The 50,617-nt window shown below is 60.4% G+C and carries 46 protein-coding genes, 2 pseudogenes and 1 riboswitch; of the genes and pseudogenes, 25 read left to right on the top strand and 23 right to left on the bottom strand.

Going from position 1 to position 50,617, the window contains the following annotated elements:
• A pseudogene (locus tag BMON_RS10440) lies at positions 1-180 on the bottom strand (hypothetical protein); the annotation flags it as partial.
• A 358-nt stretch (positions 181-538) separates the two neighbouring features.
• Here BMON_RS10440 and BMON_RS06880 point away from each other — a divergent pair.
• From BMON_RS06880 to BMON_RS06835, 10 genes are all read left to right on the top strand, one after another.
• On the top strand, positions 539-979 hold the full coding sequence (locus BMON_RS06880) for a hypothetical protein (RefSeq protein ID WP_033513398.1): 441 nt from the start codon (positions 539-541) through the stop codon (positions 977-979).
• 22 nt (positions 980-1,001) lie between these two features.
• Complete coding sequence (locus BMON_RS06875; protein WP_152595805.1) at positions 1,002-2,360, top strand: hypothetical protein; 1,359 nt, start codon at positions 1,002-1,004, stop codon at positions 2,358-2,360.
• A 166-nt stretch (positions 2,361-2,526) separates the two neighbouring features.
• Positions 2,527-4,146 carry a S10 family peptidase gene (locus BMON_RS06870; RefSeq protein ID WP_081882973.1) on the top strand — a complete coding sequence of 540 codons (1,620 nt, stop codon included), beginning with the start codon at positions 2,527-2,529 and terminating at the stop codon, positions 4,144-4,146.
• A 280-nt stretch (positions 4,147-4,426) separates the two neighbouring features.
• A complete protein-coding gene (locus BMON_RS06865; protein ID WP_033513394.1) occupies positions 4,427-7,672 on the top strand; it encodes a type I restriction endonuclease subunit R in 3,246 nt (1,081 codons plus the stop codon).
• Between the two features lie 39 nt (positions 7,673-7,711).
• Positions 7,712-8,989, top strand: coding sequence for a restriction endonuclease subunit S domain-containing protein (locus tag BMON_RS10205; protein ID WP_033513392.1), 1,278 nt, complete (start codon positions 7,712-7,714; stop codon positions 8,987-8,989).
• Between the two features lie 17 nt (positions 8,990-9,006).
• Positions 9,007-10,626: a type I restriction-modification system subunit M gene (locus BMON_RS06855; protein WP_033513390.1), complete on the top strand. Its 1,620-nt coding sequence runs from the start codon at positions 9,007-9,009 to the stop codon at positions 10,624-10,626.
• 98 nt (positions 10,627-10,724) lie between these two features.
• Complete coding sequence (locus BMON_RS06850) at positions 10,725-11,441, top strand: helix-turn-helix domain-containing protein (protein ID WP_033513388.1); 717 nt, start codon at positions 10,725-10,727, stop codon at positions 11,439-11,441.
• Between the two features lie 31 nt (positions 11,442-11,472).
• A complete protein-coding gene (locus BMON_RS10435) occupies positions 11,473-12,201 on the top strand; it encodes a hypothetical protein (protein WP_237745367.1) in 729 nt (242 codons plus the stop codon).
• 50 nt (positions 12,202-12,251) lie between these two features.
• Entirely contained in the window at positions 12,252-13,427 is a 1,176-nt protein-coding gene (locus tag BMON_RS06840) for a restriction endonuclease subunit S (protein WP_051917984.1), read from the top strand.
• Positions 13,428-13,438: 11 nt separating this feature from the next.
• A complete protein-coding gene (locus BMON_RS06835) occupies positions 13,439-14,365 on the top strand; it encodes a site-specific integrase (protein WP_033513386.1) in 927 nt (308 codons plus the stop codon).
• A gap of 103 nt (positions 14,366-14,468) precedes the next feature.
• Here the strand turns inward: BMON_RS06835 and BMON_RS06830 are convergent, their stop codons facing one another.
• From BMON_RS06830 to BMON_RS06800, 7 genes are all read right to left on the bottom strand, one after another.
• Positions 14,469-15,296 carry an alpha/beta fold hydrolase gene (locus BMON_RS06830; protein WP_272944909.1) on the bottom strand — a complete coding sequence of 276 codons (828 nt, stop codon included), beginning with the start codon at positions 15,294-15,296 and terminating at the stop codon, positions 14,469-14,471.
• A 111-nt stretch (positions 15,297-15,407) separates the two neighbouring features.
• Positions 15,408-15,749: an SdpI family protein gene (locus BMON_RS06825; RefSeq protein WP_033513384.1), complete on the bottom strand. Its 342-nt coding sequence runs from the start codon at positions 15,747-15,749 to the stop codon at positions 15,408-15,410.
• 148 nt (positions 15,750-15,897) lie between these two features.
• On the bottom strand, positions 15,898-16,734 hold the full coding sequence (locus tag BMON_RS06820; RefSeq protein ID WP_152595803.1) for a transporter substrate-binding domain-containing protein: 837 nt from the start codon (positions 16,732-16,734) through the stop codon (positions 15,898-15,900).
• Between the two features lie 145 nt (positions 16,735-16,879).
• Positions 16,880-17,689 (bottom strand): amino acid ABC transporter ATP-binding protein, encoded by an 810-nt coding sequence (locus BMON_RS06815; RefSeq protein WP_081882970.1) that lies wholly within the window; start codon positions 17,687-17,689, stop codon positions 16,880-16,882.
• The gene (locus BMON_RS06810; RefSeq protein WP_237745366.1) at positions 17,682-18,413 is read right to left on the bottom strand and encodes an amino acid ABC transporter permease; all 732 of its coding nucleotides are present in this window, start codon (positions 18,411-18,413) and stop codon (positions 17,682-17,684) included. The genes BMON_RS06815 and BMON_RS06810 overlap by 8 nt, the downstream gene beginning before the upstream one ends.
• Entirely contained in the window at positions 18,391-19,053 is a 663-nt protein-coding gene (locus BMON_RS06805) for an amino acid ABC transporter permease (protein ID WP_033513381.1), read from the bottom strand. The genes BMON_RS06810 and BMON_RS06805 overlap by 23 nt, the downstream gene beginning before the upstream one ends.
• 171 nt (positions 19,054-19,224) lie before the next feature.
• Complete coding sequence (locus tag BMON_RS06800; protein WP_051917982.1) at positions 19,225-19,905, bottom strand: DUF4232 domain-containing protein; 681 nt, start codon at positions 19,903-19,905, stop codon at positions 19,225-19,227.
• Positions 19,906-20,032: 127 nt separating this feature from the next.
• Here BMON_RS06800 and BMON_RS06795 point away from each other — a divergent pair, with 127 nt between their 5' ends.
• The 3 genes from BMON_RS06795 (at position 20,033) to BMON_RS06785 (ending at position 23,181) form a co-directional block, all read left to right on the top strand.
• On the top strand, positions 20,033-20,260 hold the full coding sequence (locus tag BMON_RS06795; RefSeq protein WP_033513380.1) for a hypothetical protein: 228 nt from the start codon (positions 20,033-20,035) through the stop codon (positions 20,258-20,260).
• Positions 20,261-20,328: 68 nt separating this feature from the next.
• Positions 20,329-22,248: an elongation factor G gene (locus tag BMON_RS06790; protein WP_033513423.1), complete on the top strand. Its 1,920-nt coding sequence runs from the start codon at positions 20,329-20,331 to the stop codon at positions 22,246-22,248.
• Positions 22,249-22,311: 63 nt separating this feature from the next.
• A complete protein-coding gene (locus tag BMON_RS06785) occupies positions 22,312-23,181 on the top strand; it encodes a YihY/virulence factor BrkB family protein (protein ID WP_081882969.1) in 870 nt (289 codons plus the stop codon).
• Between the two features lie 2 nt (positions 23,182-23,183).
• On the opposite strand, the gene BMON_RS06780 is transcribed toward BMON_RS06785, so the two are convergent.
• Positions 23,184-24,197, bottom strand: coding sequence for an aldo/keto reductase (locus BMON_RS06780; protein ID WP_033513378.1), 1,014 nt, complete (start codon positions 24,195-24,197; stop codon positions 23,184-23,186).
• Between the two features lie 221 nt (positions 24,198-24,418).
• Here BMON_RS06780 and BMON_RS06775 point away from each other — a divergent pair, with 221 nt between their 5' ends.
• The 5 genes from BMON_RS06775 (at position 24,419) to BMON_RS06755 (ending at position 30,219) form a co-directional block, all read left to right on the top strand.
• The gene (locus BMON_RS06775) at positions 24,419-27,313 is read left to right on the top strand and encodes an ABC transporter ATP-binding protein/permease (protein WP_033513419.1); all 2,895 of its coding nucleotides are present in this window, start codon (positions 24,419-24,421) and stop codon (positions 27,311-27,313) included.
• Between the two features lie 141 nt (positions 27,314-27,454).
• Positions 27,455-27,526, top strand: a riboswitch (Fluoride riboswitch).
• A 53-nt stretch (positions 27,527-27,579) separates the two neighbouring features.
• The gene (locus BMON_RS09305) at positions 27,580-28,362 is read left to right on the top strand and encodes a universal stress protein (RefSeq protein ID WP_081882968.1); all 783 of its coding nucleotides are present in this window, start codon (positions 27,580-27,582) and stop codon (positions 28,360-28,362) included.
• Complete coding sequence (locus BMON_RS06765) at positions 28,359-28,850, top strand: fluoride efflux transporter FluC (protein ID WP_051917980.1); 492 nt, start codon at positions 28,359-28,361, stop codon at positions 28,848-28,850. The genes BMON_RS09305 and BMON_RS06765 overlap by 4 nt, the downstream gene beginning before the upstream one ends.
• Entirely contained in the window at positions 28,847-29,206 is a 360-nt protein-coding gene (gene crcB, locus BMON_RS06760) for a fluoride efflux transporter CrcB (protein WP_033513414.1), read from the top strand. The genes BMON_RS06765 and crcB overlap by 4 nt, the downstream gene beginning before the upstream one ends.
• Before the next feature lie 107 nt (positions 29,207-29,313).
• Positions 29,314-30,219, top strand: coding sequence for an SPFH domain-containing protein (locus BMON_RS06755; protein WP_420307779.1), 906 nt, complete (start codon positions 29,314-29,316; stop codon positions 30,217-30,219).
• An 83-nt stretch (positions 30,220-30,302) separates the two neighbouring features.
• Here the strand turns inward: BMON_RS06755 and BMON_RS06750 are convergent, their stop codons facing one another.
• Positions 30,303-31,145, bottom strand: a complete 843-nt coding sequence (locus BMON_RS06750) for a patatin-like phospholipase family protein (protein ID WP_033513376.1) — start codon at positions 31,143-31,145, stop codon at positions 30,303-30,305.
• Positions 31,146-31,222: 77 nt separating this feature from the next.
• A complete protein-coding gene (gene murI / locus BMON_RS06745; RefSeq protein WP_033513375.1) occupies positions 31,223-31,999 on the bottom strand; it encodes a glutamate racemase in 777 nt (258 codons plus the stop codon).
• A 229-nt stretch (positions 32,000-32,228) separates the two neighbouring features.
• Between murI and dapF the strand changes: the two genes are divergently transcribed.
• Entirely contained in the window at positions 32,229-33,209 is a 981-nt protein-coding gene (dapF, locus tag BMON_RS06740; protein WP_033513373.1) for a diaminopimelate epimerase, read from the top strand.
• Here dapF and BMON_RS06735 read toward each other — a convergent pair.
• A complete protein-coding gene (locus tag BMON_RS06735) occupies positions 33,206-33,934 on the bottom strand; it encodes a vitamin K epoxide reductase family protein (RefSeq protein WP_081882967.1) in 729 nt (242 codons plus the stop codon). The two genes, dapF and BMON_RS06735, sit on opposite strands and share 4 nt — an antisense overlap.
• A 79-nt stretch (positions 33,935-34,013) precedes the next feature.
• Between BMON_RS06735 and BMON_RS06730 the strand changes: the two genes are divergently transcribed.
• Positions 34,014-34,916, top strand: a complete 903-nt coding sequence (locus tag BMON_RS06730) for a PHP domain-containing protein (RefSeq protein ID WP_033513371.1) — start codon at positions 34,014-34,016, stop codon at positions 34,914-34,916.
• A gap of 177 nt (positions 34,917-35,093) precedes the next feature.
• On the opposite strand, the gene BMON_RS06725 is transcribed toward BMON_RS06730, so the two are convergent.
• Together BMON_RS06725 and BMON_RS06720 are read right to left on the bottom strand one after the other, a co-directional pair.
• A complete protein-coding gene (locus BMON_RS06725; RefSeq protein ID WP_033513370.1) occupies positions 35,094-35,318 on the bottom strand; it encodes a DUF3107 domain-containing protein in 225 nt (74 codons plus the stop codon).
• Positions 35,319-35,406: 88 nt separating this feature from the next.
• Entirely contained in the window at positions 35,407-36,996 is a 1,590-nt protein-coding gene (locus tag BMON_RS06720; protein ID WP_081882966.1) for a phosphotransferase, read from the bottom strand.
• Between the two features lie 189 nt (positions 36,997-37,185).
• Here BMON_RS06720 and BMON_RS06715 point away from each other — a divergent pair, with 189 nt between their 5' ends.
• A complete protein-coding gene (locus BMON_RS06715; RefSeq protein WP_033513368.1) occupies positions 37,186-38,718 on the top strand; it encodes an ATP-dependent helicase in 1,533 nt (510 codons plus the stop codon).
• Between the two features lie 117 nt (positions 38,719-38,835).
• Here the strand turns inward: BMON_RS06715 and BMON_RS06710 are convergent.
• A pseudogene (locus BMON_RS06710) lies at positions 38,836-40,538 on the bottom strand (zinc-dependent metalloprotease).
• A gap of 278 nt (positions 40,539-40,816) precedes the next feature.
• Here BMON_RS06710 and BMON_RS06705 point away from each other — a divergent pair.
• Together BMON_RS06705 and BMON_RS06700 are read left to right on the top strand one after the other, a co-directional pair.
• Positions 40,817-41,662, top strand: a complete 846-nt coding sequence (locus tag BMON_RS06705) for a S16 family serine protease (protein ID WP_051917987.1) — start codon at positions 40,817-40,819, stop codon at positions 41,660-41,662.
• A gap of 44 nt (positions 41,663-41,706) precedes the next feature.
• Entirely contained in the window at positions 41,707-42,123 is a 417-nt protein-coding gene (locus BMON_RS06700; RefSeq protein ID WP_033513404.1) for a DUF3052 domain-containing protein, read from the top strand.
• Positions 42,124-42,365: 242 nt separating this feature from the next.
• Here the strand turns inward: BMON_RS06700 and glyA are convergent, their stop codons facing one another.
• From glyA to BMON_RS06670, 7 genes are all read right to left on the bottom strand, one after another.
• Positions 42,366-43,697 (bottom strand): serine hydroxymethyltransferase, encoded by a 1,332-nt coding sequence (gene glyA / locus BMON_RS06695; protein WP_033513366.1) that lies wholly within the window; start codon positions 43,695-43,697, stop codon positions 42,366-42,368.
• Positions 43,698-44,411: 714 nt separating this feature from the next.
• Entirely contained in the window at positions 44,412-45,218 is an 807-nt protein-coding gene (locus tag BMON_RS06690; protein ID WP_033513364.1) for an ABC transporter permease, read from the bottom strand.
• On the bottom strand, positions 45,215-45,919 hold the full coding sequence (locus tag BMON_RS06685; protein ID WP_033513363.1) for an ABC transporter ATP-binding protein: 705 nt from the start codon (positions 45,917-45,919) through the stop codon (positions 45,215-45,217). Before BMON_RS06685 ends, BMON_RS06690 begins: the two co-directional genes overlap by 4 nt.
• Positions 45,916-46,950, bottom strand: coding sequence for a sensor histidine kinase (locus BMON_RS06680; protein ID WP_033513362.1), 1,035 nt, complete (start codon positions 46,948-46,950; stop codon positions 45,916-45,918). The genes BMON_RS06685 and BMON_RS06680 overlap by 4 nt, the downstream gene beginning before the upstream one ends.
• On the bottom strand, positions 46,947-47,228 hold the full coding sequence (locus BMON_RS10135; protein ID WP_272944908.1) for a winged helix-turn-helix domain-containing protein: 282 nt from the start codon (positions 47,226-47,228) through the stop codon (positions 46,947-46,949). Before BMON_RS10135 ends, BMON_RS06680 begins: the two co-directional genes overlap by 4 nt.
• On the bottom strand, positions 47,180-47,677 hold the full coding sequence (locus tag BMON_RS06675) for a response regulator transcription factor (RefSeq protein WP_051917979.1): 498 nt from the start codon (positions 47,675-47,677) through the stop codon (positions 47,180-47,182). Before BMON_RS06675 ends, BMON_RS10135 begins: the two co-directional genes overlap by 49 nt.
• A 26-nt stretch (positions 47,678-47,703) precedes the next feature.
• Entirely contained in the window at positions 47,704-48,354 is a 651-nt protein-coding gene (locus BMON_RS06670) for a DedA family protein (RefSeq protein ID WP_051917978.1), read from the bottom strand.
• 80 nt (positions 48,355-48,434) lie between these two features.
• On the opposite strand from BMON_RS06670, the gene BMON_RS06665 reads away from it, so the two are divergent.
• Positions 48,435-49,196: a phosphatase PAP2 family protein gene (locus tag BMON_RS06665; RefSeq protein WP_033513360.1), complete on the top strand. Its 762-nt coding sequence runs from the start codon at positions 48,435-48,437 to the stop codon at positions 49,194-49,196.
• Between the two features lie 256 nt (positions 49,197-49,452).
• Here the strand turns inward: BMON_RS06665 and BMON_RS06660 are convergent, their stop codons facing one another.
• Positions 49,453-50,286 (bottom strand): VIT1/CCC1 transporter family protein, encoded by an 834-nt coding sequence (locus tag BMON_RS06660; RefSeq protein WP_202805462.1) that lies wholly within the window; start codon positions 50,284-50,286, stop codon positions 49,453-49,455.
• Positions 50,287-50,484: 198 nt separating this feature from the next.
• Here BMON_RS06660 and BMON_RS10705 point away from each other — a divergent pair.
• Positions 50,485-50,617 (top strand): helix-turn-helix domain-containing protein (locus BMON_RS10705; protein WP_034885375.1); only part of this gene is annotated, 133 nt, incomplete at its 3' end.

Genomic DNA, 50,617 nt, shown 5'->3' with positions numbered 1-50,617 from the left:
GCATCGGGCACGCCTCCCGCCCGCACTGCGCATGCGGCAAGAAAAACGCGAGCCGGGCTCGAATCCGATCGTGATGTGCAATTCGCGTCCGCCGCCCTCCCCCGTCACGCAACTCCACACCCGAAACCCTCCAGGATCAGGCAACTGCAAGGCGGCGGTGAACAACAACGTGGTATCCATACCCCCAAACTACCCGCCAGCCACCTCCACCCGACCAGCCACCCACACCAAACAGCGAAAAGCCAAAAAATATTTTGATCAGCGGTAAACAATAGCAGATACGACTACAGGCATCAACGGGTCTTGTGATGTAGAGAACAGAAATTTGCAGCAGATGGGGAGCCACACGAGATAGGCATGTGATTCGTATCGTCCGCACACCGTCTCGGCCATGACGCGAGGGCCGTCAGACACATGAGCACAAGTGAAACAGGCAGGATAATACAAGTACATTACGCGCGGCTCGCTAGTATCGTGTCGCGTATCCGCGTCCTTTACAATGGTTGAGAACCGAACGCACTAATCCAAGGGGGATCATATGCCGAATAAGGCGACGATGGGTAAGTCGGGCAGTAAGGTGAAGACTGGTGGCAAAGCCGCGGCGGCCATTGGCATTGTTACCATGCTGGCATCGTACATTACTCCGGAGATGATTGAGAAAACGGTAAGCTGGTTGAAAGACCAGCGTTTTTCAGACAAATTCGTTGAATTGTTCAAGATGATTTCTCAGTCCAAGGACAACAATCCGCTGAAGAAAATAGGATACCAATGTGATGCTGTTGAGGAAGCAATTGAAACGAAATCAGCCGAATTCCCGGATGACGCTCCGGTTGCTCAATGGCATCAAGAGTTGGCAAAAATACGAAGGGGCGTCGCTCTTATTTCCAAGGAAACGCAGCCGGATCGTAGAAAGACCAGGTTGCTGCAGCAGCGTTCCAAGAAACTGTTCAACAGCGTATTCGCTGCCGCAATCAACTGATACCAATCTGGAGGGGGTTTGCATGGATGTGCAGAGCATGGTTCCCGCTGATGGCGGAACTGGCGACATACGGGTGTTCACAGATGACCAGGGCATGCTGGTCCTCGGGGATGGTGCTTCCATCGACGCATGGTTGTCCGCTGCGGGACTGCGTGCGCAGGCGCGTGATGTCAAGAAGCAGGCGTTGCTGGCCGGAAGTAAGGGATTCCAAGTACTGGGAAATTCCGCGGCACAGAGCGGCCGCTGGGTGAAACTGACAGAGGAGTCCGCCGCAAAGATGGCGCAATACGGTGGCACCGGCACCGGTGTTCTACGCGGAGGAGGCAAGATTCGTCACATCCTGAAATTCGAGGATCTGTCCAAAGCTTCGTCCTTAGCCAATCCGCAGATGCTGACCGGGGTCGCGAGTGTCATGACGCAGATGGCGCTTGAGCAGGCGATTCAAGAGATCACCGACTACCTTGCCGTGATTGACAGCAAAATCGATGATCTATTACAGGATCAGAAGGATCAGTCAATCGCCAATCTTGTCGGCGTAGCGCATATGATCGACGAAACGATGACGATTCGTGACAACGTGGGCATGGTAACGGAAACCACTTGGTCCAAGGTGGCCGGTTGCGCTCAGGATTTGGTGCGGGCGCAGGGCTATGCACTGCTGAAAATCGAGGGTCTTGCCAAAAAACTCACGGAGACCGGCGACGCCGTTGATGCGGAGCGGTTGAGTGTTCAATTGAGTAACGACCTCGACGAATGGACGTCCATCCTCGGCAATGCCGTGCAACTGCAGGACAAGCTCTATGTACTCGAACTGGATCGCGTAATGGCTGAACGTCCCGAAACCCTCGAGTCTCATCGACGCGGCGTCATTGTGGCGCGACGCATGCGCCTGCACGATATCGAGACCAAATTACTCCAGCTCAACGACAGTGTGCAGCGCTCTGCCCAGACCGTTCGCGGGCAGAAAGTCCTGCATCCTTTCAGTGTGAGCCACACCCTTCAGGTTTTGAACGATGTGAATGAGCGCATGGTCCATTTCGCCATATCGATTGGCATTGAGGCCGAGCACGCTAAAATCGAGATGGCGCCGAAATGGACTGAGGCAGCGGGCAAGCTCATCGTCGATGGTGCGAATCAAGTGGGGCAGGGCGCCAGACAGTTGGGCCACGGCGCTGTACAACTGGGACAGGGCGCGGCCAGATTTGGTGAGAAAACGACCCACGGAATCGTGAATGGGGCCGTGCAGTTCGCTGACGATGCCGCGCGACTGCGGGATACGGGGCAGAGCATCGGCAAAGGAGTCAAGGAACTGGGAGACGACGTGGCGACGGGGATCGCCCAGGTCTCGAAGAATATCTCCGGCTTGCTGGGTAAGCACTAGTAAACAATAACCATGCGAGTGCTACGCCGACCTCAGCGCATACCATTGACCACGATATATAGCATGGTGCAAGCAACGTGTCGTATCGCGGGACGTAGCATATTCGGCCTATCATATTCCATGACACAGCGCCAATGCGGCGATGATGGATCGGAGGGCGGAGAATATGACGGATGCGCAGGCGGCGGGCAGCGACGCTCGTATTGACAACGATCTTAACGGCGCGGTGCCGCATGGTGTGATATCCGGGGCTACGGCCGCCGGGGCGACGGATGGTAGCAGACCTGGCAAGAAAACCCCGGAAACCCCGCTGCAGTCAGAGTCCGAGAGCACCACGCATCATTCGATCGAGCTGGCGTGCAGGCTCTGGCGCTACGACGCTACCGTGGGCACGATCACCATCGACACCGCGAAGGTGAAGCCGGCGGCCAGCATCTTCTACGCCGCGTTCACGGCGGTCGATGCCGAGGGCAAGAGCGACTCCACCCGCCCGGTGACATTCGTCTTCAACGGTGGCCCGGGGTCGTCCAGCACGTTCCTGTTGCTTGGGTCCATCGCGCCCAAGCGCATCGATGTGCCCGACGCGGCACCGGTGCCGGCCGCTCCCTATGGCTTCGTCGACAACGTGCACACGCTGCTGCCCAGCTCCGACCTGGTGTTCATCGACGCAGCCGGTGCAGGCTTCTCCCAGGTGCTCGATAAGGCTAAAGCCGAGTTGTGGTCGGTCGACGGCGACGTGAAGGGCTTCAGTGCGTTCATCCGTGCGTTCCTGAGCAAGTACCACCGCTGGAATTCGCCGAAGTACCTGCTCGGTGAATCCTATGGCACCACCCGTGGCGCGGCGCTCGCGTATCGGCTCCAGCAGGATGGTGCGGCGCTGAACGGCATCGTGCTGATCTCGGACATCCTCGATTACGCGCACACCCTCGACACGTCCGACCAGTTCTACATCGGCTATTTCCCGACCTTCGCCTCCGTGGCGAAATACCATGGCCAGGCCGGTGACGGCGTCGACACCGCCGCCTTCCTCGAGAAAGCCCGAACTTTCGCCAATGAGCAACTGCGTCCGGCGCTCGCACAGGGTGACCGTCTCAGCGACGAGACTAAAGCCCTCGTCGCCAAGCACTACGCGGAGCTCACCGGATTGAGCGAACGCTACGTCGCCGACTCGGATCTGCGCGTGCTCGACATGCGGTTCCGCAAGGAGCTGTTACGCGCCCGCGACCAGATCGTTGGCAGGTACGACGGCAGGGTCGCCGGCTATGACCTGGACCGGATGAGCGACGACGAGACCTTCGTGGTCGACGACTCCTACCTCGACCCGGCATACTCCAGCTTGGTCAACGCGTATCTGCGTGACGAACTCGGATGGCAGGGCAGGCCGGAGCGCAGGGGATTCGCCGACTTCGACTGGGATTCCAGCGAACCGGGCAAGGGCTGGGTATGGAATCACAAGCTGCCGGAGCATGCGAAGACCGCGTGGGGAGCCACCATCCCGTTCCCGAACGTCACTCCGGATCTCGCGGCGGCCATCACGGCACAACCGACACTCAAAGTCCTTATCGGCAACGGCCTCTTCGATCTGTGCACGCCGTTCTTCCAGACCGAATATGACATCGATCACCTCGGTCTGCCCAAGGCGCTGCGCGGCAATATCGCCTTCACGTACTATCCGGCAGGCCATATGCTCTATACCTCCGAGCCCAGTCTGGCCAAGTTTTCGGCCGACCTTGGCCGCTTCTATACAGCCAGCGCGGAGGATCTGCCTTCGATTGACGAGCGGTAGAACCAGAGACTGAGCCGGTGTGGTCATCTCGGGCCAGTGTCGTTCTCCTGCGGGCTGCGCCCGACCGGGAGTCGACATTGGTCCGGCGGCGAGCGGTACATCTCGCGTCCGCGGACATGTCCGAGGCGATGAGAAGAATATTGCACCAGTGATGCCATCGACGGTGACGTTACAGGGAGTTACACGGACAGGTATGCGCCGCCGTTGGGCATGCAGATGAGCATGGGACGGATGCCTTCGCGGTGGATGGTCTCGGTGGGTAGGAAAAGAGGAGCTGGGCATGGAGAGCCATCCGCAGTCGGGCAGCGAGAGCGAATTTGAATCGATGCTGATCGAGCGGCTCTGCAATCGGGGACTGGTACGGGAGCCCGATTCCAAGCGCTCAGAGGATATCGAGCATCGAACACCGCGGTATCTGTCGGCGGAGAAATTCTGGCAGTATGAGCGTGGTATCAGCACAACCAAGCAATTATGGGCCAATTTCAAATCCATCCTTGAACGTCACAATCAGAATGTGCTCGACCACCCGCTGAGCGACGTCGAGTTTGCACAGGTGAAGAACACCATCTCGAATCTGAACACTCCGTATCAGGCCGGCAAGTTCCTCTATGGTCTGAATGGCGTTTCGCAGATTGAAGTCGATTTGGACGATGGCAGGCATGTGTTCCTCACCGTCTTCGACCAGAAGCAGATCGGCGCGGGAGACACGGTCTACCAGGTGGTGAACCAGATTGAGCGCCCCGCCGTCATCGCGGGGAAAGAAAACCGTCGGTTCGACACCACATTGCTCATCAACGGTCTACCTATCATCCAGATCGAAGAAAAGCGCGACACCCACGACGTCAATGAGGCGTTGAACCAGATGCACCAGTACATTGACGAGCTGCAGTATCACGATATCTTCTCGACTCTGCAGATCCTGGTGGCACTTTCACCCAACAACGTGAAATACATGGCCAACACCACGTCGGACCAGTTCAACAAGGACTTCGCGTTCCACTGGCAGCGCAGGGACAACAACGGTATCGTCCGCGATTGGCGTGAGTTCGCCGATTCCATGCTTTCGATCCCCATGGCGCATCAGATGGCGACGAACTTCATGATTCTGGACGGCACACCCAACAAGCGGATGCTCAAGGTCATGCGTCCCTATCAGGTGTATGCCACGCAGGCGGTGCTGAACAAACTCAAATACACCGACTTCGAGATAGCCACCAACAAAATCGGATACATCTGGCACACTACCGGGTCGGGCAAGACCATCACCAGCTTCAAAACGGCCTGGCTGGCAAGCCGTCTGCCGAATGTCGATAAGGTCGTGTTCCTCGTCGACAGGATTGCGTTGACGAAGCAAACGTTGGACAAGTACCAGGCATATGACCCCGATGCGGGAGATGACATGCTCGGTGGCGTGAAGGACACCAACAACACCAACGATCTGCGGCGCAAACTCAAGGCTAAGGATGGTGGCATCATCGTCACCTCCGTGCAGAAACTCGACACTCTCGTCAAGCGGAAGTCCTTCAAGGCTCCGGAGAAGAATATCGTCTTTGTCGTAGACGAAGCGCACCGTTCGACCGGTGGTGATTCATTCCAAACTATTCAGCGGAAGTTTCCCCGTTCGGCTTGGGTCGGGTATACGGGTACGCCGATGTTCGACGACACGACCAAAGGTCTTCGCACGGGTGATATTTTCGGCTCGCTCCTGCATGCCTACACTATTCGCGAAGCCATCGCCGATCACAACGTGTTGGGGTTCAAGGTCGATTTCCGTACGACCATCGATGAAGACAAGATGAAAGAGGAGTATCTGCCGCAGTTCTACCGGAACCGCTATCCGTCGTGGTCCGAGGAGCAGGTTCAGGCGAAGATCGCGAACCTCGATCAAAGAGACATGGATGATGCGATATCGCCCAGCTTCTATGACAACAATGACGAGCATGTTCGTCTTGTGGTCGCGGACGTGTTCGCGAATTGGCGCAATAGGTCGAACGAGTGCAAGTACAACGCCTTGTTCACCACCCACGTCGGTGGGGGAGCGGCGAGTACCCCAATGGCGATGAAGTATTTCGATGAGTTCCAACGGGTCAATGACGAGCATCGACGCAATGGGGGATTGGTGCTCAAGGTCGCCATTACCTTCAGTTACAACACGACGAACAGCGATGACATGCTCAACTCGAACAAGATGCTGTTCCGAGCCATACAGACGTACAACGGAGAATTCGGTACATCGTTCGGCATGGATGACGTCGGTGGTTATACGCAGGACGTCACATCCCGGCTCGACCGAACGGCGAACGACAAACGATATCTTGATCTGGTCATCGTCGTCGATCAGCTCCTCACGGGCTTCGATGCACCCCAGCTCAACACCCTGTACGTCGATCGGACATTGAAGAACGCCGGCTTGATTCAGGCGTATTCGCGTACGAACCGCATCGAGGATATGGACAGCAAGCCGTGGGGCTATATCGTCAATTATCGGTGGCCGGCGAATTCCGAGAAGCTGATGAATGAGGCGCTGGCGATTTACGCCAACAAGAACTCGGCGGAACTGGGGCAGAGGGAGGACCCGGATCTCACGGATTCCGGCGTACTTGCCAAGTCGTTCGAGGAGGTCCTCAAGGCGGTCAGAACGAAGGTCGATAAACTGAGAAGCCTCACGGAGGACTTCCAGCACATTCCTTCATCCGAAAAGCAGCAGGATTTCATGGCGGATGTGATGCGTGAGTACAATGCCGGAGTCTCTCAGCTCAAACAATTCACTCCCGATGAGATCGACGGTGCGAAGACCGGATTCGACTACGATGATCCCGACTCTTTGGTGAAGTCACTGGGTATGAGTGTCGCCGAGGAGAGAACGTTGACGGTGGCGCTCGTTAATGAGCTCAAGAAGGCGATTGCCGGTCGGCATAAGGTTCTGCCGACCCAGATTGATTTGCGGATGACGCATATCAAGGACGTGCAGATCAACTACGACTATCTCACCGAACTCGTGGAGCAGCTCCTGAACGAAGTCCACGAAGGCCGTCATGACGATGCCGCCGATACGCAGGATAAGATTCAAGAATTCGCCAATGGCTTGGAGGATCGCCAGTACGCCACCCGCATCGGCAATGCCGCCGCCGCCATTGCCGGAGGGCACTACCCGCCGGAAGGTTCGGGGTTTGTATATCCGGTAAAGCTTAGGAGCTTGGAGGAAGCGGAGAACGTGATTCGCCGTGCGAATACGGTGACGTTGGATAGGCAACTACAGGATTTCAGAATCAAGTGGGGCATCATCGATGTCATGAGTAGTGAGCAAATGCGTGAACTGTTCGCACGCCACCTTTACGGGTTGCAGGACCTCGATGATATGGGGCAGATCCGACGGTTGGTCGCGCAGGGAAGTAGCGAATATCGCACCCTGGCACATGACGATACGGTTCAACATCTCTCGAAGATTAAGTATCGCAGTGGTCTGCGTGAGGCGATATACGATTTGGCCGATGATTTGACCGTCCATGGGGCGATTTCGGAATGAAGGTACGGCATATGTTGTTTGTGGTGAGAGAAGGACGAGATGACTGACGATACGTCGCGCGTTCCAAAGCTGCGTTTCCCGGGATTCACTGGCGCTTGGGAACAGCGGAAGTTTAATGATCTATTCAATCCAGTACGTAATAACTCTCTTTCTAGAGCGATGTTGAACAATTTTTCAGGTGATGTGAGGAGTATCCATTACGGAGATGTCCTTATTAGATATGGGGCCATAACGGATTGTCGCGATGCTACAATACCGTTCATATCTCGTTCACAATCTTCTGATTTCTCAGAAGAGTTATTGAATGATGGTGACGTGCTTTTTGCTGATGCCGCTGAAGACCAAACGGTCGGGAAAGTAACTGAGGTTGAGGGGATTTCTGGTACTCCTGTGGTGGCGGGTTTACATATTCTCGCTTGTCGGCCAAAAGTGACAATGGGGCTTGGCTATCTTGCATACTATCTCAATTCGCCAGCGTTCCATGGTTCATTACTACCTCTAATGCAGGGTACAAAAGTACTTTCGATTAGCAGGTCTATTCTTGCCGAGACCAGAGTTTATTATCCAGTTCAGTTACGAGAACGACAGCTGCTGGGCACCTTTTTCAAGCAACTTGATGACCTCATCACCCTTCATCAGCGTAAGCTTTCGCATCTCCGGGAGCTCAAGCGCGGGCTGCTTCAGAAAATGTTCCCGAAATCCGGGGAGGACCGTCCGGAGGTCCGTTTTCCCGGTTTTGCTGACGCTTGGGAACAGCGGAAGCTGAGAGACTATTTGGTGCCATCAAAAGATAAAAATAGCGCTCTTTCTTACGGGAAAGATGAGGTTCTCTCTGTCTCAGGAGATGCTGGCGTCGTTAATCAAATTCAATTCCAGGGGCGTTCTTATGCCGGTGCAAGCACAAAGGATTACGGAGTTGTACAAACAGGGGACGTGATCTATACAAAATCTCCATTGAAGAAGAACCCATTTGGGATAATAAAAACCAACAAAGGCAAGGCTGGCATAGTTTCTACGTTATATGCGGTGTACAAACCTAAAGATAATACTTATACACCATTTGTTGAAGTTTACTTCGATGACGACGCAAGGTTAAATAATTACTTGCGGCCACTTGTCAATAAAGGCGCAAAAAATGATATGAAAGTATCAAAATCAGGTGCGTTAACGGGGCTAATTTGTTTTCCCGGCGCTACTGAGCAACGGATGCTTAGTGAGTTCTTCCAACAGCTCGAAGACCTCATCACCCTTCATCAGCGTAAGCTTTCCCACCTTCAGCAGCAGAAAAAAGCCCTGCTTCAGCAGATGTTCGTCTAAGGAGAACAGACATAATCATGAGTACCACTCTGGAAGACATCACGTCCAAGCTTTGGGCTATGGCGAACGAACTTCGGGGCAATATGGATGCCTCAGAGTACAAGAACTATATTCTCGCCTTCATGTTCTACCGCTATCTGTCGGAGCACCAGATGGAATATCTCGAGAAGAACGACGTTCTCGATATTCGTGACGGCCAGACCATTGATGAGGCGTATGCCGAGCAAGCCGTCGGTGAGGATCTGTCCGACTATCTGGAGGACATCTCGGCGTACTTGGGCTATGCGATCGAGCCGCAGGATACTTGGGCATCCTTGATTGGCAAGATTGACGGCAATCGCATCGTACCCAGTGACTATCAGGCGATCTTCGACGATTTCGAGAAGTATGCTTCCCTCAACAAGGAAGCCGCCAGGGATTTTCGAGGCGTCTTCAGCGACGTTAATCTCGGTGATTCCCGACTGGGTGCCAATACCAACGATCGCGCCAAGTCGTTGAACCGTATCGTGAAGCTCATTGATGGGGTCGAGTTCAGGGATGAGCACGGGCGGGATGTGCTGGGTGGCATCTATGAGTATTTGATCGGTATGTTTGCGGCGAACGCGGGCAAGAAGGGTGGCGAATTCTACACACCGCATGAGGTGTCACAGGTCTTGGCGCGACTAGTGACCAATGGGGTCTCGGCGGATGACGGCACGTTCAGCGTGTACGACCCGGCCTGCGGTTCGGGATCTCTGCTGCTGACCGTGCAGGACGAACTCCCCGGTGGTGAACGCCCCGGAATCGTGAAGTTCTTTGGCCAGGAACTCAACACGACCACCTACAATCTTGCGCGAATGAATCTCATGATGCATGGTGTCTCGTTCAATAACATGACGCTGTCGAACGCGAATACTCTGGAAACCGATTGGCCCGATGGTCCGGATAAAGAGGGGATCGACCATCCGCGCACTTTCGATGCCGTCGTCGTCAATCCTCCGTATTCCGCTCATTGGGATAACAACGAGAACAAACTCAAGGATCAACGATTCAACCCGTTCGGTGCGCTCGCTCCCGCATCAAAGGCCGACTACGCCTTCGTGCTGCATAGCTTGTACCATCTCAACGCCAACGGCACCATGGCCATTGTGTTGCCCCATGGCGTGTTGTTCCGTGGTGCCGCCGAAGCCAAGATCCGCAAGGCTCTTATCAAATCGGGTGCCTCGAGTTCCCAAGGCAACTATCTCGACGCGGTCATCGGTCTCCCCGCTAATCTCTTCTATGGCACGAGCATCCCCACATGCATCCTGGTGTTCAAAAAGAATCGCGACACCAAGGACGTGCTGTTCATCGATGCCAGCAAGGAGTTCGTCAAGGACAAGAACCAGAACCGGCTGTCCAAGGAGAATACCGACAGGATCATCGAGACATATCGCAATCGCAAGGATGTCGATAAATACGCTCATGTCGCGCCGCTGCAGGAGATCGTCGATAACGAATTCAATCTGAACATTCCGCGGTATGTTGACACGTTCGAGGAGGAGGCGCCGATCGACCTCGGTGAGGTGAACAGGCAGCTGGCCCAGGATGACGCCGATATCGCCGAGTTGGAGGCCAAAGTCAAGGAGCAGCTGCGCATCCTCGGCGTAGAGATGTGACGAATAAGCCGGTCTGATGCTTGGGGTCGGCGAGAATGGCATACCGATAATATACAGAACCATTCGTTTTAAGGAATGATTCTGTATATACTGGATTCATGGCAATCCACACGAACCGCACGTTGCTTACTCAGCAGGAGGCGGCGAAGGCGCTCGGAGTCAGTGTTCGGCGCATTACCGATCTCCGTCGTGCCGGCGACCTTGATTCGCTTCATAGGGAAGCGGGTCGTTACCTTATTGTCGCCGACTCGGTACGCCGATACGCGTTGGTGGCGGGCAGGGGAGGGCGCCCCTACTCGCCGCAGATGGCTTTCACGGCATTGTATCTGATTTCAGGTGAGCCTGTGCCGTGGCTCGATGCCCAGCGGCGATATCGGCTGAAGAGATATCTGCGCGAAACGGAGGCGGCGGACCTGGTACGGCTGACACGACGGCGCGCGCAAACGCGGGAATACTGGTGCCGAGATTCCTTGATGGACAAAGTGCGCGAAAGCATTCGCATCTCAGGGGCTACCGGGCGGCTCGCCGACCTCTTTCATCTCACTCCCGGAACTATCGTCGAAGGGTATGCCGACGTACCCACGGCCAAACAAATGATTCATGACTGCCGACTACGACTTGGCGGCGAACCCACGGGTGTTCGTCTCCGCACTGCCGTAGCATTGCCCGCACACGATGGCAATGATGGTTCGCCAGCAATGCCGCTAGGTGTTTGCGCGGCTGACCTCGCCGAATCCGACGATCCCCGTGAACGCAGAGCGGGCGTGGAGACGTTGGGGCGCCTACTCGCTGCTTTCAAGGATGAAAGCCGGTGAGTGAGCAGGAGCACTGAAAGCAGGGAACGTGATGACTACTGTCCACATATCCAGTCGTGGTCATCCATGGGACACCGTTTTTGCGGTAGCGGAAGCCGAGGCGACTCAGTCATGGATGCTCACCGGCGGGCTCATGGTTCAGTTACATGCCATGATCGGCGGGCTGGAGGCGAGGCCCACCACCGACGTTGATCTGTTGGTCGATCTCATGTCCGATAGCAGGGGAATCGACAGCGTGCAAAGGGTGCTCTCCGGTCGAGGCTTCGTGGCGCAGGCAGGCACCTTGACCGGATATACCACGCGGATGATCGGGCCGGATGGAGGACAGGTGGATTTGTTGGTGGCCGACCATCTTCCCAGATTGCTGTCCAAGCTAGCCATTCTGGCCGGGAAACCTCTGCTATCCATGCCTGCCGGCGCCCAGGCTCGTGAGCGCAGTATGAACGTGGAGATTGCGGATGGTGAGTTGCACGCAACGATTAGGATTCCTGATCTTCTTGGGGCGTTGATGCTCAAGAGCGCCGCATTCACGGTGGACCATGCCGGGTTCGGTGAGAGGCATTTGTATGATGCGGCCATGCTCGCCTCATTGATGAAGGATCCGGACGCCGAGCGGAGTCGACTTCACAGCAAGACAGATAGAAAACGCTTGAGAACGCTCTCTCGATTACTTCGGGAAGACTCACCCTACTGGGATAGGTTGGACCGGTCGCATAGGCAAAACGGCCTTGACGCGATGCAGGTGCTGGCCAGTTGGTGAGAAAGTTCGTGAATCGCACGTAGGTATAGGGCGCAGTAGGTTGGCGGCACATGATTCTGGGCATTCAGCGGTCTGTTTCAATCGATCAAGCGGGTTTGAGGGACGTTACCGCGCCCTTTTTCTCGCACGCTTGGGAACAGCGGAAGGCTAGAGAAATATTTGAACCTGTGTCGAAAAAGGGGTATCCCAAGTTTCCAGTTCTATCCGCCTCTCAAACTGAGGGAATGGTATTTCGGGATGAAATAGGAATTGATATCAAATATGACCAAGCTAGTTTGAAATCTTATAAGCTGGTTTCTTCTGGACAATTTGTGATTCACCTGAGATCATTCCAAGGTGGATTGGCGTACTCTCGGTTGACGGGCATTACTTCACCGGCATATACCGTAATAAAAATAAAGCATGAGGAGAGTCAAGCAGCTGATTTCTGGGCGGAGATCCTTCGTAGCCCCACATTTATCCAACGCCTGGGAACCGTAACATACGGCATTCGTGATGGACGTAGCATCAGTTACTCCGATTTTTCTACTTTAAAATTCCAATTTCCAGTTAAAGCTGAACAACAGAAAATTGGGGAATTCTTTAAGAGTCTCGAAGACCTCATCACCCTTCATCAGCGTAAGCTTTCGCATCTCCGGGAGCTCAAGCGCGGGCTGCTTCAGAAAATGTTCCCGAAATCCGGGGAGGACCGTCCGGAGGTCCGTTTTCCCGGTTTTGCTGACGCTTGGGAACAGCGGAAGCTGGGTGATTTATTCTCTGAACGTATCGATAGAAGCGGGGATGGAGAACTAATCTCCGTCACAATTAATTCTGGTGTTATTAAGGCGAGTGAATTAGATAGGAAAGACAATTCGAGTAAGGATAAATCCAACTATAAAAAAGTTGAAATCGGAGATATAGCTTACAACTCGATGCGGATGTGGCAAGGTGCTAGTGGACGCTCTCCTTATGCAGGCATTCTTAGCCCAGCCTATACTGTTATCGTACCGAAGGCCGGTGTTGACTCTAGTTTTTTTGCATACGACTTCAAACGGTACAAAATGATTCAGTTATTCCAAAGAAACTCTCAGGGTCTGACTTCTGACACGTGGAATCTAAAATATCCTACTCTTAAAACGATATTGGTTTTTTCCCCATCGTTGGATGAGCAAAAGGCAATATCGAAATATTTCGATGCTCTAGAAAACCTCATCACCCTTCATCAGCGTAAGCAATTGAACATATGAAAGGAGTAATCATGCTTGCTGACGCGACAAAAGAGGAGCTCTTCTGCCTCTATTACAAGCAATGGATATCGGTGTACAAGGAAGGAGCAATTAGGGCCGTTACGATGAGTAAATACCGGTTGACGCAATCGTGGATTGAGCGACTGGCCCCGGATCTGAAAGTCGGCGAGATCAGCCGGGTCATGTACCAGAAACTGCTCAATGATTATGCGGCCCACCACGAACGACAAACAACCATGGATTTTCACCACCAACTCAAGGGAGCGATCCTCGATGCCGTGGATGAGGGTCTTATCGATCGTGATCCGACGCGTAAGGCCATCATCAAGGGCAAGACTCCGCGACGGAAGAAACCCAAGTATCTCAACCAGTTTGAGTTGCATAAGTTGTTGACGTCGCTGCGGTTGGGACCCTTGCTGAGCTGGGATTGGGCCATACTGCTGATTGCCAAGACAGGAATCCGATTTTCCGAGGCCATGGCAGTGACGCCCGATGACTTCGATTTTCCCCGGCAAACGCTATCGATCGACAAGACTTGGAATTATAAGGAACAAGGAGGTTTCACCCCGACCAAGAATCGCTCTTCGGTGCGGAAGATACAGATGGATTGGCAGCTCATCATTCAGTTCTCCGAATTGGTGAAGGACATTCCCCGCAATGAGCCGATATTCGCGACCAAGCGCGTGTTCAACTCAACGGCGAACCATTGCCTCGCACGTCGATGCGCCGAGGCGGGCGTTCCCGTGATTACCATTCACGGTCTTCGGCATACGCATGCATCGTTGCTGCTGTTCGCCGGGGTATCGATCGCGAGTGTCGCGCGCCGTCTTGGTCACGCGAGTATGACCACGACGCAAAAGACATACTTGCACATCATTCAGGAACTGGAGAATCAGGATGTCGATCTGGTCATGAGGTCATTGTCCGGGCTGATGTGACTGAACTGCACGATACGAGATTGTGCTTATGCCGATGAAGGGTGTTGAGACGTTCGCTGCGGGTGGTGTTGGGATTCCGGTATCGCCCGCGGTGAGCACAATATCAGTTGAATCGTGATGGATGTTGGCTGATTAGCGTGGTACACATCTTGACCGCCCACCCGGCGTCCACGCCTACCCGCTCCAACCAGTCACCGACCAGTGCGGTCACCGCTTCTGGCCGTTCGATCTGCGCGTTGTGGCCGGCGGTGTCGAGCACCGCGAACGTGGCGTGGGGATAGTGGTCCAGCAGGGCGAGCTGATCGCGGTAGCCGACGCACATATCCTGGCGTCCGGTGACGATGAGTGTTGGTCCGCCGAATGCGGGGCCTCGACCGCTTTCGGGCGGGTCAGCCAGTGCGTACGCGGCTGTGATTCGTGCTTGTGTTGTACGGTCACCACGCGTCAATCCGGGGGCGATGTCGCTGGCGAATCGCTCATATGTGGGTGCATCCCGCACCACGACGAGTTCGCCGAAGCTTTCCGCGGCCGCCGGATCCGTATCGTGTAACGTATTCCAGAACGTCGGGTCTGTCCGGCGTATCTCGGCCGCAGGCAAATCCCTATCGTCCCGCGCAACCGCCGTACCTATGGGGCAGATGAGCGCGAGCCCGGTGACCTGCTTGGCGCGGCGTCGAGCCAGCGCACGCGCGAGATATCCACCGTACGATTCGCCGATCAGGGCGAACGGCTGGGTGCCAATGGTCTCGTCCACGTAGTGCTCGACGGCATCCAACACGTCCAAGGTCGAGTTGACGCCCTCGCCCGAGCTCAACCCCATGCCGGGCGGATCCGGGTACAGGCGCAGCAGGCCGCCGTGACGGGAGGCCACCGGTTCGAGGAATCCGGACATGATGCGATGGTCGACGGCGAAACCGTGGAGCGCGAGCAGCGGGTGCCCATGTCCACGTCGTTCGTCATGCAGATGGGGCAGATAGGGGGAGTGCGGTCATATCGCATCATGATACACGGCAGGAGCTAGACAGCCGTATGAGGACACCCGCTACTCGCGATCGAATCGATGCAAATGCACTTCTACGGGAATGATGGACAAGACCAGCAGAACCACCTGCACGGCGACTGTCACCAGCGACAGCCGACTGCGTGTATCCGCACTGAGCCACACGGCCGCGACTGACAAGCCTATCGAGATCAACAGTAGTATGACACCGGTGATGAGCAACACTCGTGCGGAGTACTCGTTGCCCTCGCGCCAGTTCTCCGGACTTGATCGCGACAGTGGTGTCCGATAGCCGATGAGACCGTACCGCAACCCGTCGTCCTTGGCGGCCCAGCTGCACAGCGGGGCGCTGGCAATCATCATAACAGGAATGATGAGGGACATCACTACGAACCATATCCAATCCATACCCCGGAATGGTACTCCCTCGTACCAGAAAATAGTGCGCCCCCACCGCGGGCTGGTCGGCTCACGATGGGGGCGTGGTGTCCGCACGCCAAAAGCGGTGCGGGCCAGGCGATGACGTGCCGCGTTACTTGATGATCACGTCGTCGGGCTTGATGTCGCTGGTGAACGACGGTGCGAGTTCGCTCTCATAGGCCTTGACGAAGAAGCCGTCCGCGGTCAGCTTCTTGATCTCGTCGTTCGTCCACTTGAGCAGGTCGGTGTTGCCTTTGCGGATGGCCGGGGCGATGGTCGACTCGTCGCCCAGCTGCTTGATGCCGACGGTGAACGTCGGATTGTCCTTCGCCCACGCGTACAGGTACGTGTTGTCGTCGGCCAGGGCCGCGACGCGTCCGTCCTTGAACGCCTGGAACTGCTGCGTCTTGGAATCGAACTTCTGCAGCTGCACGTCCGGGTACTTCTCGGTGAAGAACGCCTCGGCGGTCGTGCCCTTGTTCACGGCCAGCGACTTGCCGTTGAGCTGCGCCGCGCTCGTGATGGTGGCCTTCTTCGGGGAGACGACGCCGACCGACACCTTCATGTAGGGGCTGGCGAAGTCGATGACCTGCTTGCGTTCGTCGGTCACCGTGAAGTTGGCGAGCACCATGTCGACCTTGTTCGACTTGAGCGAATCCACGCGGCCATCGGCGTTGACCTGCACCCACTGGATCTTGACGCCGAGATCCTTCGCCATCTGCGTGCCCAGCGCGATGTCGTAGCCGGCACGCGTGCCATCGTTCTTCACATAGCCGTACGGGGGCAGATCGCCGAAGGTGGCGATGCGTATCGTGCCGGACTTCTTGATCTGGGCGACGCTGTCACCCTGCTGCCCGCCCTGCGACGAACTCGACGAGCCGCAAGCGGCGATCGATGCGAGTGTGACCACGGCGAGTGCCGCCGCGAATGCTTTCTTGATGGTGAACATGGTGAATCCTCTCTCAATCATTCGATAACAATCATGCTATGAAACGGCGCCGGTGAACAAACGCCAGTGACACCGTTTCGGTGAGTATGTGCGTGTACGCCGTGTGGTCTTGTGGACCAACGGTGGAACGGACGGGTCGGGACCCCTACTCCGCGCTGACCGGTGACATGCTGTCCAGGAATCTCCTGGCGCGGTCGGTCTTTGGATTGGTGAAGAAGTCCTTGGCGGAGCCGCGCTCGAGAATCACGCCGTTCTCGAGGAACAGCACGGTGTCGGCGACGCGCTTGGCGAACTCCAGCTCGTGGGTGACCACGATCATCGTCATGTGTCGCTTGGCGAGCCGCAGCATGAGCTCCAGTACTTCGCGGACCATCTCCGGGTCAAGGGAGGCGGTCACCTCGTCGAACAGCATGAGCTTGGGGTTCATCGCCAGCGCACGCACAATGGCGATGCGCTGCTTCTGACCTCCCGAAAGCTCCCGCGGATACGCGTTCTTGTAATCCGAAAGCTGTACGTCCTTGAGCAGGGTGTCCATCTGTTGCTCGACCTCGTCCTTCGCCCGCTTCTGCACTTTGACCGGGCCGAGACGGATGTTGTCCGCCACCGTCAGATTCGGGAACAGATCGTAGCTCTGGAACACCATGCCGATGGTACTGCGCAGGGACCGCCACTGCTTCTCGCTGGCCTGGCCGATATTCGTGCCGTCGAAGACGATGGAACCGGACTGGATGGTCTCCAGGCCGTTGAGACATCGGATCAGCGTGGACTTGCCCGAGCCGGACGGCCCGAGTAGGACGACGACCTTGCCTTGGGGCACGTCGAAGCTCACGTCGGTGAGCACCTCGTGGTCGCCGTAGGACTTCCTGAGGTGTTGGACCGACAGCAGGGGGGTGTCGGTCGTCCTGTTCCCCGTATTCGGGGTTGTGGTGGCATCAGTTGTGGTGGCGTCAGCCATTGTTCCGCTCCTTCGCACGGTGTTCCAGCATCTGGGCGAGTTTCGACAGGGGCCAACAGACGATGAAATACAACAGGAATATGAAACCGTAGACCCAGAAGGCCGCGTCGGGGTGGGACATGCGGTTGGACTCCATGATCTGCTGGCCGACCGTGACCACGTCGATGACGCTGATGAGCAGGAGCAGCGACGTGGTCTTGATGACGCGGGTGGCGAGGTTGATCGTCGCCGGGATCATGAGGTTGATCGACTGGGGCAGACGGACGTAGCGCAGTAGCTGCAGCCCGCTCATGCCCAGGGCCTTGCCGGCGTCGACCTGATGGTCCGAGACCGAGACCAGAGCGCCGCGGACGATATCGCTGATCTCCGCCGACACCCACAGTCCGAAGGCCACGACCGCCACGGTCGGCCCCGACACCTGCACGTTGAATTCGGCCGGCAGGATGTAGTAGGCGAGGAAGAGGACCACCAGTGTGGGCAGGATCCTGAAGCATTCCAGGTAGATGCGCAGCACGACGCGCAGCACCGGATTGGGCAGGGTGCGCAGGGCGCCGAGAATGACGCCGAGCGGAATGCCGATGATGAGGGCGAGTCCGGCGATGCTGATCGACGTCCACAGGCCCACGAGCAGGCGGGTGAAATTGTCGCCCGTGAAGATGACAGTGAAGCCGGCTTGTGCCGTGCTCGCCAATGACATGGCCTCAGGCAGTACGGAATGAACCACGACGTACCCTCCTTTCCAGCAACGTCAGAACCACCGAGAGCGGGATGAGGATGATCGCGTAGGCGATGACGAGTTCGAGCAGGTATTCGTTCGTGTGGTAGTACAGGCCGATCAGGTCGCGCGCGGTGTTGGTCAGCTCCGGCACGGCGATGACCGTGAAGATCGAGGTCTCCTTGACGATGAAGATGGCGTTCGCGGCGATGGCGGGCACGCTGCGGGTGAGTCCCTGCGGCAGCGTGACGTACCGGATCATCTGGGGGATCGAGAGCCCCAGGGCGCGCGCGGATTCGATCTGCACTGTGGGAATGCCGCCGAACCCGCCCTGGAAGGCGCCGGACATGTAGGCGCCGCCCAGGATGGCCATGCCGATGATGGCGCACGCTTCGGCGTTCATCTTGATGCCGATGGACGGGAACCCGTAGTACATGAAGAACAGTTGGATGAGCAGGGGGGTGTTGCGGAAGAGCTCCTCGACCGCGATGCTGATCTGTGAGAGCACCGGGATCTTGTAGTCACGGCATACGGCCAGCACCAGACCCAGGAGCGTGGCGAGGATGACGCTGACGGCCGAAAGCCACAGGGTCACGCCGAAGGCATGAACGAACTTCGGCAGGCTCGCGGCGATGACACTCCAGTCCATGCCCCTTCTTCCCTCTCGTGATGCGCTGCGCCCGGTGTCGGCGAATCGCCGTAACCGGGTGACGTGACCTAAGCCTAATGCTTCGAGCGCGACATTGCCCAGAGCTGACTCATAACCATCTTCGGTGCCCTGCGTCGACGGCGCGGAGTAAGCGTTCGCCGGCACGCGGTGCTACGCCGCCCCGCCGGCCTGAAGCGGGGAGATGGTGAGAATGGGCAGTTCGCCGTTCGCGCAGCCGGTGTATTGGGAGACCTCGATGGTGAGCGAATCCTTTTGGTCGGGCGGATAGACGAGCAGGTGGTCGGTCGGGGTCGGTCGGCAGGTGGAGGCATCGAAATTGCCCGCCTGGACGATGCGCAGCGTGGCGTGGGCGGATTGGCCGTGGTTCAGGGTGATGGGGCTCGCGGGTGAACTGCCGTCACGCTCGGCGGGGGCGCCAATCTGGCGGCCTTGGGCCGTGAACGATACTCCGGGGAAGCCCTGCGTGGTGCAGGTGCCGCCGTTGTTGGTCAGGACGATGGGAACGTAGGTGCTTCCGGCAGCTCCCTGGCTTTGGCCGAGGCTGGCGGCCAGTTGCGATGTGGAGCAGGAGCCCGTGCCGTTGGAGTCGCCGCCCTTGGTATCGGATGCCGATGGTGACGGGGTAGGTGTCGCCGACGGCTTCGTGGCCGATGGCGATGGGGTGGACGCGGACGGCGCACTGCTGGCGCTGTGCGTGGACGAAGGCGAGCCCGCTCCCGCGTTCGAGCCCGAACCGCAGCCCGTCAGGGCCGCCATCAGGGTGATCGTCATGGCGACGATGGTGATGGGCATGGCGACGAATCGACCGAATCCTCGCAGTGAAGTGTTCATGCCACTATTCTAGTCGCGGTTTTCGCGCCCTCCCACAGTTCCGGCTGTCATAACTTCTCCGATGACGGTATCCTCGACAGTAGCGCCGCCGACCATCAGGCGGGACGCAGCGAGAGAAGGAGCGGATATGGTCATCAAGCCGAAAACGATCGTGGGGGCCATCGCCTTGGCATTTGGCGCGGTGAGCTTCGCCCTGTCCTTCTTCTCCGCCATGCCCTCCGGCATCTGTGGACTGATCGCCGGTATCCTCGGCCTGGCCTGCGGGCTGGATTGGGGCCATGGCGAGGATTCATCGACGTCCCCGTCGACCACCACCCTGTCCTCGACGGGCACCCCGGGCGCGCCCCAGGAGTGAGTCGGATTCAGGACGCCCGGGCCGGAGCCCATGGCGGGGCCGGCGACGGGGGTTCGGATAGGGACCATATCGTGGTCGGGGTGCTGGCGCACGTCGATGCCGGCAAGACCACGCTCTCCGAGGCGATGCTCTACCGTTCCGGCGCGTTGCGGCGCCTCGGCCGCGTGGATCACGGCGACGCCTTCCTCGACACCGACGCCATGGAGCGGCGGCGCGGCATCACCATCTTCTCGAAGCAGGCCCTGTTCGACTGCGGCGATCATCACGTCGCCCTGCTCGACACCCCGGGCCACACCGACTTCTCCTCCGAGATGGAGCGCACGCTCGGCGTGCTCGACTACGCCATCCTCGTCGTGCAGGCCGGAGATTCACTGAGTGGCTACACCGAGACCCTGTGGCGTCTCCTGGCGCGGTACCGGGTGTCCACGTTCATCTTCGTCAACAAGATGGATGCGCCCGGCGCCGGCCACGACCGCATGATGGGTCTGCTGCGTCGCCGTCTCGCCGACGGTTGCATCGACTGTCGCGACCGTACTGATTCCGGCACCCTTGAGGACATCGCGACGCTCGACGAGGGCGCCATGGACGACTACTTCGAGCACGGGTCGCTGAGCGATGACCGACTGCGCTCGCTGATCGCCAACCGCCTGCTGTTCCCGTGCTTCTTCGGTTCGGCGCTCAAACTCGACGGGGTCGACGATCTGCTCGACGGCCTGGGCACACTGATGCGCCAGCCTCGGTACCCCAAGGACTTCGCCGCTCGCGTCTTCAACATCGCTCATGACGAGGACGGCAACCGATTGACCTGGATCAAGGTCACCGGCGGTTCGCTCGCGGTCAAAAGCGCCCTGCCCACCGGCTCGCGCACCGAGACCGTGGATCAAATCCGCCGTTATTCCGGTGCCTCGTACACCTTGGACCAGATGGCCCCGGCCGGCGCGGTCCGTGCGCTCACGGGTCTGGACGACACGTTCGCCGGGCAGGGCCTGGGCGCCGAGCCCCGGGCGCGCAAGCCGCTGCTCGAACCGGTGCTCAGCTCCATGCTCATCCCCGGCGACGTCGATCCCCACCAGGCCCTGGCGGCCCTGCGCGTGCTCGAGGATGAGGACCCGATGCTCCGTGTGCGCTGGGTGGCCAGGCTCGGTGAGATTCATCTGCAGCTCATGGGGGAGATGCAACTCGAGGTCATCCGGCAGATCATGCACGACCGATTCAGCCTCGGCGTCGATTTCGGCCCCGGCGACGTCATGTATCAGGAGACCATCGACGCCCCCGTCGAGGGTGTCGGGCATTTCGAGCCGCTCCGCCACTACGCGGAGGTCCACCTGTTGCTTGAACCGACCGAGCGGGGCAGCGGGATGAGCTTCGCCACCGCATGCAGCGAGGACGTACTCGACCGCAACTGGCAGCGTCTCGTACTCACCCATCTGCGCGAACGCGAGCATCTCGGCGTGCTCACCGGTTCGCCCATCACCGACATGCGCATCACCCTGCTCACCGGCCGCGGGCACCTTAAGCACACCGAAGGCGGCGACTTCCGCGAGGCCACCTACCGGGCCGTGCGGCAAGGGCTCATGAAGGCCGCGAGCCGGCTGCTCGAACCCTGGTACCGCTTCCGGATCGAACTGCCGCAGGCCATGGTCGGCCGCGCGATGTCCGACGTGCAGCGCATGGGCGGGCACTCCGACCCGCCGGCCATCGACGGCGACCCGGCCACCCTGGAGGGCGAGGCTCCCGTCGCCTCGATGCGCGGATACGCGGTGGAGCTCGGCTCCTACACGCATGGACGTGGCCAGCTGAGCTGCACATCGGCCGGATACCGCGACTGTCACGACGCCGAACGGGTTGTGGCCGAGGCCGGATACGACCCCACGACCGACCTCGAGAACACCCCCGATTCGGTGTTCTGCGCCCACGGGGCCGGCTACGCCGTGGCCTGGAACCGGGTCGAGGACTTCATGCACGTCGCATCCGCCATGCCGCGGTGACGATGCGGGTAATTAGATTGTGGGGACCGGGCGTCCTGCTGACCCGCCCGGTATAGTCGAGATATGACACGTCTACGCCGAATCATCGCCGCGGCCATCGAACGCTGGAAGCGGTCCCTGCCCGGGTCGGTGCTCGGTCGCTACTCCTCGCGGCACGGCGGGCTGTTGGCGAACGGACTGGCCTACGGGCTGCTCTTCGCCTTCTTCGCCGGGCTCTGGACCGTCCTCAGTATCGCTGGACTCGTCGTGGCCGGCAATGTGGGCATCCAGCGCGCGTTGTTGGAGTCGTTGGAAGGTCTGGTCCCCGGCATCGCCCACACGGTCGGGCAGAGCGGTGCATTGAACCGGATATCGGGCACGCTCACATGGACGGGCGTCGTGACGCTCGTATCCTTCCTGTGGAGCGTCATCGGGTGGATGGATTCGTTGCGCGCCGGGGTTCAGACGATGTTCGACGACGACACCGATCAGACCGACGCCGTCCGGGCCAAACTGCGCGATGTGCTCGCCGTGGTGGCGGTCGTCGTGCTGCTCATGCTGTCGACCACGGCGGGCGCGGTGTCGGGCGGAGTGATGCGCATGGTGTTGCGGGCGACGGGGGTGCCCGCGGGGTCGCCGGCGACCTCCGCACTCGTCGATATCGCGGGCTTCCTCGTCGGGTTCCTGTTCAACGTCGCGCTACTGCTCATCCTGTTGCGCGTCGTGGCCCATATCCGCCGCGGCCGCGCGACCATGGAGGGGGCGATGCTCGCGGCACTCGCCTTCTCCGTACTCCAGCTCCTTGGCGCGCGGTTGCTCGGAGGCGCCGCCAGGAATCCGCTGCTTGCGCCGTTCGCGGCCGTCGTCGGCGTGTTGCTCTGGTTCAACCTCATGGCGCAGGTGATTCTGTACTGTGCCGCGTTCATCGCCGAACGCCGGGTGCGGTGCGCCTGACGTCAGACCGACTGCGTGCCCACCGCGGTTTCGATCCGCCCGAGCTCGTCATCGGAGAACGTCATATTGTTCAGGGCGCCCAGGTCGTCGAGAATCTGTTCGGGGCGTGAGGCGCCGACCAGCACGCTGGTGACGGCCGGGTCGCGCAGCAGCCAGGCCAGCGACATCTCGGCCAGGCTCTGGCCGCGCTCCGAGGCCAGAGCATTGAGCTGCACGACCGTCTCGTGCACGCGACGCACGTCGTCCTCATGCAGGAACCGGCCGTCGTGCGCCACCCGGGAGTCTTGGGGGATGCCGTTGAGGTAGCGATCGGTGAGCAGGCCCTGCGCCAAGGGGGAGTAGGTGATCAGTCCCTTGCCCAGATCGGTTGCCGCATCCTTGAGCCCGTCGTGTTCGATATGCCGGTCGAGGATGTTGTAGCGGTTCTGGTTGATGACGAACGGGGTGTGCAGTTCGTCGAGGATCGCCGACGCTCGGCGCAGGGTGGGGCCGTCGTAGTTCGATAGGCCCACGTACAGCGCCTTGCCGCGTTCGACCATGTGGGCGAGTGCGCCCATGGTCTCCTCGAGCGGGGTGTGCGGATCGGGGCGGTGGTGGTAGAAGACGTCGACGTACTCGAGTCCCAGGCGCTGCAGGCTCTGGTCGAGGCTTGAGAGGAGGTGCTTGCGTCCGCCCCAATTGTCGTATGGGCCGACGCCCATCTCGAAGCCGGCCTTGGTGCTGATCGCCAGCTCGTCGCGGTGCCCGGCGAAGTCCTCGCGCAGTATCCGGCCGGTGTTGCGTTCCGCGCTGCCCACCTCGGGGCCGTAGACGTTGGCGAGGTCGAAATGCGTGATGCCGTGGTCGAAGGCGGTGCGGCACATGCGCCGCATGGTGTCGAAGTCGCCGGTGTCCCCAAAGTTGTGCCAGGACCCCAACGATATGGCGGGCAGCTTCAGGCCGCTGCGGCCCACGTGGCGGTAGGGCATCGTCTCGTAGCGTGATGGGTCGGGTGTGTAGGTGTCGCTCAGGGTCATGGGTGCTCCCGTGTCGTATGTTCTTCGTTGATCGTTGGATGTCGGTCGTGTCCGGGGTCGTCGGCGGCTGTCGTCGTCGCCCGCCGGCCATTCGTCATCGCCACAGTCACCATTATCCTCACCATGGGCCATGGACGGTTTTATCGACAGCGAATCATAACCATACGGTAGGGTTGCTTACCGTCGATTGGATCGTCGACCACATCATGGGAAGGCGCCTCGTGCTTCAGATCAAGGAAATCTCCAAACAATACGACACCGGCGGGTTCGTGCAGCAGGCCCTCGACCATGTTTCGCTCAACTTGCGCGACAGCGAGTTCGTCGCGATCCTCGGCCCCTCCGGTTCGGGCAAGACGACCCTGCTCAACATCGTCGGCGGCCTCGACCGCTACGACAGCGGCGATTTGGTGATCAACGGCACCTCCACGAAGCAGTACAAGGACCGCGACTGGGATTCCTACCGCAACCACACCATCGGTTTCGTGTTCCAGAGCTACAACCTCATCGGCCACCAGACGATCCTTTCGAACGTCGAGCTCGCACTCACCATCTCCGGCGTCTCACGTGCGCAGCGCCGCGAGAAGGCGCGTGAGGCGCTGGTGAAAGTCGGTCTCGGCGATCACATCAACAAGAAGCCCAACCAGCTCTCCGGCGGCCAGATGCAGCGCGTGGCCATCGCCCGCGCCCTGGTCAACGACCCCGACATCGTGCTCGCCGACGAGCCGACCGGTGCCTTGGATTCGGACACGTCCGTCCAGATCATGGACCTGCTGCGCGATGTCGCCAAGGACCGGCTCGTCGTGATGGTCACGCACAACCCCGAACTGGCGCGTGAATACGCCACGCGTGTGGTCTCGCTGCGCGATGGCACGATCCGCGACGACACCGACCCCTACGAGGTCGACGAGACCGCGCACGCCCCGGCGGTCCACCGCAACCTCGGCCGAGCCTCCATGTCGTTCGCCACCTCCCTGGCGCTGAGCTTCAACAACCTGCGCACCAAGAAGGCGCGCACCTTCCTGACCTCTTTCGCCGGATCGATTGGCATCATCGGCATCGCGCTCATCATGTCCGTGTCGAACGGCGTGAACACCTACATCGCCAACATCCAGCGCGACACCATGACCGCCTACCCGCTGACCATCGACCAGCAGGCATGGGATCTGTCGAAGATGATCGAATCCGGCCAGCGCAACGCCGAAGATCAGGCCAAGACGTCCAACAAGCGTCACGCGATATACCCCGATACCAGCAGCATCAAGCGCGCCTCGGGCCTGACGAGCAGCATCGCGACGAACAACCTCACGGCGTTCAAGCGTTATCTCGACAATCCCAAGAGCGAGGTGCGGCAGTACATCGGCAAGGCGGGGGTGCAGTACTCCTACGACGCGCGCTTCTCCGTGTTCAGCCACGACCCCACCGGCGCGCTGGTCAATGCGGATGGCGTGAGCGTGGGGGACTCCGGCACCTCGGTGGCCAACAAGATCGCCGGCATGAACGGCGCACAGACCGGTGACTTCTCGGCCATGCAGTCCACCCAGATGGCGACTCTGACCGGCAAGAGCCAGGGCAACACCTCGCCCGAGGCCTTCCACGAGATCATGGCGGGCAAGGGATCCGAGACGGTCAGCAAGGTGATCACCGACAACTATCGTGTCGTGCACGGCACCTGGGCGAAGAACCGCAACCAGGTTGTGCTCGTGCTCGACGGCAACAATGCCATACCGCTCACGACGCTCTACGAGCTCGGCATGCTGCCGGCCAGCGACTACACCGCCATGATGGCCGAGGTCAATGCCGGCAAGGCCGTGGACCCCAAGATCGGCAAGATCGACTACGCGAAGGCCATGGACCAGCCGCTCAAGCTGCTGCCCGCGTCGCATGAATACGTGAAGGGCGACGACGGACGATTCCGCTACGTCGGCGACGACGCCTCCGAAATCAGCAAACTCATGGATGACGCGGTGCCGCTGCAGATCGTCGGCGTGATCAAGCCCGTCGATGGCGCCAAAGCCACGCCGTTGCAGGCCGGTGTCGGCTACACCGCCGCGCTCACCAACTACCTCATCGACCAAGCGAACGACAGCCCGGTCGTGACCGCGCAGAAGGCCGATGAGGCGCACAACATCCTCAACGGCCTCACGTTCAACCCCGCCGACGATGCCGCCAAGGCCGCCGACGCTAAGGCGTACGTCGCCTCGCTCGGGGTGAGCCAGAAGGCCGATATGGCCAAGAGCCAGATGGCCCAGGCGGACGCCAACCAGAACGGTGGCGCGGCGTCCCAGGGTGCCACCGGTCAGCAGGGGGCGACGACTCCGGGTGCGTCGACCATGGAGCCGGGTGCGTTGGCGCAGCAGAACGCCGAACAGGGGGCCGCTGGGAACGGCGCGGCGGCGCTCGGCGAGATGAGCGAGCAGCAGCTCGCCGAGCGGTACGACGCGTACATCGCCACCGCCCCGCAGGCGGATCTGGTCGGGCTGTACAGCAAGATCGTGCCCACCAGCAGCTACCAGGACAACCTTTCCACCTTCGGCGTCCTGAGCCGCGACGCCCCCAGCTCGATCAAGATCTACGCGGACAGCTTCGAGGCGAAGAACGGAATCTCCGATTCGATCGACCATTACAACGCCAAGGCCGCGAAGGACGACAAGATCACGTACACCGATTACGTGGGGCTCATGATGAACTCCGTGACGACCATCATCAACGTCATCACTTATGTCCTCATCGCCTTCGTCGGCGTCTCGCTCGTCGTGTCGTCGATCATGATCGGCATCATCACGTACATCTCCGTGCTCGAGCGCACCAAGGAGATCGGCATCCTGCGCGCCATGGGCGCCTCGAAGCGCAACGTCTCGCAGGTATTCAACGCGGAGACCGGCATCATCGGTCTGCTTGCGGGCATCCTGGGCGTCGGCATCACGTTGATTCTGATCGTGCCCGGCAATGCGATCCTGCATCATGCGATGGGAACCGATCAGGTCAATGCGGCGCTGCCGCTTTCGGCCGGTGTCATCCTCGTGGTGCTCAGCATCGTGCTCACGCTGATCGGCGGGCTCATCCCGTCGAGGAAGGCCGCGAAGCAGGATCCTGCCACGGCGTTGCGCACCGAGTAGTGTATCGGGCGCTTCGGCGCGTGGCGTGGCGCAACGAGTGGCGTATTACGTGGCGCGCCGAGTATCCACAACTGACTGTGCGGTGCGTGGCCGGCGCGCCGCCCGTGACACTGGATGGTGACACCGACCGGTGGTAAGCTGGCAGCCAGTGGTGATGGATCCCGCCCGGACTTCGTGTCCAAACCGCATAACGCTGATGGTTCCTACTCAATCTGTCATCGATTGTGACCACGCGTCGCCATGGGCATATTGCGGGAGGAGCGCGTATGACGATATCCGATATTCCAATCACAGGGCTTCCTGACGACACACGGGTTGGTACTGAAGCCGGTTCCCACGACGCCGATTCCTCTGCCGTGGACAGGTCCCGCATGTTGCAGGATCTCGATGCGACGGGGCGTGGGTATGACGCCTGTACAGTCGTCGTCGGTGTGACACCCCGGCAGCCGGACCGTGTGGTCAATCTGGTGTTGCGGTGGGCCGAGGCGGGTCTGGTGCACCGCATCTCCTTCCTGTACGTCGCCGGCGACGTCTCTGAAGATGTTGCTGACGATGGCGGAGAGGCTGACGGCGAGCATGGCGAGGCCGGCGAATTCAAACGTCGCATGACGGGGTTGATTCAGTCGCACGGCGTCCATGCCACCTACGCGCGTGTGAGCGGGGACCCTGCCGATCGGCTCGCCGCGGAGGCCCGTAAGCTTGGCGCCGCCGCAATCGTCGTGGGTACGCGCGAACGCGGTCCGGCCGCGGCCGTCAATGAATGGGTCCGTGGTTCGATCTCCGTGCGACTCGAACACACGCAATCGGTTCCCGTCGTGGTCATCCCGCTTCGTGATGCACGCTATGCTTCGCATCACACGGGCGCCGGATTCAGCGCAGACGACACGAAGGCCGGCGGCGTGGAGGCGCCCGGCGCCGAAGAACCCGACGATGTGCCAACAAGTGGTGTGCGAACAGGCGGTGTGACGGCCGGTGATGTGGACAACGGCGGTGTGCGGAACGGAACGGCTCTGCCGAAGACCGCAACAAGTAAGGAGGCGCGCGGATGACACGCGTGCATGACCATGATGCGATACGACATATGACCGTGTGGTCCTGTCTCGCGGTATTCGTCGGGGGCTGCTTGGGGTCCGGCGTGCGCATCACGCTTGGCACGCTCCAGCCCTCGGCGGTGGCCTGGCCGTGGATGACGATGCTCATCAACCTCACGGGTGCGTTCATACTCGGCTGCCTGCTCGAATACTTCGCGCAGACCGGTGAGGACGTGGGCTCGCACAAGTTGTGGCGACTCGGTCTCGGCACCGGCGTTATCGGCGGCTACACGACCTACAGCACGTTCATCCTCGAAAGCGATACGCGGCTGACGCACCACGAGTTCCTGCTGGGCATGGCCTATCTCGTCTCCAGCGTGCTGGTCGGTCTCGTGTGCGCGGGCCTCGGTGTGTGGGCGGGTTCCCGGCTGGCGACCCGTCGCGGGGCGATCGCGGGCGGCACCGAACGAACCGACACCGATGCTCGCAGGGGTGATGACCGATGATCGTCATCGCAGCGCTATGCGGAGGCCTCGGCGCGGTCTGCCGGTTCCTGGTCGATGCGTGGGTCAACAGACGCAACCGTCTCTCCTTTCCGTTGGGCACCTTGGTCGTGAACCTGACCGCCTGCCTGCTCATGGGCATGGTCGCGGGCTGGGTGGCCTCGAATATCGGATCCGAACAGTTCCGTCTGATCGTGGGCACCGGCTTCCTGGGCGGCTATTCCACCTTCAGCACCGCCAGCGTCGAGGGTGTGCGGCTCATCCGCGCCGGCAAGCCATTGGAGGCGCTGGTACATACGGGCGGCATGTTGGTACTCAGCGTGTTGGCCACGCTCATGGGATTCATGCTCTTCACCTGACGCATACGCAGCCCGGGCTGGTAGGATGGGGCCACCATTTTCCGGCCCCAGACGGGTGCCGGCGTCGTCGTAAGGAGCATATCGTGAGTGGTGCATTATTCTTCCTCTTGATCGTTCTGGCGGTCATCATCGTGATCCTCATCCTGTCGCTGTACATCGTGCCGCAGCAGCAGGCCTACATCATCGAGCGGTTCGGCAAACTGCACAAGGTACAGTTCGCGGGCATCCATATGAAGATCCCCGTCGTCGACCGCATCGCCATGAAGACGAACATGCGCGTCAACCAGCTCAACGTCAAGCTTGAGACCAAGACGCTCGACAACGTCTTCGTCACCGTCGTCGCCTCCACGCAGTTCCGCGTGAACCCGGAGAACGTCGCGACGGCCTACTACGAGCTGCGCGACCCTGCTGGCCAGCTGCGTTCCTACATGGAGGACGCGCTGCGTTCCGCCATCCCCGCGCTGACCCTCGACGACGCGTTCGCGCGCAAGGACGACGTGGCCGCCGATGTGCAGAAGACCGTCGGCATCGAGATGGCGCGCTTCGGCTTCACCGTCGTCAAGACGCTGATCACGGCCATCGACCCCAGCGGCCAGGTCAAGAGTGCCATGGATTCCATCAACGCGGCCCAGCGCGAGAAGGAGGCGACCCGGCAGCGTGCTGAGGCGCTGCGCATCCAGATCGAGACGCAGGCCGCCGCGGAGGCCGAGAAGACACGGCTGCAGGGTGAGGGACAGGCGAACTACCGGCGCGAGATCGCCAACGGCATCGTCGACCAGATCAAGAGCTTGCAGGCGGTCGGCATGAGCATCGTCGACGTCAACAACGTGGTGTTGTTCAACCAGTACCTCGACGTGCTGCGCTCCCTGAGCGAGTCCAACAACGCCAAGACCGTCGTGCTGCCGGCCTCGACGCCCTCCGGGTACCAGGACATGTACAACCAGATCACCGCCGCGATGCTCACCGCCTCCACGTCGGGCGATGAGAAGACAACCACGGTCAAGCCGCGGTAGGGGAGCCGTATTCGGCCGAATCGGCACCAAACGACAGTGGCGGAGGCATCGATGCGGGTGCCCCGCAGCCTGCCCCCTACCGATCAGTCGAGGAAGCGGCGGATGCGCCCGGCCTCCGCGTACCCCTTGCGGTACATGCGTTCGAGGCCTTCGAAACTCTTGTTCAGGGTCGATAGGCCGTATAGGTCATCGGGGGCCAGGATCAGCACCCGTCCCTCGTCCTCGTAGCGCTTGGCGAGGGCGACCTCGTCGTTGTAGGTCCGGTAGCGTTCCAGCAAGCGTTCCGCGGCGGCGGGATAGCTGCGGCGCAGGATGCGCGAAGGGCCGAGATCGGGCTTCTGCTCACGCAGTACGTCCTTGAGCCGGGTGAGGACGAGCACAATGCGGTCGCAGCCGTCATCCACGGCCTTCTGCACCGGCACCGGGTCGCTGATGCCACCGTCGTAATAGGGCACGCCGTCGATGACGTAGGGCCGGCAGGCGACGGGCACGGAGCTCGACGCTTTGACCGGATCGAAGCTGTCAAACCCGAAGTCGGATTTCTCGAAATATCTGGTCGAGCCGTCTTCCGCGTCACACGCCACCACGGTGAATCCGGTGGGGTTGCGCTCGAACGCGTCGAAGTCCAGCGGGTATTCGCCGTCGTGGTTCGACAGGTCGCCGTACACGTAATCGAGGTGCACGAAGTTGCGGTCCTTGATGAAGTTCGTCGCGCTCGCGTATTCGCGGCGGAACGCGTATTCCGTGTAGAACTTGTGGTTCCGCCCGTGCTGGCGTGCGATGAAGGACGTCATGTTGGCACTGCCCGCCGAGACCCCGTAACAATGGTCGAAGTCGATGCCGAGCTCGAGGCAACGGTCCATGACGCCGGCGCCGAAAATGGCCCGGAATCCTCCACCCACATCGATCAGCGCAGTCTTGCCCATGGCAGATCCTTTCCTCGAATGTCACCCCCGAGCATACGCAGCCAGGGCGAAGAACGGGGCGTGCGGCGGTCGTTGCGTCAGCGATCGAGCAGGGACCGTGCGAGCGTGGTCATGCGCATGCTGGTGTCGGAGTTGCTCAGTTCGACCCCACCGGTGACGTCGGCGTGGGCCAGGGCGTCGCGTTCGGCGAGGACCTCGCGCAGATGGTGCGAGGTGCCGGGATTGCCGTCGACGATGGCGATGCGGTCGGGCAACAGTTCGCGGAAGTAGTCCCGGAAGAAGATGAAATGGGTGCAACCGAGGACGACCGAGTCGATGTCATCGAGATCGTACCGATCGAAGTAGCCGTGCAGGGTGGCCATCACGGCCTCGTGATCGCCCAAGCGGCCGTGTTCGAGCAGTGTGACCAGATCGGGGCAGGGTTGGGCGTGGATGGTGTGTTCGGCCTTGAACCGGTCGACCAGGGCGGCGAATTTGTGTTCATGCAACGTCAGCGGCGTCGCCGCCACGATGACGCGTTGCGGGGTGCCGTGCCCACGGTCGCAGGCGACCTTGAGCGCCGGCTCCATGCCGATGATGGGCATGTCGTAATGCTCGCGCAACTGCTTGGCGGCCGCCGAGGTGGCGGTGTTGCAGGCGATGACCACGGCCTTGACGCCGCGTTCCCTGAGTCGTTCGACGATGGCGAACGACAGCTCGCACACCCGTTCCGGAGTCTTCTCGCCGTAGGGTGCATTGGCCGAATCGCCGAAGAAGAGGAACCGCTCGGAGGGCATGTCGTGCCGCAGTTGCCGGATGACGGATATGCCGCCCACACCGGAATCGAAGACGCCGATGGGCGCGTCTGAAGTCATCTGCCGAACCTCCTATGCCGTCAGCGGGCCCATGGACCCGGGAATGCCGACCATGCCGTCATGGCCAAGACACCGATTCTACTCCGCGGGCCGTATGCCGACCGTGGTCCCGTGAGTGGCAGTGGGCAGCAGGCAGGTCGCCAAGCCCGGCGACCGATGACGCCCGCACGTCCGTGAGCGAAGCGGGTGCGGCAGGGCGGCGGGGGCGAGTACGGGTAGGCTGAGGGGCATGGCAATTCCCAGCACCGTGTTCAAGGCCCAGGCGACCGGCAATGATTTCGTCATGTATCACGATCCCGAGGGGGTGTGGCAACCCACCGATGAGGAGACGCGCTGGCTGTGCGACCGGCATTTCGGTGTCGGCGCCGACGGTCTGCTGCGCCTGACCGAACCCCGGTACGTCTCCGATCTGAGCGCTGAGCAGCGCAAGGAGTGCGCGCGGGGGGGCGCCACATGGTTCATGGATTACCGCAACGCCGACGGCTCGCTCGCCGAGATGTGCGGCAACGGCACGCGGGCCATCACGTTCATGGCGCGTCGGCTCGGCCTGACCGATGCGGACGGCACGTTGCGTCTGGGCACCCGTGGGGGAGTGAAGATCATCAGACCGAACACCGACCACCCCGAATTGGGCGACGACGTGTTCACCGTCGACATGGGGACGTTCCTGCGCGGCGATCTGGGCGGGCACCGGGTGACCATCCCTGAGGTGATGGGGATGGGTCCCGGCACCTATGTCGACATGGGCAATCCGCATATCGTGGTCGTGGTCGGCGACGATCGGAAGATTCCGGATGGACACGGCGAGATTGGCTCCGACGACGAGCGTGGGAACACCCTGCGGGCGTTGTTGCGCGACACGACGCTGCCCGACGTTCCTGCGTTGGATCTGTCCCGCAAACCGGTCGTCGAACCCGCCCTGCCGCACGGGAAGAACGTCGAATTCGTGAGGATCAGCGAGTATTCGACCGAGGAGGATCGCGGTGCCGCGACCATGCGTGTGCACGAACGCGGCGTGGGGGAGACGCTTTCCTGCGGCACGGGGCTGTGCGCCACGGCGATCACGCTTCAGGCGCTGACCGGGGTGCGGCATTGGCGGATCACCGTGCCCGGAGGCCTGCTGCAGGTCGACGTGGACGAACGAACGTCGCGGGTATGGCTCACCGGCCCCGCGCACATCACCGGAAGCATGGCGTTGGAGCCGCGCTAGAAAATAGCCGCGCCGTCCTTGATCAGGATGAGCGCGATCAACGCCGCCACCCACACGACGTCGACCATCAGGTCGTAGTGGAGCCGGTAGTAGCTCAGCGCACCGCGGCGCAGCCCGAGTCCCTGCACGGTCACCGACGCGTGCGACAGCACCATGAACTGGATGGTCGTGGCGAACATGAGCACCAGGCACCAAGGGCACAACGCCCGAATGACGAACAGCGACTGGGCGAAGAGCCAGTAGGCGTAGAGCAGCGCGAGCAGGCCGCCGCCCCAGGTGCAGGCGGCGAACCACCGGGGCACGCGGATCTGCAGCAGACCGATGATGGCGATGGTCACGAAGACGCTTTCCGCCGCGATGCCGAAGAAGGCGTTCGGGTAGCTCAACGTGCCGAATTTGACGATTTCCGACTGCCAGGATTGCGCCACCGTCGAACACGACACGACGCCGTTGATATCGCAGCTGAGCAGCTGGTTGGGGTGCCGGGCGAGGTGGAGCGTCTCCGCCGAGAGGATGAAGGAGACCAGCAGGGCGATGGCGGAACACCCGGCCATGACCGCGTAGGTCCATACGCTGCCATGGCGGCGCCCCGGCAGGAGCGGCGTGATGCGGAAGATCGGCCGCGGGGCGGGCACGGCGCCTCGCAGGAGGTCATGGGTGCCTGGCAGATTCGTGCCCGATGTCGACGGTCGGGCGTCGTTGTGATCCGAGGGAAGATGTTCCATGCCTGGTCCTTTGTGCGGTGAATGATCTCATAGGGGTCGGGCGTCACCGGCCGCGTCGATATCAGCTTACGATGGTTCTATGACTCTTTCTAGGAACGCCGTCGCATGGCATGACGAACCCCCGCGGACGGGATGGGACCTGCACTGCCACACCGCGTTTTCCGATGGCACGGAGACGCCGGCGACCATGGTGCGCCGGGCCGTGGATGCGGGGCTGGAAGGCGTGGCGATCACCGATCACGACACCTCGAGCGGCTGGGTGCCGGCCGAACGGGCGGCCCGGCCAGAGGGCCTGCCGTTGCTGCGTGGTACGGAGGTCACCGCGCAATTCGGACGGGTCTCTGTGCACATGCTGGCCTACCAGTACGACCCCGGCAGCGCGCATATCAGGCGCATGTTCGCCAAAACCCGCGAAGAGCGGCTGGTGAGGGCCAAGGAGATGGTGCGGCGGCTGTCACGAGACTACCCGATCAACTGGGAGCTGGTGCTCGGCCAGATCAGGGAAGGTGGGCTGACCACGGTCGGTCGACCGCATATCGCCGATGCCCTGGTGGGCGTGGGGGCGTATCGCACGCGATCCGAGGCGTTCGCGGGGGCGGTCAGTGCGCGCAGCCCGTATTACATACCGACGCCGTCGCCCTCGGCCTTAGAGGTCGTCGAGGCGGTGCGCGAGGCGGGAGGGGTGAGTGTCATCGCGCACCCGGCGGATCCCAGTCGCAACCGGGTGCTGCTCAGCGACGATCAGATCGCCGCATTGGTCGAGGATGGACTGGATGGTCTGGAGGTGTGGCATCGGGGCAATCCCGAGGATCAGCGGCTTCGGCTGCTTGATCTGGCACGGCGCCAAGGCCTGCTGGTCACCGGGGGTTCCGATTGGCATGGGGCGGGCAAGCCGAACAGGCTCGGAGAGAACCTCACCGAATCATGTGTCGTCGACGAGATCGTGAGACGCGGTTCCATCGGATTGGTTGGGGTCCGCTGAATCCGGGCCGCTGAATCTGGTCGGTTTCAATCGGTATTCGGCCAGCATGTGGTCCGGGTATGGGCCTGATCGCCGTCGAATACGGTCCGCAATACGGCGGACGCCCACGGTGACCGATGAGGGTCGCCATGGGCGTCGTGAGGTTCCCGGTTTCCGGGGGAGCGGGTCGGTGTCAGATCACAGGGCGCCGAAGCCCACGGCGTGCCGTGTCTCGGAACCGATGGTCGCGTAGCCCAAGGCCGTGCCGGGGACCAGGATGCGACGGCCCTTGGAGTCCGTCAGGTCGATCATCGTGCCGTTCGCCACCGCGTCCGCGATGACCTGGCTGACCTTGTCGGCGCTGTCATCGGTGCTGAAATTCACCGGTCGTGCCACGTTGCGGATGCCCAGTTCGATATCCATGCTTGCTCCTGTACTCGGTTCTGTGCGATATGTGTTTCGGTATGGTCTACCGCTCCATTGTGCCCGCCTGAAGCGGCGGGCACCACCGTTATGCTTTCGGCGTGCCGTCTGTGGTGTGATCGGCTTCGGTGACACGACCCATACCGGTGGGGGTGATGTCGAGCCCTTCGCGCGCGTCGCGCAGGGCGCGCTCCTCACGTTCCAACAGCGGTATGACGACGGTCTCCGAACTTGCTTCGGGGGCTTGCTTCGGGGGCTCATGGGTAGGGGAGGCGTTTTCTCCTGCTTGCCGTCCCGACGTCGTTCCCGTGGCGGCGACCCGTGATTCCCCGGTCTCGTCGGCCTCGGCGGCCACCACGGATTCACCGGTGGCGTCGGACAAGGGGTCGGACGGGGCATCATGCCGCTGATTGGCCCCGGAATCGTTCCGGGGATGAGCCTGCGGATGGGATGGGAGCTGCACGATCGTCTCACCCGTGGGATCGGAGACTTGGCGTGACGCCGAAATCTGGGCCGAACCAGTGCGGTCCGTCTCACCCGTCTCATCGGATACGACGTTGGCCGAAGGGCGTGCCGCGCCCGAGGGGCGTTCGTTCTCGCGTTCACGTTGCGCCTCGCGCTGGGCGTGCTGCTCGGCTCGCCGGCGTTGCGAATCGTCCAGCAGCGTGCCGACGGTGATAGTCGACGGCGGACGTGAATCACGGCCTCGGTTGGCCTGGGTTCCGACGCTTTGCGCATCCCGTGTCTTCTGGGTGACCACGGCGAGCTGGTGGGCGAGCCGCTCCACCTGTGCCTTGAACTGCATGATCTTCGCGTTGTCCGCGGCGCCGAGCGCCTGGATGAATTCGCCGACCTGCTCCATCTGCAGCCACAGGTTGGCACGCAGCATGATGAGGTCGTCCAGCCGCGAACCCATCATGCGGCCGTAGGCCGTGATCAGGGCATTGCGGTGCTCGTCGTCGAGTTTGGCGAACGTCCAGGCGAGGTCGCGCGCCGGATCGTTGATCTGCATGTCCTGCCAATTGGTGACCGCCGTGATGGTTGAGCCGGAGAAGAGGAAGTCGCCCTCATGGAAGCCGCCGTGCACCATGCAGGTCGAGAACGACCAGAGGCCGGCGGTGTCGATGATGCGCGACCAGTTGGCCGTGATGGACGGGGGGATGTGCCCCGCCTGGCGCAGACGGGCGATCCACGCCGTGAGCTGCGCCCGGATCTGCCCCGTGGTGAAGACCGGGTAGCCCTGCTCCTTGAGGAAACCCGCACGCAAACGGTGAATCGCACCGATGGCCGTGCCCACGCTGGCGCAGTCGTCATGGGTGAGGAGGTTCAGCGAACGCGAACGCCCTTCGTGATGGGTCGCCACCATCACCGCCGTACCGGCGGTGGCGCCCCTTGGGTTCCCACCGTCCTCGAAGGCCAGCACGTGGTCCATCGAGAAGCCCAGCCCGCCGGGCTCCCTGGCTTCGGCCAGCGTCCTCGCCGCACGCACGCGGCCGGCCAGCCGGCGCTTGCCCGCCTCGGTGTCGGAGGCGTATACGTCATAGACCCTGCCGGTCGCGTCCTGGACCACCGCCTGGTCGATGCCCATCCCCGTATCGGTCGCATTGTCATGCTCGCTGTCGCGCGCGCCGGCCACGGCGATGCCGGGGACCGCAGCCGAGGCGAGGGCCGCCAACATCAGTTTGCTTCGTTGAGTCACAGCTCCACACTAATACACCCGACCGCCGGAACGGGCGGTCTGCATGGCGAAACGCCGAGTATGGCGCGCATTCGGCCTCCCTCGTCCCGATATCATGCTCGCGTAGCGCCGATTGCTTCGATGGCGTCGTTCGGGGTTGCACGGGCGATATGCAGTGGGACTGCAACAATGGTGGGCATGGTTTCATCGGCGCAGGATCTTCTGGAAGGGCTCGACGAGGCGCAGCGCGCCGCCGCGAGCGCGGTCGACGGTCCCGTGCGGATCGTGGCCGTGGCGGGGGCCGGCAAGACGCGCACTGTCACCAGGAGAATCACCTACGCCTGCGCCACTGGTGCCTGGAATCCCGCTCGCACCCTCGCCGTCACGTTCTCCGTCAAGGCGGCCGCGGAGATGCGCTCGCGCCTCACCGCGCTGGATATCGGCGGGGGGTCCGAAGGCGGCGTCGGCGGTCAGGTCAAGGCGGCGACCTTCCATTCGGCCGCGCTGCATCAGCTCAGGAAGGTGTGGCCCGACATCTGCGACGCGCCGTTGCCCCGGTTGTCGAGCGAACCGCGTGATCTCGTGTCCCGCAGCATCCGGCGCGTGGAATCCAGCGATCGGTTCTCCGACCTTGAGGTGCGCGATGTGCTAGCCGAGATCAACTGGGCGAAGGTCTCCCTGGTGGCGCCCTCCGATTATCCCAGGGTCTGCGCGGCGACCCATCGTCAACCTCCCGCGGCGCTCGAAGTGCAGCGGTTCTGCGACGTGTACACTGCCTACGAGCAGGAGAAGACGTCGCGCGGGGAGATCGACTTCAACGACATCCTGCTCATCGTGTGCCATATCCTCGACGACTTCGAGGAGGCCGCCGCGACGATCCGGTCCTCGATCGGCTGGCTGACGGTGGACGAATACCAGGACATCTCGCCGCTGCAGCATCGGCTCATGACCGCATGGCTCAATGGGAACCGCAATGTATGTGTGGTGGGCGACCCGGCGCAGACCATCTATTCCTTCGCAGGCGCGAGCAGCTATGACCTCATGGCTTTCGGTGATGAATTCGCGCCGCTCGCCGCGGATATCGATCTCGACGCCGACTATCGTTCGACGCCGCCCATCGTCTCCTGCGCGAACCGCGTGCTGTCCAAGGCCGCGAACCGCGAGGCGTATTTGAAGCTCCGTCCGGTACGCGAGGCGGGGCGGCGGGTCGTGAAGACCGCCTACGAGGACGACCGCCAGGAGGCGCAGGGCGTGGCCGCCAAGATCTCCCGGATGATCGCGAAGGGCGTGGACCCGGGGGATGTCGCGATACTCACGCGTATCAACGCGCAGCAGCAGATGCTGTGCAGGGCGCTGAAAGATCATGGTCTGCGCTACCGGGTGCGCCGGGAGACGTCATGGCAGGACGGCGAACTCGACGAGGATGCCCAGGCTCGGTTGGCCATGCTCGAGACGATGGGTCTGGGCGCGGCGACCCACGGCGTGACGATATCGACGATCCACGCCGCCAAAGGCCTCGAATTCAAGCATGTGTTCATCGTCGGCTGCTCCGAGGGGCTGGTCCCCTTCGGGTCGCCCGGCCCCGGCGACGAGCTCGAGGAGGAGCGTCGACTCATGTACGTGGGGGTGACCCGTGCCGAGGACACGCTGGAGTTGTCGTATGGGCGGCGCAAGGACTCCATGGGCGGCGTGATGAGGTCGCCCAGTCGGTTCCTCGTGTGACGTCGTTTCGTGTGATCTTGTTCGTGTGATGTTATTCGGCGGATCCAACGGTGCGCCGGGTGTGATGGAATCCAGTGTGATGGGCCCGGGTGCGCCGCACGTCGGCGGATCGGTGGGTCAGCGGTTGTCGGCGTCCGTGGGTCGATCGTCGGGTGCGGGACCGTCTCCGGGCCGCTCGTTTCCGTTGTCGGGGTTTGCACCGTTGTCGCCGGGGCCTTCATGGCCCTTGTCGGGGTTCTCGCCGTTGGCGTCAGGACCCTGGTCGTCGGTGTCGGCGGATTGGCCGTCGTCATGCCGGTCCTCGTCGTCGAGCAACTTGGTCAGCTCGGCGTCCCAGTCGATGCCGGTGCGAGCCGGGGTCTGTGCGTTGCCGGACGATGCGCCGTCACCCGAGGATGCGCCGTCGCCGACCGGCGTGCCGTCGGCCGATGCGTTGCCGTCGGATACCGTTCCCACCGCCGGTGTCGTGGCCGACGTGCCGTCAACCGCCGCATGATCGCCGTCCTCGGCGGGCAACGTGGGGAGCAGGTCGGGGTGGGACCAGTGTGCGTCGCGCTTCTCGACGCCGTCCTCGGTGCCGATTCGTTCCCAGAGCGCGGCCGCCTCGCGGATCCGCTTGGGGCGCAGCTGCAGACCGATGAGCGATTCGAAGGTGCGTTCCGCCGGTCCGCCGACGGCGCGTTCGCGGCGCAGCATTTCGCGCAGTTGTTCGATGTGGTCCAGATGCGCCATGCCCGCGCGTGTCGTGACCGCGTCGACCCAGCCCTCGACGAGGGCGAGCATGGTCTCCAACCCGCGCAGGGCTTCTCGCTGTTCGGGGCTGTCCGACATGCCAACCTTGGACAGGTTCACGGCGGAGGAGATGGATTCGGGATCCATGGCTCCCGCGCCGCGCAGCTGCTCCTCCATCGCGTCCAGATCGATGTCGACGCCGCGGGCGTACTTGCCGATCAGCGCTTCGAAGCGCGGCATGAGCCACGGGACCGACGCGAAGAGCCGCGCGTGCGCGAGCTCCTGCAGGGCGAGGAAGGAGAGGACCTCGCGCTCGTCGATGCCCAGCGAGGTGGCGTATGCGGTCGCATTCTGCGCGATGATGGCGCCGGCCGGGTTCTCGAGCAGGGCGATGCCCTGATCGAAGCCGCCCCGCACGCTGTGCGAGAGGTCGCCCGCGGCGTGGCCGAGTTGCATCGAGAACGAGGTGTTGCCCAGCAGTTTGATGAGTTTGGCCGGATCCTTCATCCCTCGGGGATCGGGATGGGCACGGGCCCGGCGAAGATACCGGAGACTTCGGTGCCGAATTCGCCGCCCAGGCGCTCCGAAAACACCGAGGACAGGGCGTCGCTCATCGACTGCGCGACGGGTGCGGCGAAACGCGCCCAAGCGCCGAGCGTCGACTCGACCCAGCCGGCCCGCGTGAGGATCTGCGGCTCACCCTGCGGCGGCGCGAAATCGCTGACGGTGTCGAGCCACAGATTGGCTTCGCTCATCGCGGCGCGCACCGCATCGGCCTCCTGGGCGCTGAAGGATTGCTCCGAACCCTCGGCGTTGGCCTGTTGCAGGGCGATGGAGGTGGCCAGCTTCACGTTGACCGGCCCCTGCTCGATGGTGTGCTCCATATCGTTGACGGAGTTGAGACCGCCCGTCGAGAACGCCTGCATGAGCGCACGGACGTCATCGGGCTTGGGCAGCGAGCCGGAGGCCTGGTGCATGAGCTGGTCGCGCACCTCCGGCGGCAGTTGTGAGAGCTGGTTCCAGGCGATCTCCCCCTGCACCTGACCGAAGCAGTCAATCAGCCATTGGTGAATCGCATTGTCATCCATACCCGTGGTCTTCCTCTTGGTGTCGTCGCATCGCCGGAATCGATGCACCTTCATACTATTCTCCTCCACTCTAGAGGTTTCGCTGAGAACGACATGTGCACAAGCCGAAAGTGACGTCCGAAACCCCGTGCCGGGACGGGGCGTCCACTTATGCCGATGCACATACACTGATGGGTATGCGAAACGAGCGAATGCGGCATGACGAACGCGGCGAAGACAACGTGGAAGACAACGTGGAAGACGGCGATGCTCCGGATGCGACACCCGGCTGGTCGTGGATGAGGTGCCCCATCGCCATCGCCCGCACCATTGGTGGGGCCGTCGCCTCGAGTTCGCGGCGGACCCGTGTGGCGATGAGCTGCGTGTTGTTGTGCCTTATCGTGCTCCTGCTGCCGAGCCCCTATGTGGTGGAGGCTCCCGGGCCGACGCAGGACGTGCTGGGCACCTCCGGTGGCGATCCGGTCATCGCCATCACTGGGGCGAAGACCGCAAAACGGGTCGGCGGCGGCAAACTGCTGCTCGTGACGGTCAATGCGGCCGGCACCCCGCAGTTTCCGGTCATGACGGCCTGGGCGCTGGTCTCGTGGCTCAATCCGCAGCGTACGGTCACGCCCAGCGAGGCGGTGTTCCCGGTGGGGCAGAGCTCGAAGCAATACGCCGAACGGTCCTCTCGCGAGATGACCGGTTCCCAGAAAGCCGCATCCCGTACGGCGTTGGATTACCTGTCCGGCCTCGGCGTGGACACCCGCGGCGTGAAGGTCGCCATGCATGTCGACGACATCGGCGGACCGTCGGCCGGCATGATGTATGCGTTGGGGGTGATCGACGAGCTCACGCCCGGTGATGCGACCGGCGGGGCGGCCATTGCCGGCACCGGCACCATCGACGCGAAGGGCAAGGTTGGAGCCATCGGGGGCATTCGACTCAAGATGCTGGGGGCCAAACGGGACGGCGCGACCTGGTTCCTCGCCCCTGAGGTGAACTGCGCCGAAGTGGTGGGTCACGTGCCCCAGGGTCTGCGAGACGTGCGGGTCTCCACCCTCGACGATGCCTACCGCGCGGTTCTGGCCATCGGCAAGGGTCAGACGGCGTCGTTGCCCCACTGCACCGTTCCACGAACGTAGGCTCGTTTACACACAGTTCCCAACGTCTTGCTATATTGTTCATCGTGAATGAAACGGCATCTCAAAACGCTGAAGAATTCGGATTCCACTCCGGAGACACCATACAGGAATGGCTCTGGGACGATGACGTCGATGACTCGATCCGCACCAAGATAGAGGCGCTCACCGGGCAGGAGTTGGTGGACGAGGATTACGACTCCGCTGTCGACGGGGTGATTATCTGGTGGCGTGACGGTGACGACGAGGATGCGCTCGCCGATACCATCGTCGACGCCAGCAGTGTGCTCGGCAACGACGGTCCCCTGTGGGTGCTGACCCCCAAGCCGGGTCGCCCCGGAGCGGCAAGCGCCAACGTCGTGCTCTCGGCCGCCAAGACTGCCGGTATGAACGGGCTGACGCCCCTCACCGTGGCCCCCGACTGGAACGGCGTGCGGCTGCGCGCCTTCGGCAAGGGTCGCTGAACGCGCTGACTGCGGGCCGATCCCAATTTCCCGCCGTCTTGTGGCAGATCGATCGACCTAAGACGGATTCGGGCGGCCCGATCACGTTGTGTAGTACTTTTGGTAGGGCCGGAAGAAGAGCAAAAGCAGAAACGGCCATATACCGCCGATCCTCCTCACCGCGACGGGCCGGGCACCAGCGAACCCCCCGCGATTGACTACACAAAGTGAACCACGGGGGTGTTCCGGTGCCGGGCTTTCGGTCAGTCGACCTGGTCGAGTCCCGGGTAGAGCGGGAAGTCCTCGGTCAGCTTCGTGACGCGGGCGCGCAGCGCATCCGTATCGGCGGCCGTGCCTTGTGCCAGGGCGATGCCGATGATGTCGGCGACCTCACGGTACTGCTCCTCGGCGAAGCCCCGTGTGGCCAGGGCGGCCGTGCCGATGCGCAGACCGGAGGCCACCGAAGCCGGGCGAGGGTCGAAGGGCACGGTGTTGCGGTTGATGGTGATGCCGCACTGAGCCAGCAGGTTCTCGCCCTGCTTGCCGTCCAGTTCGCTGTGGCGCAGATCCACCATCACCAGGTGCACGTCGGTGCCTCCGGTGAGCAGGGTGATGCCGTTCGCTGTGACGTCGTGGGCGTTGAGACGCTCGGCGAGGATTTTCGCGCCGTCCAGGGTGCGCTGCATGCGGTCTTTGAACGCGTCGGTACCAGCCAGCGCGAACGCCACCGCCTTGCCTGCGATGATGTGCATGAGGGGGCCGCCTTGCTGGCCAGGGAAGACGGCGGAGTTGATCTTCTTGCCGTACTCCTCCTGGGCCAGGATAAAGCCCGAACGCGGACCTCCGAGCGTTTTGTGTGCGGTCGAGGAGACGACGTCGGCGTAGGGCACCGGGCTGGGGTGCAGTCCGGCGGCCACCAAGCCGGCGAAGTGGGCCATATCCACCCAGAACTTCGCGCCGACCTCATCGGCGATCTCCTTCATCGCTTTGAAATCCTCGACGCGTGGGTAGGCGCTCCAACCGCCGATAATGAGCTGCGGGTGCGTTTCCAACGCACGCTGGCGGATGATGTCCGGGTCGATGCGGTAGGTCTCGGGATTCACCCCGTAGGATTCGGCGTGGTAGAAGCGGCCGGAGAAGTTGATGCGCATGCCGTGGGTGAGGTGCCCGCCATGGTCGAGCGCGAGGCCAAGCACGGTGTCGCCGGGCTTGATGAGCGCCTGGTAGACCGCGGCGTTCGCCTGTGCGCCGGAATGCGGCTGGACGTTCGCATACGGCGCGTGGTACAGCGCCTTGACGCGATCCTGGGCGAGCTTCTCGACCTGATCGACCACCTCGCAGCCACCGTAGTAACGACGCTCCGGGTAGCCTTCCGCATACTTGTTGGTCAGTACCGAACCCTGGGCCTGCAACACTGCGCGCGGCACGAAGTTCTCCGACGCGATCATCTCCAGTCCCTCCTGCTGACGCTCGAGTTCAGCGTTGAGCAGGGCAGCGATCTGCGGGTCGGTCTGCGAGATGGGGGCGTTGAAGGGGTCGTCGGATGCCTGCGCCAATGGCGCGTGGTCGGAATCGTGGCTCGGGGTTGTGGTCATGGCATGCTTCCTTATGACAGGCCGGTCGGGGCTTGCCCGTTCCGGGTGATGAATGACGATGACGCTATCAGTGTATAGGACGCCGGGCATGAGACCGCGGGGGAGTCCGCGGCTGTGCTGGGGGGAGTCCGGGGCGTGGCAGTGGAACGACGGCGCGATTTCGACGCTTCGTGCGACTTGATGCTCCCGATCAGCGCCGTTGTGCTCAACCCAGGGGGTGTAGACATCTCATGGGAGGGTACATGGCCCTCGTTCGGACTTGAGTGAGGCGAGTTTGTAAGTTTTGAGAACTCCGCGGGGTATCGACGTCCGACATCGTTGGGAAACCGAACGGAGTGAAGCCGAAAACGGCCGTCCCTACTTGGACAAGTTCTCAAAACTTGTACCTCGCGCCAGAATCGGTCGGGATCCCGTGTTGGATGAGGGAACAGCCCCCATGATCACGGGTTAGACGAAAGATTGTAGACTGGCTCGCCAACATCATCACAGTCCAAAGGGTGCACCTTGATCTGTTGATGAAATGAGCCCGTATTCCATAATCGGAGAAAACAATCCGCCAAAAAGAGCAGTTCGCTAGAAAGAAGCCTCTTTCCTGCTTGGCCTGGGGGTTTGGAGAATTACTGGAAGGTCCCCGAACCTCTTCAGATTCGGGCGTCAACGTTATTTCGACATAAGACATAATGTTGGTTTGGAGATGTGGAAGGAGGTGACCGTTTAGGCTGTGCGCGGTTCGAACTGGTCAAGTCCGGTGAAGCAGCGCCTGTATATCAGCATCATGATCAGTGTGTCTCCAATTATGGTGATCGAACTGAGCGCGGCAAGGACTACGAACTGGTATTTCGCAGCCTCGAGCGGATCTCCTCCTGCCATGATCTGACCCGCCATCATCCCCGGGATGAGCACGATGCCACTCGAGGCAAGCTGTGCGATCGTAGGGATGAGGCCGAGTTTCGCCGAAGCGATGATTGATGGTTTCGCTGCCTCGAAAGGGGTTGCGCCCATGCTGAGGTACACTTCGACCTCATATTGTCGTGCTTTCATGTCTGAGAAGAATCGGCTCATGGCAACGGCGATTGCGGCGACGAGGTTGCCGAGCATCATGCCGGTCACCGGAATGAGAATCTGCGGGGCATACCACGGAGAAGGTTTGATGATGAGTTCGCTGACGACGCCGTCGACGATGAGCACACTTATCATCAAGGTGAGCAGTACTGGCATCGCCAGACCTCGTGGAATACCATCGGCACGGGTGATAGTGATTTGCACGGCGGCGATAACCATGAAAAACACTAAGGCCAGGACGATTCGTGCATCGTTGGCTTCGATGACGTACTTGATGATGTAACCCATGGCCAGCAGTTGCAGCAGTGAGCGCAGGGTCGACCAGATCATGGATTTCGCTATCCCCAGTCTCATGACGAGGGTCAGGATGGCAGCCAGAGCAACCAGTAGAAAAGTTACGGAGAGCCCGAAAACATTGATGTCGTACACGGCACTTGCAGTACGCGAGGCGATAATCATGCCATCTCCCGTCGTGACAGCCTGCCATGTGCGAGGCTAAGAATCATGGAGGCCCGACCATCTGAATCCCTGTGCCGGACCCGCAGCACAGCCATTCCTGTGTGATCTGCAGCGCTTTGCAATACGGCACCGACCTTTTCGGAGCTATCTGAATCCAATCCCGCATCGACTTCGTCGCTGAGCAGGACTTTCGGTCTGAGCATCAGGCTTCGCAGCAGGCACACCCGTGCCTGCTGTCCAACGGACAGCGTTGTGGGGTTGCGGACAAGCTCGACATCGTCCAATCCCAGCTCGTCCAACTCATTTCTGATCTGCTTGGCAGTAGGCTTTGCCGTTTGTGGTCCCAAGCCTTTGACACTCCTGTTGATCGAGAAGTCAAAGGGAAGCAGTATGGCATCGAGGACTGTGTCAGAGGTCAACACCGGCCTTTGGGGGAGATATACGACATTGCGTCTCCAGCTTTCTGGTGTGAAGCTGCTGCTGTCTTTCCCTTCGAGCGTCAACTTTGCAGAAGCATGAGGGTCAAGCAGTGCCAACGCCATGAACACATGTGATTTGCCTGAGCCCGAGGGGCCCGTGAGATCGACGATCTCGCCTCGCTCCAGATGGAAAGAAAGGTCGGAGAAAAGGGTTGTATCGCTCTGTTGTGTTGAATGCTGTTTGAACACGCATGACAGCGCGTGCGCCGTGAAATAGCTCACTTGTTGTTTTCCTTCGATTCGTTCGGAACGACCGCCAATTTGAGTGTAATCTCCATCGTCGTTCCGCAGGAGGATGTTGAAAGAACACGAATGGTTCCCGAGTAGCGGGACAGTATGTCGCGCGTCAGAGCTAGTCCCAGACCATACCCGTGGTGTTCGGATTGCACATCGGGACGTGCAAAACGCGCGAACCACTGTTCCGGATTTCCTTCCATCCCCGTTCCTTGGTCCCGAATGGTCACGACTGCTTTGTCATGTGCAGCATGCAATGTCACTTCTATGCACGTGTGATTCGGTGAATGAACGATTGCATTGTCAAGCACAGCGACAAGACACCGTTCGATTCCGGTTTCCTCACACAAGGCGAGAACGGTGGTTGCGGGTGGCGTGAAATAGATTGTAATCTCGCGCTGCTTAGCAAGCACATCGATTGACCCGATGGTGTGAGTGATTGCTTGGGAAAGATTCACCGCGTTCGGACTGGTGGCGCCGCGTGCCGCCAGCAAGAGATCGTTGATGATGTTGTCCATTCGCGATACGTCATTGGTTAGTTCCTTCACCAGAGAATCGATGGGTTTGCCGAGTCGCAGGCGGCGCTCGATAAGTTCGCTGCGAGCGCTGATTATTGAAAGTGGCGTTTTCAATTCATGGCTTGCGTCTGCCACGAAGTTACGTTGCAGTCGTATGGCCTGAGCCAACGGCCTGATCTCTTCGCGGGATAGAAACCATGCAACCATCCCTGTGGTGATGATGATTCCAGCGACAAAGAGAATGATGAAGATTATTGCCTTTTCGGAGTCTATGATCAAGCTGCCATGGAAGAGAGCTCCCGAGGTTACGTCGTTGGGGCTGAAGCCGCGTTCGCTGAGTTCATGTCGCGAACCTAGAATGACGCCAATGACCAGCAGAAGTGCTCCGAGAATCGCAATTGCACTCATTGCCAGCATCATCCGTATGCTGATTGATCGTATGGCTTTCATCCCGGATGTCTTGCGCTCGACCTGTGCATCTGATTCGTTATTAGGTCTCATATGGGGTCACTTTCCATGGGGTTGCCGAGGCAATATCCCTTTCCTCGAACTGTCATGATCAATCCTTTGACTGTCTTCTGTCTGATATAGGAAACATAGGTATCAATGGTTCCCTCCCCAGCATCACGGCTGAAAGCAGCCATGAGCAATTCTTTTCTTGTGAAGACCCGGTCAGGATTGATGCACAGCGCCTTCAGCAATGAAGCTTCCGCAGGAGATAACTGGATGCTTATTCCCGACGGCGACTCGATGAGCCTCGGTGCTCCTTGAATGTCCAATCGCCAATCGCGTGACTCTGCTGCTGTGCCTGATATCCGCGCAGCAATGATCGTATGCGTGCGTTGAGTTCCTCGAAACGGAATGGTTTGGAAAGATAATCATTGGCACCTGCATCCAATCCTGAGACGATCTCTTCCGTGCTTGAAAGAGCGGTGAGCATCAGCATGGGAACGGTGATGCCTTCCCTCCGTGCCGAACGCACAAAATCCAACCCATCCATATCAGGCAGTCGTCGATCGACAATCACTGCATCATAGGGATTCATGCCAAACTCGTGGATGGCTGCCTTTCCCGTTGTAACCCAATGCACACGGTAATCGTCCTCAAGGAGTTCCATGAGAATCCCTCCCATCTGCGGATCATCCTCAATGAGCAGAAGACTGGGTTGGAGCAGCTTGATCGGGTCTGACAATGCGTACCGGCTGTGACTATCATCAAGTTCATTCATATTTCAGCCCTCCACCGATGACGGTATTACTTCGTTTCGATTTCTTCACTTCTTGACAGCCAAGACGTAAAAGCCTTGAATACCAATGGAAGAATCGAAATGAGCACGATGCACAAGCACACTATTTCGACATGATTCGATATCAGCGGGATACGACCAAGAGCATACCCCATGCTTGGAAGTGCAACGCCCCAGATAACTGCCCCGACAAGGTTCGCGATGATGAAACGGCGATGATTGAAATGCGTCATGCCTATGATGAAGGGAACAAAGGTTCTCAATATGGGCACGAATCTCGCCAGGATGATCGCCTGGCTGCCGTAATCATCGAAGAAGCGCTGTGCTCGCTTGATGCGATTTCTATTTTTCCCCTGCACCCAGGATTTAATCCGGCGAATGTTTCCGCTGTGCTTCCCGGTCTCATACCCGGCTTGGTCTCCGGTGAAGGCAGCCACCGATACTATGAGACAGGTGATCCACAATGGCATTCCTGATACGGGTGAGTCAGACAGCGTCATTGACGCGGAAACCATGCCAAGCAGGAAAACTAGGGAATCTCCGGGAAGAAAAAATCCTATCAGCAGACCGGATTCTGCGAAGATGATGAATGCGCAGGCTGCAAGTGCCCAAGGCCCTGCTGCTGCAATAACGAATGCCGGGCTAAGAAAAGATAGCATGTTCCAGTCCTTCTTGAGTACCTTTTTCTACTGTCACCGACATGATTCCAGTAGAGCGCTAAGCAAACGCTAAGAATCGCATGCTCAGACAGCACGGGCACGCGCTGCAAGGATTCTTGGAGAATTCTTGGTGCTTCAATGCAACACTTGAACGCATGAATAATCATTTTTCCATGTTGTTGTCTCGACTGTCTTGGACTAGGCGGCTGCTCGTCTTATTGACAGCATTGACTCTCATATGCATCATCCCCATCGGAGATGCATTGAAAGGGAACCGGTCCATCACGAGTCATGAGATGATGATACTCGGACATTTCCACAATGCCCCGGATTTGTTGCTTGCTATCTCAACCGTCATTGGACGGGTTTTCTCGATTGCGGGGACTGCACTGATAGTTTCAGTCTTCCTGTTCTATCTGATCTGGACTGAGCATGGTTGGGTGCAGCCTGTGCGGGGTGCCATAATCGCCGTCACCCCAATGATGGTGACACTCGTGGTGAAGCTCGTCGTCAATCGTAACCGTCCAGGAACCCCGCTTGGGAGTCTGGCGAGCGATCCAAGCTTTCCCAGTGGACATGTGACGGCTTCGACAAGCTGTGTGGCGTTGTTGTTTCTGACCCTGCAGGTACGCCATGTCCGGAAACCGCCAAGAAGGCACAGATGTTTTCTGAGGCTCGCCACCGTGGTGATCCTCACGCTCATCCCGGTGTTGACTGCGGTCTCCAGACTGATATTGGGCGTCCACTATCCCAGTGATGTAGTAGCTTCCCTAATACTCAATGCCTTGCTGGCAGCAAGCTTGGGAGTCATATCACAACACTGGACCATGGAGACATCATGACCATGAGCACCGACGGATAACACAGAACGGTAGGGGGACTGGGTAGGGGACCGCAGACGTTGTTTGGAGATTGAACGAATGTTTTGGTTGAAGTGAGTAAGACGCGCACCGACTTCGGGATGAGAGGTCCCCAAGATGACGCGACGGTGTTCGGGAAATCTCCTATGACGCTGATTCTTCGGTTAGTCTCGCGGTCGGGTCGCTTGATCATGCGTCCGGACTCACTCCATGGCGAATGAGTCCGGGCGCATACAAATCAGGCATGAATGCCGAATAGTAAACCGACAAGCCATGCAAACAACATTGTTCCCAATCCCATGAGCACATTTCGCAATACTGCCTTGCGCCTTGCCGCACCTCCGATTTTCGCGGAGACCGCACCGGTGATAAACAGTGCCAATGCAACGGATACGACGATGAGTACGATGCGCATTAGAAAAGCCACTGGAATCAGTGAGAATAGCAAGGGTATGATACCCCCTACGAGGAATGAGACAAACGAAGAAAAAGCAGCTGACCATGGGTTGGTCAGATCGTCGGGATCAATCTGAAGTTCATCGATCGCGTGCGCCCGTAAGGCGTCGTGATTCATGGCTTCTGCCGCTGCCTGTGTCGCAGTGGATGCAGTCATCCCTTTGGTTTCGTATATTTGAGCGAGTTCATTAAGTTCCTCAGCTGGTAGATTGGTCAGCTCCCACCGCTCTTTCGTGAGCAATGCGCGTTCGGTATCGCGTTGTGCGCTGACTGAAACATACTCGCCACCAGCCATCGAGAATGCTCCAGCGGCCAAGGCTGCCACCCCTGCCACCAACAGAGAGCGAGGGTTGCTCTCGGCGCCCGCCACTCCGATGATTGTGCCCGCTACCGATACGATCCCATCGTTGGCACCCAGTACACCGGCACGTAACCAATTGAGCTTGTTCGAGGTGCCATCATCATCGTTGAGTTCTCCGGGATGTGGAGTGATTTTGTCTCGTATGGCCTTGGTGGGTTGAACCCCCATCCAACCACCCTGCTCTTTGGTGGGAATGATAATATTCTCAGGTACTGGCATTCCATCGGTATGGTCCTGCCCCTGCATTTCTTGCATGATTATCATTATACCCATTCTATAGAGTCATTGGATCACATGTTGGCCGCATTGGTTGTTGGCCACAATGGTGCACCAATTGATAATCGGTACACCACTAAACGAAAATCATTGCACGTCCCGTTGTCTAGATTGAAGTGCAACACCTTATACCATTGGAGATTGTCTAGGTTTCCGCGGGAGGAAGGTGTCGCACCCATGTCACGAGTGTATTCGCATATCGGTGAGGAGGAAAGGCAGGTCATCCAGATCCAGGTGGGCAACGGCGCCACGGTCCGGGCGATCGCCGCCATGCTGGGCCGTAGCGCGTCGAGCATCAGCCGCGAGATCA

It is taken from the genome of Bifidobacterium mongoliense DSM 21395, from assembly GCF_000741285.1.
Taxonomy (GTDB): domain Bacteria; phylum Actinomycetota; class Actinomycetes; order Actinomycetales; family Bifidobacteriaceae; genus Bifidobacterium; species Bifidobacterium mongoliense.
This window is presented reverse-complemented; position numbering and strand designations above follow the sequence as displayed.

What these genes read in the sequence shown, in the direction of transcription:
- BMON_RS06880 (WP_033513398.1), top strand. Translation starts at nt 539, where the DNA reads ATGCCGAATAAGGCGACGATGGGTAAGTCGGGCAGTAAGGTGAAGACT.
- BMON_RS06875 (WP_152595805.1), top strand. Translation starts at nt 1,002, where the DNA reads ATGGATGTGCAGAGCATGGTTCCCGCTGATGGCGGAACTGGCGACATA.
- BMON_RS06870 (WP_081882973.1), top strand. Translation starts at nt 2,527, where the DNA reads ATGACGGATGCGCAGGCGGCGGGCAGCGACGCTCGTATTGACAACGAT.
- BMON_RS06865 (WP_033513394.1), top strand. Translation starts at nt 4,427, where the DNA reads ATGGAGAGCCATCCGCAGTCGGGCAGCGAGAGCGAATTTGAATCGATG.
- BMON_RS10205 (WP_033513392.1), top strand. Translation starts at nt 7,712, where the DNA reads ATGACTGACGATACGTCGCGCGTTCCAAAGCTGCGTTTCCCGGGATTC.
- BMON_RS06855 (WP_033513390.1), top strand. Translation starts at nt 9,007, where the DNA reads ATGAGTACCACTCTGGAAGACATCACGTCCAAGCTTTGGGCTATGGCG.
- BMON_RS06850 (WP_033513388.1), top strand. Translation starts at nt 10,725, where the DNA reads ATGGCAATCCACACGAACCGCACGTTGCTTACTCAGCAGGAGGCGGCG.
- BMON_RS10435 (WP_237745367.1), top strand. Translation starts at nt 11,473, where the DNA reads ATGACTACTGTCCACATATCCAGTCGTGGTCATCCATGGGACACCGTT.
- BMON_RS06840 (WP_051917984.1), top strand. Translation starts at nt 12,252, where the DNA reads ATGATTCTGGGCATTCAGCGGTCTGTTTCAATCGATCAAGCGGGTTTG.
- BMON_RS06835 (WP_033513386.1), top strand. Translation starts at nt 13,439, where the DNA reads ATGCTTGCTGACGCGACAAAAGAGGAGCTCTTCTGCCTCTATTACAAG.
- BMON_RS06825 (WP_033513384.1), bottom strand. Translation starts at nt 15,749, where the DNA reads ATGTCCCTCATCATTCCTGTTATGATGATTGCCAGCGCCCCGCTGTGC.
- BMON_RS06820 (WP_152595803.1), bottom strand. Translation starts at nt 16,734, where the DNA reads ATGTTCACCATCAAGAAAGCATTCGCGGCGGCACTCGCCGTGGTCACA.
- BMON_RS06815 (WP_081882970.1), bottom strand. Translation starts at nt 17,689, where the DNA reads ATGGCTGACGCCACCACAACTGATGCCACCACAACCCCGAATACGGGG.
- BMON_RS06805 (WP_033513381.1), bottom strand. Translation starts at nt 19,053, where the DNA reads ATGGACTGGAGTGTCATCGCCGCGAGCCTGCCGAAGTTCGTTCATGCC.
- BMON_RS06800 (WP_051917982.1), bottom strand. Translation starts at nt 19,905, where the DNA reads ATGAACACTTCACTGCGAGGATTCGGTCGATTCGTCGCCATGCCCATC.
- BMON_RS06795 (WP_033513380.1), top strand. Translation starts at nt 20,033, where the DNA reads ATGGTCATCAAGCCGAAAACGATCGTGGGGGCCATCGCCTTGGCATTT.
- BMON_RS06785 (WP_081882969.1), top strand. Translation starts at nt 22,312, where the DNA reads ATGACACGTCTACGCCGAATCATCGCCGCGGCCATCGAACGCTGGAAG.
- BMON_RS06780 (WP_033513378.1), bottom strand. Translation starts at nt 24,197, where the DNA reads ATGACCCTGAGCGACACCTACACACCCGACCCATCACGCTACGAGACG.
- BMON_RS09305 (WP_081882968.1), top strand. Translation starts at nt 27,580, where the DNA reads ATGACGATATCCGATATTCCAATCACAGGGCTTCCTGACGACACACGG.
- BMON_RS06765 (WP_051917980.1), top strand. Translation starts at nt 28,359, where the DNA reads ATGACACGCGTGCATGACCATGATGCGATACGACATATGACCGTGTGG.
- crcB (WP_033513414.1), top strand. Translation starts at nt 28,847, where the DNA reads ATGATCGTCATCGCAGCGCTATGCGGAGGCCTCGGCGCGGTCTGCCGG.
- BMON_RS06750 (WP_033513376.1), bottom strand. Translation starts at nt 31,145, where the DNA reads ATGGGCAAGACTGCGCTGATCGATGTGGGTGGAGGATTCCGGGCCATT.
- murI (WP_033513375.1), bottom strand. Translation starts at nt 31,999, where the DNA reads ATGACTTCAGACGCGCCCATCGGCGTCTTCGATTCCGGTGTGGGCGGC.
- dapF (WP_033513373.1), top strand. Translation starts at nt 32,229, where the DNA reads ATGGCAATTCCCAGCACCGTGTTCAAGGCCCAGGCGACCGGCAATGAT.
- BMON_RS06735 (WP_081882967.1), bottom strand. Translation starts at nt 33,934, where the DNA reads ATGGAACATCTTCCCTCGGATCACAACGACGCCCGACCGTCGACATCG.
- BMON_RS06730 (WP_033513371.1), top strand. Translation starts at nt 34,014, where the DNA reads ATGACTCTTTCTAGGAACGCCGTCGCATGGCATGACGAACCCCCGCGG.
- BMON_RS06725 (WP_033513370.1), bottom strand. Translation starts at nt 35,318, where the DNA reads ATGGATATCGAACTGGGCATCCGCAACGTGGCACGACCGGTGAATTTC.
- BMON_RS06720 (WP_081882966.1), bottom strand. Translation starts at nt 36,996, where the DNA reads ATGTTGGCGGCCCTCGCCTCGGCTGCGGTCCCCGGCATCGCCGTGGCC.
- BMON_RS06715 (WP_033513368.1), top strand. Translation starts at nt 37,186, where the DNA reads ATGGTGGGCATGGTTTCATCGGCGCAGGATCTTCTGGAAGGGCTCGAC.
- BMON_RS06705 (WP_051917987.1), top strand. Translation starts at nt 40,817, where the DNA reads ATGAGGTGCCCCATCGCCATCGCCCGCACCATTGGTGGGGCCGTCGCC.
- glyA (WP_033513366.1), bottom strand. Translation starts at nt 43,697, where the DNA reads ATGACCACAACCCCGAGCCACGATTCCGACCACGCGCCATTGGCGCAG.
- BMON_RS06690 (WP_033513364.1), bottom strand. Translation starts at nt 45,218, where the DNA reads ATGATTATCGCCTCGCGTACTGCAAGTGCCGTGTACGACATCAATGTT.
- BMON_RS06680 (WP_033513362.1), bottom strand. Translation starts at nt 46,950, where the DNA reads ATGAGACCTAATAACGAATCAGATGCACAGGTCGAGCGCAAGACATCC.
- BMON_RS06675 (WP_051917979.1), bottom strand. Translation starts at nt 47,677, where the DNA reads ATGAATGAACTTGATGATAGTCACAGCCGGTACGCATTGTCAGACCCG.
- BMON_RS06670 (WP_051917978.1), bottom strand. Translation starts at nt 48,354, where the DNA reads ATGCTATCTTTTCTTAGCCCGGCATTCGTTATTGCAGCAGCAGGGCCT.
- BMON_RS06665 (WP_033513360.1), top strand. Translation starts at nt 48,435, where the DNA reads ATGCTCAGACAGCACGGGCACGCGCTGCAAGGATTCTTGGAGAATTCT.
- BMON_RS06660 (WP_202805462.1), bottom strand. Translation starts at nt 50,286, where the DNA reads ATGCAAGAAATGCAGGGGCAGGACCATACCGATGGAATGCCAGTACCT.